A 57,671-nucleotide genomic window follows, 5' to 3' on the forward strand; every position below is an offset into this window, starting at 1 on the left:
GCAAAATCCTGCATCTCCACCAATGCTGTCTTCAAACCACGATCCGCCGCATCCAGCGCAATACCCGCCCCTGTAATGCCGCCGCCAATGATTAATATATCAAAATGCTCATGTCCCATACGTTCCAAGACAGCGGTTCTCTCCTGCGCAGCAAATCCCTGTTCTCCCATCATGTATCCCTCCAGCTTTGTATATATTCACGATGCAATCTGCCAACCGACTCATCATAAGGTACAAAAAAAGACCACGAACATCGCTGCGGCGGATGCCGAGCGGTTCATGGTCTCTCCAAGTCTCCTGACGAGTATTAACTTATCTATATCGTAGCACACACGATACGCTATGAAAAGGGAAATCTGCCTGCTACTTGAACGCCATTGCGGCATGAACTGCCTTTTTCCAGCCACCATAAAGATCAGCCCGCACGTCTTCACTCATGGACGGAGTAAAGGTATGATCACTTTGCGCATACCCCCGGACCTCATCCAAACTGCTCCAGAACCCAACTGCCAGTCCTGCTAAATACGCCGCACCGAGTGCAGTTGTCTCGTTCACAGCAGGTCGTTCTACAGGCAGATCGAGAATATCGCTCTGGAACTGCATCAGGAACTCGTTCATCACTGCACCTCCATCTACACGCATTGAACGCACAGGTACACCCGAATCGCTCGCCATGGCAGTTAGGACATCTTTAGTCTGGTAGGCCAGCGATTCCAGTACCGCTCGTATAAAGTGCTCCTTGGTCGTTCCCCGCGTCAAACCAAATGTCGCACCGCGCACGTCACTGTCCCAATACGGGCTGCCCAGACCCACAAAGGCCGGGACAAAATATACCCCTTCCGTCGAGGTCACACGCGCCGCATACGCTTCACTATCTCTGGCCTCGCGGAACATGCGCAACCCGTCACGCAACCACTGAATAGCAGACCCCGCTACAAAAATGCTGCCCTCCAGCGCATACTTCACCTGACCATTCAGCCCCCATGCAATGGTCGTAATCAGTCCATGTTCCGAGTCACAGGGTTCATCTCCGGTATTCATCAGCATAAAGCATCCCGTACCGTATGTATTTTTAATCATGCCTTTGTCAAAGCATCCCTGACCGAACAGAGCGGCTTGTTGATCGCCTGCCGCTCCGGCAATAGGGATTTCCTGTCCGAAAAAGTGATAATCCACCGTATGCGCATATATCTCAGAAGATGATTTCACCTCTGGTAGCATAGACGCAGGAACGCCGAGAATATCCAGCAGCTCCTCATCCCATTTTAGCTCATAAATGTTGTACATGAGTGTGCGGGCCGCATTGGAGTAGTCTGTTACATGTGCTTTACCACCAGACAATCTCCAGATTAGCCAGGTATCAATCGTACCAAACAGCAAATCCCCACGCTCCGCTTGAGCTCGTGCCCCTTCGACGTTGTCGAGTATCCATTTGACCTTGGTGCCAGAAAAGTAGGGATCAATGAGTAGTCCCGTTTTGCTATGAAAAATATGATCAAATCCACGGCTTTTCAATTCCTCGCAGATCCCGGCTGTTTGCCGTGACTGCCATACCAGTGCATGATATACAGGCAGACCCGTATGTTTATCCCACACCACTACGGTTTCCCGTTGATTCGTAATACCAATCCCGGCAATTTGGCTGGCTTTCACACCTGATTCTGACAAGCAGGAGGCGATGACGGCCAAAATAGAGCTCCATATTTCATTGGCGTTTTGCTCTACCCACCCGGGCTGGGGAAAATACTGTGGGAACTCCCGTTGTGCCTTGTATACCACTGTTCCCTGCCGATCAAACAAGATGGCCCGCGAACTGGTTGTGCCCTGATCCAAGGCAAGGATGTATTGCTCCATCGTTTTCCAGCCTCCTTGCATATTTATGTATTGTTGCCCACTTGATTCAAATAAAAGCTATGGCTTATAATGCTCGAACAATTGTTTATTGGAGGTCGTAACTGCTGTGGCTCCCGCAGCCAACGCCGCTTCCACATCCTCAGGGGTGCGAATAAGTCCGCCCGCCAAAATAGGAATGCCTGTGCGTTCGCTGACTTCCTTAATCATAGGTGGAACAACACCAGGCAGCACCTCAATATAATCGGGTCGTGTTTTTTCCACCAGCGCGTAACTTTTCTCCAGCGCAATCGTATCGAGTAGGAATACCCGCTGTACAGCAAGAATCCCCTTTTTTTTAGCGGTTGCAATCACCCCGGACCGGGTCGAAATAATCCCAAATGGCTTAATTTCCTGACACAAATATTCAGCCGCATACTCGTCATTCTTTAAGCCTTGCACCAGATCGGCATGCAGGAGCATTTGCTTGCTGCGACTTCTAGCCATCTGGTACAGGTTGCGCAGCTGCGCTACATGCGTATCCAGAAAAACCGCATACTCATAAGAACTGTCCAAAATACCCTCCAGCTGCTTCATATGCTTAGCTGCAGGTAAAATGCGTTGTCCCTGAAATGGCATGGATATCCCCCTTAGGCTGAATGTCGGTCAAACTCGTTCAAATTTTATATTATCACTCTGTTCGACGAACGTGAAGCGGTTTCATTGCAGATATGTATAAAGGCTGCCTTCCCTGCAATAGATGTCAGCAGGAAGAAGACAGCCTAATCATTCAAAGAACTGGATCAAATCACACGACGACACCCTTAAAATGCTCTATAGTGTACTAGCCCTCAAACCCTTGGCGCAGCCATGAGGTAGCGAGCATGATCGCACCGCGCTTGGCCGCGGTTTCAGACAATGGGTTCAGCATCACAAAGTCGTGGATGATGCCCTGAAAGCGTGCAGCGGTCACATCCACCCCCGCTTCACGTAGCTTGTCCGCATAGGCCTCGCCTTCATCGCGCAGCACATCGGCCTCACCTGTAATGACCAGCGCACGTGGTAGCCCTTCGAGCTGTTCTGTGGTGGCACGTAATGGGGACGCCGTGATCTGCGCTCGTTCGTTGGGATCCGTCGTATATTGATCCCAAAACCATTGCATCCCTTCGCGGCTCAGGAAATATCCTGTGGCGAACTCATGATATGATTCTGTGTCAAAGGAAGCATCCGTCACTGGATAGAACAGCAACTGCTGGCGAATGGTAGGGCCGCTACGTTCTTTGGCCAGCAGCGTTACGGCCGCCGTCATATTACCGCCCACACTGTCTCCGGCTACCGTCAGCGTATCGGGCTTCAGCCCATGCTCGCGTCCGTGCTGTGCCACCCATTGAACGACCGCGTAAATTTCCTCAATCGCCGTCGGATATTTAGCTTCAGGGGACAAGCTGTATTCTGGAAATACAACTGCTGCCTGTGAGCCGACTGCCAATTCACGAATCAGGCGATCATGCGTATGAGCATTACCGAATACCCAGCCTGCTCCGTGAATATATACAATGACCGGGAGATCGCTTGTCACCTGTTGTGGGCGAACAATTCTGACCTTCACCTCACCGCCAGGCCCGCCTGGAATAGTTAGATCTTCTACATCTGCGGCAGGTTTGTCTGCTGGGCCGGATTGAACCTCATTGACCGTTTCACGTCCTTTTTCAGGACCCAAATCATATAGAAACGGAGGCTTGGCATTATCGTCTGCAAATTTCTGTGCTGCGGGTTCAAGCTGTACTTTTTTACTCATATCGATTCACTCTTCCTTTCTTTTCTGTGGTCTACATATATCCATTTTGGCTTAAGTTTGCTCATTCAGTTTTACCTTATATATTTAAACGAGTTCCTCTCTTTCCAATCGGAGGACTTTAGTTTGCCCAACAGAAGAGCTTGACTTTTATTTTATATTGTAACTATAATAGTTACATATTAAAGTTCGTAAATGCACTGAGTACACTTACGATCAAACGAATGAATCATCCACATCATATTTATAGGAGGCTATCTATTATGAAAATTGCAGTTATTGGTGCAACCGGTAAAGCAGGAAATAATATCGTAAAAGAAGCATTAGACAGAGGGCATGAAGTAACCGCCATCGTCCGTGACTCGTCCAAAGTAACAGAAAGTCGTGCTACTGTGGTACAAAAAGACGTTTTTGATCTGAAAACAGATGATCTGAAAGGTTTTGACGTAGTTGTTAATGCATTTGCCGCTCCACTCGGACAAGAGCATCTGCATGTCGATGCAGGTAACGTACTGATCGAAGCCCTGCGTAATGTATCCGGTACTCGCCTGATTGTCGTAGGTGGTGCAGGCAGCTTGTTCACTGATGAATCCCAAACACTTTTGGTAAAAGACGCTCCTGGCTTCCCTGATTTCGTATATCCAACAGCCAACAACCAAGGAAAAAACCTGGAAATTTTGCGTGGTACCAGCGACCTGAACTGGACCTTTATTAGCCCTTCTGCGGAATTTGCACTGGGTAAACGTACAGGCTCTTACCAAGTAGGAAAAGACACACTGTTGGTTAATTCCAAAGGTGCAAGCTATGTCAGTTACGAAGATTATGCAGTTGCCGTAGTGGACGAAATCGAAAAACCACAACATCTGAACCAACGCTTCACAGTGGTGTCCGAGTCCTAATTTCTCTATTCTTGCAGCACATTTAGCATAAAAAAGACCCTTCGCCCATGTTCTCATGCTGCATGGAAAGTCCGCTCTACTCTAAAATCGGACTTTCCATGCACACTATGAGAAACTGAACCCGAAGGGTCTTTTTGTTATGACCTGTTGATACTCTCATTACAACTTATCAATGCTGGCCTTCTTTTCTGTATCGTGAGCGGAAGTCTCCCTCTTATTGCTAAAACACAGCTTGAGAATTGGAGGTGCAGCCAACGTTGTCAAAATGACGGCAATGATCACGGATGTAAAATATTGCTGTGCCAACAGACCCGACTGTAGACCGGTAGCTGCAATAATAAGTGCGACCTCGCCACGTGATATCATACCGGAGCCAATCGCAAGAGAAGAACGGTTATTGAAGCCCGTCAGCCGCGCGCCGAGGCCTCCTCCCACTAACTTCGTCACCAGCGCAATCAGTGTCAAAACAACAACAAATCCGAGCTGCTGCCCTACTCCCTCAAAGGAAACATTTAATCCAATGCTGACAAAAAAAACAGGAACAAAGATGGAATAAGCGATGGGTTCCACCTTTTCTTCTACGACGTGCTTAAAGCTTGTTTGTGCAATGGCAATCCCGGCAGCAAAAGCCCCGATAATGCCCGCCATCCCCAACATATCTGCAAAATACGCAAACCCAAAGCAAATAATCAACGCAGTCGTGATGACTGCTTCAGTCACCTTGAGTGGAGCGAGTATTTTCATAATCCACGGAACAACGAACCAGCCCCCCAGAATAGCTACGACGAAGAAAACTAGCTTTTTGCCAACAAGAAGTCCCAGCGAAGTCTCTCCACCCATACCGAATATACTCATTACTACCGCTAGCAGTACCACAACAAGCACATCGTCCAGCACCGCCGCACCCAAAATGGTCGAGCCCTCTCGGGTATTCAGCTTGTTCATATCCTTGAGCACCTGTACGGTAATACTTACCGAGGTAGCACTCAGAATGATCCCTAGAAACCAGCCTTCATGCACCGAGAATCCAAAGGCTTCCCCTACACCAAAACCACAAATTAGCGGTAAAATAATACCTCCAACCGCCACAGCTACCGCAGGCTTCCAATTACGTCGAAGTTGATCCAGATCCGTCTCCAGTCCAGCAATGAACATCAGCAACAGCACGCCGATTTCAGACATATCATGAATCAGCGAATCATTCTCAACCCATCCTAATACCGCTGGGCCCAGCACAATTCCTGCGATCAGCTTTCCTAGCACTGCTGGTTGACCGAGCCTGACAGACACATGACCCGCGACTTTTGTGAACAACAGAATCAGCAGAAGATACAATATAAATTGCATAGGCTGATAACCTCCTTTTGTTTAATCCTTGAACTTATTTGCAAAAATCCCATAAGCGACTTCCAATGAACAAGATATAGATCGGAGCGACTGGAATCGAATTTTGCAAATCCTAATCATAAAATGTAAAACAAACGTGCAAAATATGTGTCTGACCTTAACGGACAGCTCGCAAAATAAAAAGGGGAACCCGAAATACAGCACAGGTTCCCCTAAAAAGACATAAAGGAGCCTTGGTGACAGGCTCCTCCGGTAATTCATATCTTCATTTGATGTTGTCGGTCATACTTGCGCAAACAAGCAACTTTATCTTTTAATTATATCTCTTCTGTTAACCCGTGTAAACGTGCTGAATCAATTTTCTACTTTTTTCACGTAGCGGTCGCGGTATTCGTGGTCCAGCATACTCATCAGAATCGAATCATGGTATTCATAATTGTAGAATAAAGCATCCCGCTGTACACCTTCACGCTGAAAGCCTACTTTTTCATAACAACGAATGGCACGTTCATTAAAGTCAAATACATTCAGCTCAATCCGATGCAGGTTACAGATACCGAATCCGTAACCCAGCATGAGTACAAGCGCTTCAGTGCCGTAGCCCTTCCCCTGATTTCCCTGCTCATTGATCGCAACACGGATGTTGGCACTGCGGTTCAGGCTGTCCATATCCTGCAGAGCTATATCTCCGATGACACGATCATCTTCGCGAAGCGCAATCAAGAGCAGCAGGCTTGAGGAATCCTGTCCTTTAGCTTCAATATAACGGGCAATTTGATCCTTGGTAAAACTGCGTTGTGTGCCTGTCAGTCTCCGCACATCCTGATGGAACAATGTATTATAGTATAGCTCCGTGTCCTCCACGTTAACGGGACGCAAGTATACCCGTGATCCTTCAAGTAATCGTGCCACAGGCTCTGGGGCTGAAGTTTGTTGAGCCATCATGATCTCTCCCATGCTAAAAAATATAAATGACGTAAATCGAAGTAAATTATTGCGCAAGTTCGACTACGCAAGGTCTGCATTTTGCTCCGTAGTCAGGCTAGAATCAGCGAGGGACTCGCGCCAAATTACGGATTGAAGCAGTAGTCCTGCCAAACCCAGAATTCCAACAGTCATTCCGATCCAGACAAAAGCCGTTCCCGCCCCTGCTATTCGGATCAATACTCCCCCGGCAAGCGGCGAAACGACCATGATTGCTCCAATCACGGTACTTTGGATACCGAAGACGCGTCCTACCATATCAGCAGGGGTTTTGGCTTGTAATATATAATTCTGGGTGATAATGTACAGGCCGTTGCCCACGCCCAGCACAGCCCCGATCATAAGTAGGACGGGCCATCCTGTTCCGGGCTGCGCCCAGCCTAAAGCAGCAATAGCTCCGCCAACCAGCACATACCCACCACCGAGCCCCCAGCCTGCGCTTATGCGATTCAAGCGATTAAGCACAAGCATACAGCCGACGGCGCCAGCACCAATGGCTGAAACCAGCCAGCCAAGCAGCGATTCATTACCTGGAGCGAGCACTCGCAGCAGCGTAGGGAACTGGTAGTCGATCATGAGAATGGCGATTAAGCCGAAAAGTCCGAATATGAGCGTATGCAAAAGCATTCGACTGCGCCATAAGAACGCCCAGCCCTCACGCCATTGGTTGAAAAAGCGAGATGCGCGGACATGCTCCTCCCGCATTTTGACTTCATCAGCCTCAGGCGCTGTATGCGTAGCAGACTTTCCATGCTGCTCGGCTGCAACAGCTTGTTGGTCTGGGCTGACCAGCGCCGGACCGATTCCGCGAAGCGGCCACAGCAGCAGGCCGGAACAGAGGCGCAGCAATGCATTGAGAATAATGCATGCCTGGGGAGACAACACAGTCAAGGTCATAGCGCCCAGTAGCGGCCCTGCCACTTTGGAGGCCTGATTGACCAACCCATTCAGCGAGGTCGCCCGAAACAGGTCGTCGCTGGCGACTACCGTACGGGTCAAGCCTTGCTGTGAAGGCATTTGAAATACGCCAGCCGCCGCGCGTAGACCGAGCAAAGGCAGCAGCCATACCGGACCCGGTACGGCGAGAATGGCCAGCGTCAATAAGGCAATAGCTGCATCGCAGACGATCATCAGCCGGGCCTTGTGTACCCGGTCAGCTAACGTGCCCGCGATGGAACCCAGCAGCAGACCCGGTAGCGCCATCACTACCGGAATCAGCGCAATCAGCATAGGGTCGGCTTCCCAGCGATAAGCAACAAGCACCTGAATGGCGATAGCATCAAACCAATCGCCAAAGGAAGCAGCCGTGTGCGCCGCAAACATCCGCCGAAAACGGCCATTGTGCCAAATGCTAGGCGTGGAATGCAGTTCTTTCTTTTCCTTCATTATCTACTCACCCTGCTCTCATTTTCAGCTTCTTTAGCAATAAGAACATTCTAGCGGGTCTATATCAGAGGAAAGTCAGACAGCTAAAACATCAGACGGTAGAAAGTGTTTGTTCCAGCCAGCGCCTTAGCGCTGGACGATGCAGTGTTAAGCTGTTGTCCCGGTCAAGCTGATCATATTGAGCGGTATACTTCTCTTCCAGCGCTGGATAGGAACCGCAAAGCTTCAAGAACGAGCGAATTTGACTTACCGCTTTGATTTGTAGCAATTCCTGTTTAGCCATATCAAGGGTATCCAATCCCTCATCCATCAGCCGCTCGGCGTTATCCACATCTCCAGTACGCAACAGCATAAGTCCGCGCATCATGCGATAACGGCCCAGCTCGCGTAAATACGGAGCCTCCGACAGCATGCCTTCCAGACGATCAGACAGTTCCGCAGCCTTTTCCATATAATTGGCAACCAGATGCATATACATCTCCATTAGTGCAACAGGCATCACAAATTTATCGAGATTATCCCGTTCCATGACCATCATGGTCAGTGGCAGACCTTCCTGTGCGCGTTCAGGTTGTCCATTCTCTACATAAGCCTCCAGGATGTTGAGAATACGTAATTCCCGTTCCTGTTCACTGGACAGCAGCCTGCTGGAAAGCGCACACTCACATAGAGCAAGCCCCTCATCCGTCACCCCTGCTGTGCACATATATAGCAGCAGCATCCAATACAATCGATCTGCGCGTGTAAAGTCCTCCCGCTCCAAGAACCATGACACATCGGCCTGTACAAAACGGGTATACATTTGATAAAAGACTGACAATTCAAAACCCATCTGCTCCTGCTGGGCAGCCAGCGCTACGATGGAATTTCCCTGCCCCAGCAGCTGGTATTTCCGGAATAGTCCATGTACGGCGTCCTGCACCTCCTGATCGTGCAAGGACGGATGATTCTGTGGCTGCACGTCAGTCAAGGTCAAGCTGTAACCATACCCTCTAACCGTATGAATACGGAGCCCCTCCCATGACTTCAGTTTTTTGCGCAATCTGTAGATATGATCATCCACCGTACGCTCCACCGGATACTCCAGCGGCCACACCCGATCCAGCAGTTGTTCCCGGGTGAACACCTGATTCCGGTTATCGTACAGAAAGCGCAACAGCGCAAACTCTTTAGCCAACAACATAACACGACCTGCACTACAAATCACACTGTAACCGTCTGCATCAAATTGCAGTCTGATCATCCACCTCGCCTCCGACATATCGTTTCTTGGCTGCACCCAGCCCTATAAACATAAGCAGAACACTCAGGCATAAGAGCAGTAGCAGCGGAATTGTCCAGCCTTGTGTCGCATCATGCAAATAACCGAACAGCGTCGGTCCTGTCGCGGCCAACAAATACCCAAAGGATTGAGCCATACCCGACAGCTCTGCTGCCTGCTGCGGTGTCCGCGTCCGCAAATTGAAGAACATCATCACTAACGGGAAAGCAAAACCACCCGCTATACCGATACAAATGACCCAAATCACACTCCACTGTGTAGCTCCAAGCAGAAATCCACCCAGACCGATAAAATATAGCGCAGCCATAATCAAAACCAATACCCGCTGATCCTTCACCCGCGCCGCCCAAATAGGCACAATAAAAGTAAATGGCATTTGCGAAAACTGCAGCACGGACAGCATCCATCCCGCAGTCTCTGAATCCATTCCCTGTCCGCTCATCATTTCGGGAAACCAAGCGGCAGGAACATAGAACAAGGCAGATTGCAGCCCCATAAACAGCGTCACCTTCCAAGCCAAAGACGATGTATATACATTCACGGTTCGGGCAGACACCGCCGCTTTATTAGCCGTTTTTCCTGCCTTAAGGAGTTGTGGCACCCAGAGTAAAATCCCTACGACACCTACAATCCCCCATATTCCCAAAGCACCTCGCCATCCCATACCTCCGTTCAGAGCCAGCGGTATACTCAGCCCGGATGCTGTTGCAGCGACCACGTTCATAGATACTGAATATACACCGGTCATCAGTCCGCTGTTGCGAGGAAACTCCTCTTTGATCAGACTGGGCAGCAACACATTACAGACGGCAATAGCCAGTCCCAGCATGGCGGTCCCGACAAATAATGCAGTAACCCCTAACGTTGAGCGCACTACAATACCTGCGGTCAACAGCAGCAAGGCTGCAAAAATAATAAGAGGCGATCCGAAGCGGCGCGACAGTTTGGCTACAAAAGGCGACAACAGGGCAAAAGCCAGCAGCGGCAATGTCGTTAATAGGCCACTCAGTGTATTTGAAATATACAAAGAATCCTTAATCAAACCGATAAGAGGTCCTACCGAGGTAATCGAGGCGCGCAGATTGGCACCTACCAGAATGATCCCTACGGCAAGCACCCAAGGACCGGCATGCCACAAAGATTTGTATACCAAAGCTCGTTGGTGTTGCTGTGAACTCATCTCTCCATTCTCCAATCTATCTGTGTTATGCTCAAAGGCTCCAACCAAGTGTACGGCTGGAGCCTAGCAATTTTTATCTCATTAAATTATAAAGGCATTCGTGCCATATGCATAGGACGGATCGACACAGCGCCCCAAGTCTTCAAGTTCAGCATATAGCTTCATTGAAAAAATAAAAGCTGCCTGAAAGGATAGTTTCCTTTTGAGGCAGCTTCCAGTTCATAAACTTCGATGCGACCAGCGCTGCTTAACGTACCAGCCAGCCGCCGTCCACCGCCAAGATATGACCGTTCATATAGTCGGAACCCTGACTGGCGAGGAAAACCACAACTCCCATCAAATCAGACGGATCGCCCCAACGACCCGCAGGAATACGCGACAGGATTTCTTGATTGCGATTTTCATCCGCACGGATTGGAGCTGTATTTGCCGTAGCAATATAACCCGGCGCAATCGCATTAATCTGAACGTTATGAACTGCCAGCTCGTTCGCAAATGCCTTGGTCAAACCAGCTACCGCATGCTTACTCGCTGTATACGGCGGAACAAATTTGCCACCCTGAAAAGCAAGCATAGAAGCGACATTGATAATCTTCCCGCTTTTTTGCTCTACCATCACCTTTGCCACTTCCTGGCTCAGATGATATACGGCATTCAGGTTAATCTCCATGACAGCGTCCCAATCCTCATCTTTATACTCCAGCAGAGGGGCGCGACGAATCGTACCTGCATTGTTTACAAGGATATCAATTTTACCGAATTCATTGACGCATTCTTCTACAATTTTTTTAATGGATTCTTTCTCTGTCAGATCAGCCTGATAAAAGGCAACCTTCACACCCGTTGGCTCCAGCAAACGTCTTGTTTCTTCATATTCATCATTGTTAGCTACAATGAACAGGTCTGCACCCGCTTTGGCCAAAGCTACGGAATACCCTTGACCCAAACCAGTGTTGCCTCCTGTTACAATCGCCGTTTTACCTTTTAGACTGAAAAAATCTAATGAAAAATGGTCCAGACCCATGCCTACGCCTCCATCACAAATTAGTATAAAAACCTATATTTCCTGAAGCCTACAGCGCTGCGCGTACTTCTTTATATTTAGCTACATAACGTGCTGCATTTTCTGTGATCAAGTCGTAGCGACCCTCTTTGGCTGGAGCCGTCAAATTACCCCCAATTCCCACGGCTACACATCCGTTACGCAACCAGGTTTCCATATTGTCCAGATCAACGCCACCCGTTGGCATAATCTGTACATGAGGCATCGGACCTCTAACGGCCTTAACAAAGTCCGCTCCCATCGCACTTCCCGGGAACAACTTCACGACATCGCTGCCCAATTTCATGGCTTCCTTGATCTCATTCAGCGTCATACAGCCAGGCATATAAGGAATCGCGTACAAATTGCATAGCTTCGCTGTTTCTTCTTCAAAAGAAGGACTCACGACAAACTCTGCTCCGGCCAGAATAGCAATTCTCGCCGTCAGTGACTCCAGTACCGTTCCTGCACCAATCACTGCCCGATCCTTAAATTCGTCTTTCAATCTTCGAATGACCTGATCCGCATCCGGCGTCGTAAATGTAAGCTCAATATTATCCAAGCCGCCTTCAATGCAGGCTTTAGACATGAGATACGCTTCCTCCGCTGTGTTTCCCCGAATGACTGCGACGACACCTACCGAAGTGATATGTTCCAAAACTTTCTTTTTCGTCATGTTCCTGATCCTTTCCACGAATGGGATGACCATGTACCTCAGCCGCTTGCAGGTTTACGCTCCAATACACTAATCGGATTAACGCAACTCGCTCATGGCAACCTGATCCATGTCTTTGTATGTTTTATTTTCACCGGCCATGCCCCAAATGAAGGTATAGCTGCCCGTAGCCGCACCACAGTGGATAGACCAAGGTGGAGAAATAACGGCTTCATCATTTTTCATTACCAGATGGCGCGTTTCGTTCGGTTCACCCATCAGGTGGAACATTCTTGCGTTCTCATCCAGTTCAAAGTAGAAATATACTTCCATCCGACGGTCATGAACATGTGTCGGCATAGAGTTCCATACACTGCCGTTTTCCAACGTCGTCATCCCCATAACCAATTGGCAACTTTGAATGCCTTCATCATGGATAAAGCGACGCAACGTACGGTTGTTAGCTGTTTCCTGCGAACCCAGACTTTCAGACGGTACATCGGCAAAAGACTGTTTCGTCGTCGGATACGTGGTATGAGCCAGGGCCGAAACGATATAAAATTTCGCAGGCTTTCCACTGGAATCGCTTTCAAAGATCAACTCCTTGCCACCTTTACCTACGTAGAGACAGTCTTTTGTGGCCAGCTCGTAAGTTTCACCGTCCACCTTGACCGTACCGCTACCCCCAACATTAAAAATGCCCAGTTCGCGGCGCTCCAGGAAAGTTTCCGCTTTGATTTGATCGTTACCTTCCAGTGCAACAGATTTATTCACGGGATAAATGCCCCCGATAATGACACGATCTTCATGCGTATAGACCAGCTTTACCTCCTCAGGTACAAACAGTTCCTGGATTAGATAGTGCTGACGCAACTCTTCAGTCGTAAAATGTTTGGCATGTTCGGGATGAGTTGAATAACGCATTTCCATAAAAACATTCCTCCTGTTTAGATAAACTTTTTTATCAACGGAATTGTTATAAAAGCGGTTTCTAACTCTACTTCTTAGCTAGAATTGTAATAATTATCTAAGGGGGTGTCAACCTAAAACTTCGATTTTCCTAGAAAAACCCTTAATACACACGAAGTTTCACACGTTTTTTACCTTTTGATAAACAAAACCACATTTTTTTATCTATATTACCCAAAAAGTTTTTAGCAAATATATCAACTTCATCATTGTGAAAAACCGATTTATGTGATAATTTCAATTTATTCAGTTGGTGCATGCGCTTACAGATTAAGTTTACTAAACACAAGGAGGAATTCAAATGACCGCAACATTGGATGCTGTTACCTTCGGAGAACCGATGGCCATGTTTTACGCCAATGAAGCAGGCTCTCTGGATGAGGTGCGTTCATTCACCAAAGCGTTGGCCGGGGCAGAGACGAATGTTTCGGCAGGTTTGTCGCGTTTGGGGCTACGAGCCGGACTCGTAACCAAACTCGGCGAGGATACGTTCGGCAAGTTCATTGCCGATGCGCTACGTCAGGAAGGAATCGACACCCAGAATGTCATGTTTACCAAAGACCACTCTACCGGGATGCTGATTAAATCCAAAGTTATAAGTGGGGACCCCGAGGTGGAATACTTCCGCAAGCATTCCGCCGCTTCCACACTGAGCATCGCTGATTTTAACGAAGCTTACTTTGCCGGGGCTCGCCATCTGCATTTTACAGGTATTTCCGTTGCCCTCTCCGCTGAATGCCGCGAATTCGCACGACATGCGCGGCAATTCATGAAGAAGGCAGGCAAAACTGTATCCTTCGACCCTAACCTAAGACCCAAATTATGGCCTGACACACAAACGATGGTGGAGGCGATTAACGAAGCATCTGAGGGATGCGACTGGCTTCTACCGGGGATTCATGAAGGTAAAATATTGACGGGCTATACTTCGCCCGAGGATATTGCTTCGTTCTACCTTGACCGTGGTACCTCACTGGTCATCATCAAGCTGGGAACCGAAGGCGCATATTACAAATCCGCAGATGCTGAGGGATATGTCAAACGCTTCCGCGTAGATCATGTCGTGGATACCGTCGGTGCGGGTGACGGATTTGCCGCAGGTGTTATCAGCGCGCTACTGGAAGGCTTGCCCCTGGCAGAGGCAGTCAAACGCGGTAATGCACTTGGTGCGCTGGCTGTCATGTCAGCCGGAGACATGGATGGCTATCCGACGCGAGCCGAACTGGAATCTTTTTTGCTCAGCGCCAGCACAAATTAGTCCGGGATCATCCCCCGCGTAACCTTCACTGCTATGAGCGCAAGCTCAACAAAGGCCGCATCCAAAGTCGGCTTAACTTCCAATAGCCCGTATTCGCATTTGTGTGACCTGAGCAGCATACGCATACTCAGGTCGTACAAAGGAATACGGGCTATTTTATAATATAAGACATGATGCTCGTCTACAGCGTTTTGACGGATTCTCCCCGATTGATATCCGGCACAAATCGGTAAATAATCGGAACCGATTCGCCGCCTTCCTCAATACTGGACAGCAGCGTTTTTGCCGCCTGCTTCCCCATATCCGCAATCGGTTGCGTAATGGTCGTAATCGGCGGATTGTAAATATGGGCAAACTCCGCATCGTCAATTCCGATAATGGACAGCTCTGCCGGAATGCGTATACGGCGGGCATTCACATACTTCAACACCTCAGCCAACACGATATCATTCCCGGCCAACAGCGCAGTCGGCGGCTCAGGCAGTTGGAAAAGCTCCTTCAGCGTCTGCTGGATTTCTTCTCTCGGCACGCTGTGCATATATTCTTCTCGAAATGGCATGCCATGCTCTTCCAATGCCTTCTTGTATCCGCTGAGCCGCTCCACTCGTGGAGTAATCCGATTCAAGCCAAGGGGCAAGGTAATCAGCGCAATTCGCTCATGCTTGTGAGCCACAAGTTCCTGAATCGCCAGCTTAATCGCCATTTCGTTATCCAACAGCAGGCTACGTGTATTGACACCGTCCACCAAGCGGTCCAAAAACACCAATGGATACTTTTCACGAATGAGCTGGTTGTAAATGTCTGCATGCTTGCCTGTCGGGAAGATAATTAAGCCGTCCACTTGACGGGCCTTGAGCATCTCAATATACTGGCCTTCCTTGTCGGGGTTTTCATCGGCGTTGCAAATGATCACCTGAATGCCGAAAAGCTGCAATTCCTCCTCAATCGCACGGATAGACTGGATCGACAGCGTATAATCAATGTTGGCTACAATGACTCCCACCATAAATGTCCGGTTCTGCTTCAAGCTGCGGGCCAGCCCGTTAGGCTGATAATTCAGCTCTTGAATAACTTCGGCAATCCGGTCCCTTGTCTGGTCGCTCATATATTTATATCGTTTGTTCAGAAATTGCGAGACAGTGCTTTTAGACACTCCTGCCTTCTGGGCAACATCTTCAATCGTCGGCTTCTTCATCGGTACACTCCTTGTCTTTCATGTACTGCGTTAGTGCAACAAAAGTATATCTTTTTTTTAGTAAATTTACCAGACTTCTATTTATGAAAGCCATTATGATATAAGTTGAACTTCAAAATTGCCTATCGTGCCACTGTATAAAAGGATGGTTCTCCCGGCAGCAAAAGAGGCAGTTCAAGATGTTCTCTTGAACTGCCTCCACGTATACAACTCTATCGAAAAGCTAGGTTCCAGTTGGCCCTAAATACTACTCGGATCAGTGTGCTGGAACAGGCGTTGCAGACTGATCTGGTGTATCGTGCTCGATCAGCGCATGCTTTTCCCATAACCGGCTTTTCCAGCGGGCATACATGATGACAGCACGAGTCCATTCATCAGCAGCAATCGCCAGCCACACACCGGCGAGCCCCATATCCAGCTTGAACACCAGCAGATAACCCAGCGGCAAGCTCATACAGACCATAGAGATTAGTCCCATAAAAACCGGGAACTTGGCATCTCCAGCAGCACGCAACGAGTTAATAATGACGATATTCGTCGTCCGGCCAGTTTCTAGCAGAATGCTAAGTAAAATGACTTGCGCTCCCAAACGAATGATTTCAGGGTTCTCTGTAAATAAACCGAGCAAAGGTACACGGAAAAAGATAACCACCGCATCAATAATCACAGTCACGAGTAGCGCCCATTTCACACTGTTCAATACACGTTTATAAGCCGTATCCTTCTCTCTGGCTCCCACGAGCCTTCCCACTACGATAGCCGTTCCCATACCGACGGCCATACTGAACAAATAAATATAGCTCGAAATATTATTGGCATATTGACGTGTCGCCATCGCTTCTGCGCCCAGATAGGTCACATACAGTGTGAATATGAGCTGACACGACTGATACATGATAGACTCCAGCGCGGATGGTACACCAATACGCAATATTTTAGAGATAAACTTTTTGGACAAGTGAACGTAATATTTCCACTCGACACGAACCTCAGTGACCCGGTACATCAGCCAGAAGAAGATCAAGAGACAAATAAAGCGGCTACCTACTGTAGAAATAGCAGCACCTTCTACACCGAGTGCTGGCATTCCCCAATGCCCCAAAATCAAAACATAGTTGCCGACCACGTGGATCACGTTCATAAAAACCGATACATACATCGTTTCTTTGGTAAAACCGTGCGTACGAATGGTCGCCGCCAGCGCGTTAATCAATGCCTGAAGGAAAATAGCCCCCCCGACGATGCTCATATAGGATTCCGCATACGTAAGAATGTCCCCCTGGACATTCAACCATTGCAACATATGCGTACCAAACACAAGAAAAATTACGCTTAGCAAAAGACCTACCATCAAATTCAACGTAATGGCCGTACCTGTAACCTGGGCCGCTTCGACTAGTTTCTTAGAACCGATATATTGAGCTACGACGATAGCAGCGCCGTTGCCGATAACCTCCAGTACAAGGATAGCGATTGAAATAATTTGATTGGACGCGCCCACACCCGACACTGCATTATCAGATACAGAGCTGAGCATGAATGTATCGACGCTTCCCATTAACATAAACAGGAATAATTCAAGGAAAATAGGCCATGTCAAACGGAACAAATTCAGTTCCTTGGCTTCGGACAATACCGAACCATTTTTTAGTGCTCTGGTTGTCATTCATTCACCTTTCTTCATAGATTTATTTAACGATCAAAAGGTATGTTAGCATAGTCATTCTGAAAATACATCCCGTTTACGTAAAATGGTTTGCAAAATGTGTAAGAATTCATTTATCACCTTCTTTATAATTGATTATCGAACTTTATTGAAACAGGATATTACAAGAATATACCGGCAAATCTGGGCTTATCGACGCAATTATGAGCTAAAGAGTATAATAGAATACGAGCCTGTGAGCATTGCCGCTGACAGGTTGTGAAAATTGTTGTACGCTTCCTAAGCATAATTCACGAATTAAAGAGGGAATATATAGGACATTCATAGGGTTAAAAGGTAATAAAGGAGGCTTTTACAGATGACTCAATCATTTCAAGCCCTTGTCGTCGATCAGACGCAGGACGGTGAAGTTCAAGCAGAGGTGCGTTCTCTGGAAGCTAGCAGTTTACCTGCTGGAGAAGTATTGATTCGTGTCGCTTATTCCAGCATCAACTATAAAGATGGGCTTGCTGCCCGCAAGGATGGCAATATCGTCAAATCCTATCCGTTCGTACCAGGCATAGATTGCTCGGGAACCGTCGTCTCTTCGGAGGATAGCCGCTTTAGCGAAGGACAAGCGGTGCTCGTTTCCGGATACGGGCTGGGTGTGTCTCAATTCGGAGGATTCAGCCAATATGCACGCGTGCCTGTGGACTGGGTGGTTCCACTTCCAGACGGACTCACGCCGAGAGAGGCGATGATTTTCGGGACAGCCGGATTCACCGCGGCCCTGTCGTTATATCGGCTGGAGCAAAACGGCGTTACTCCGGAGCAGGGGAAGGTACTTGTCACCGGAGCGACGGGCGGCGTAGGCGGGGCAGCTATTGCCTTGCTGAACAAGAGAGGCTATCATGTCGTAGCCAGCAGTGGCAAGGCCGATGCGCATGATTACCTCAAGGCGCTCGGAGCAGCCGAGGTTATTTCTCGCGAGGAGGTCTACGACGGCGCGGAGAGCATCCGCCCGCTGAGCAAGCAGCTTTGGCAAGCGGCTGTTGATCCTGTAGGGGGAAAGCCGCTCGCTTCGCTGCTCAGCCAGATCGCCTACAACGGCTCCGTTGCCGTGAGCGGCCTGACGGCAGGAACCAAGCTGCCTACGACGGTGCTGCCGTTTATTTTGCGCGGCGTAAGTCTGCTGGGCATAGACTCTGTCTTCTGCCCATACGACACCCGTGTAGCGATCTGGAAGCGACTTGGCAGCGAATGGAAGCCGGAACAGCTAGAGCAGCTCGTTGAGCGCGAAGTCGGATTGGCCGACCTGCCCAGCGCGCTCGAAGACATCCTTGCAGCCCGCTCGCAAGGAAGAACGCTTGTACGACTGGCTGACTAAGCAGAAAGATATCGGCAATCTATCTGTTAACCTGGTTTTGCGTGAGGAAATATTCATTCCGTAGGGTCTAGCTTTGCAAAACATAAGAAGCTTGTAAATCTGAACTTTTGAGATTTACAGGCTTCTTTTTTCGTGTGATACATTTGAAGAAAAACAAAATATATCGAATCAGACGGTTTACTTTTCGCAACCAAATGAACCTTATGAGGGCCTCAGTTGTTATATAGATAAACTGCACAAGAAAGGAGAGCACATCATTGGAGAGTAATCGAGAGTTGTTTGATTTGTATCAACGAGATGTATACCGAACCTGCTACTACATGGTACATAACGCATCGGATGCAGAGGATTTAACGCAGGAAGTGTTTATCACCCTGTTTCGCAGCAATCGTGAACAGATCGAACAACTAAAAGCCTGGATTATGAAAATTACGGTCAATCATTGTCTGAATTACCTTAAACGCCGGAAAAGCCTGCATTTGAAAGTATCGGCTAATCCCTATTTATTTAGCGGGGCGGAAGGTAAGCCTGTAGACAAGCTGGTGGAAGAACGCGAATCGACAGAAGAATGGATCGTTTATATGAATCGCCTTCCAGCCAAAATCCGCGCTGTGCTGACCCTCCGCTATATGCATGATTTCACACTGGCAGAAATATCAAAACTGCTGGAAATTCCGCTGGGAACCGTCAAATCGAGGACTCATAAAGGGCTAAAGTTATTGGAGCAAATACTGCGGGATGCAGGTGTAGAAATTCCCGAGATGGAAGGAGAGAACTATGAACAACGTAGAAAAGGCATTGAAGCGCAAGTTAAATAATGATTCGGAAATGGCCTATCCTGACTTCGATGAGATGTGGAACCGGATGGAACAGACAGGGCATACTGCCCCTACGCTAACCGACACTTTCGATTCATTCACTCCGCACCGACATAGAAATTGGCGCAAAATAGCTATCGCCGCCTCTCTGAGTGCGCTTCTCGTTGCCGTTCCCGTCTATGCCGCCATCCATTATAATTGGGGCAATCTGCTGCACGGAAGAAGCGGCATTCAGACGGCACTAAATCAAGACCTTGGACAGCCCTTGGAGCAATCCGTAACCAGAGACGGAGTGAAGCTGACGCTGCATACCGCTATTGTCGATGAGAACCGGACCGTGATTCTGTACAGCTTGGAGGTCGGAAAACGGGCAGAGAACGAGTTTTGGAATGTCAAAGGCGTATCGCTAAAAGGTGCTGCGGGGGAAAGCAGTGCAGGGGAATATAACTTTCAGCAATGGGACCCGAAAAATCAACGGTACAACGGATACTTTGAAAGTGACTGGACACCGCAGCAAGAAACAGAGAACATGCGGCTGACCGTAGATCATATAGAGCTCACCAGCGTTCAGGAACTGGAATTGCCGCTCGATGTCACATCGCCTCAGATGCAGACATTCAAGCTGGATCGTAACGGCTTACAAGATATGAAGGTACAGGTATTTCAACAAGGGAAGGATAAGCTGATGCTGTCCTCGGCAATCACCTTCGATTCCTCCATACCCAAGAAATGGGACAATCCACAAATCGTTGCTTACCAAGGCGGTGAGCCCGTGATGTCGCAGCCTGGGGGGACTTTTGGCAAACCCGGAGATAACGGGGAGTATACAGCCCAGCAGTATTTTTCTAAAGCAGATATACCGGAAGGACAGACTGCTTTCAAACTGCAATATGCGCAAACTGAGAAAAGTATACATGAACCCATAAAATTCGACCTGCAGCTAAGCAAGAAGAAGATGGAAAGCGGGACGATTAAAAGCGTGCTGAATACCCCATTGGAAAAAGACAATCGGAATGTTTTGCTAGAACAAATGATTGTCACACCTACACAAATCCGTGTCACGATCAGAAGCAAGGAGAAATTCGCCATGTTACCTTATCAAAAGTACTTTCTTTCTGTGAACGGCACAACGTTAGAGGGTAACCGTTGGTCTTCACCTGATCAGGAGCACGATCTGAATACGATCCGTTTTGAACGACCGTCCCATCTTGTGATTACCAAGGACACTCCTATTACTTTTACAGGCAAATATAAAGTCACGATCCATTCGGATGACAAAACACCACAGCTTTTAACTGATATATCTGACCAGAAGCAGACACTAACGACGCAAATCGGTGGCTATCCTGTGAAGTGGACTTACTACAAACAGGAATCAGACTTATTCGTAGAAACCGAAAGCGAGGACGCTCACTTTGGAGGGATTAACCAGACGCATATTAGCCTGGGTAAAGAACGGATCATTGGCAAGCCGATCACAGCCAATTTTGCCGGAGACGGCAATAACAAGGCAGTGGATGTCTACAAGAACTTCAAAGGGAAGGAAGCTTCTATCTATATGTTCTACTATACAACGGACGACCCGGAAGCAGAGACAACCGTATCCTTGCAGCCTCTGACAAGCAACAGCGAAGCATCTAAATAGTAATGCTATAAAAAGAGGGTCCTCTATACCTGTGTGAACCGTGGTATAGGGAGCCCCTTTTTATTTTCCTGGTAAGGCACGGTCTGCCTAAAACGATTGGCTCCTGCCCTACTTCACAGAACCTTGCGTAACGCCATTGATAATCCATTTTTGTGCAATCAGATAGACGATAATCATCGGCAGCAAAGCCATCAGGTACGAGGCAAAAGCCAGATTGAAGTCTGTGTTGAACTGTCCTTGGAACACATACTGTACGAGCGGCAGTGTATATTGCTCCGCATCGCTGATAATAATGAGCGGCAGCAAAAAGTCATTATATGTGGACAGACAAGTGAGAATCCCCACCGTAGCACTAATCGGCGCCATCAGCGGGAATATAATGCGCCAAAAAGTGCCCCATGTCGTCGCACCATCTACCGTGGCTGCCTCTTCCAACGCTACCGGAATGGAGCGAATATAACCGACATACACGAAGACATTAAACGCCAAACCATACACCGTATGCAGCATAATGAGACCCAACAGATTAGTCATATGAAGGCCCGAGGCCAGTTTTACAATCGGCAACATGATGATGGGGAACGGAATGAACATGGCACTCACAAAATAAAAATATAACCCCTTGAAGAAACGCCGCTGCATATTACGAGCAATGGCATAAGCAACCATCGAATTGGTTAGCAAAGTGAGTATAACCGTCGATGTCGTGACCATCACACTGTTCCGAAAAGCGCTGAAGAAATTGGTCATTTCCACTGCACGACTAAAATTTTCCCAATGCAGTTCGGTCGGAAAGGCAAAGGCAGAATGTGCCATCTGCTCGGGATTTTTAAGGGCTATCGTCACCGTCATATAGAGGGGAAACAGAATGAATATTGTCCCCAATGCTACCAGAAGCAGCACAGGCCAGTTCGTACGTCTACTAGTTTTCATCAGTTATCCATCTCCCTTCTCTGGAGGAATCGAAGCTGTAAGATGGAAATGATCGCAATCACAATAAAGTAAATAACAGAGTTAGCCGACTGATAAGCGAATTCTCCACCTCTAAAGCCCCCGGTGTATATCAGGTGGGATATCGACTGCGTGGCCCGTCCCGGCCCACCATTCGTCAAAGCCACGATCTGATCGAACACCATCAGGGAATTTTTCATCGCCAATACCATATTGATCGTAAAAAACGGTGCAATTAATGGAAAGGTAATGCTCCAGAATTCGCGCCATTTACCCGCACCGTCCAAATTGGACGCCTCATACAGACTTGTCGGAATGGTTTGCAGCCCAGCCAGATAGAGAATCGTATTAAAGGCAATCCCCTGCCATACGGCTACGATGACCACTCCTACCCAAGCCAACTGCTCACTGCCTAAGATGTTTGTCGATAATGAACTGATGCCTAAGTTCTGTCCCCAGATCGTAAATACATTCGAGAACAGGTAATTGAATATGTAACCTACGATCAACACGCTCAAAATATTAGGTAAGAAATAAATCCCGCGAAAGAAATTACGGAAACGTATTTTAGCGTTCAGCCCCATGGCAATCAGCAAGCTGAGAATATTAATCGCAATGGTAACCACAATCGCAAATTTGAAAGTAAACCAGTAAGCATTGCCCACATTGTCGTCTTGAAACAAATTAATATAGTTCTTAAACCCGACAAAGTGGTACTGATGACCAAAGCCGTTCCAGTTCGTGAGTGAATAATAAAATCCCTGCAAAGCAGGCAGGGTCAAAAATACAAAAAACAATAGCACCGCCGGCACCGTCATCCAGTAAAAAGTCGTTAGTCGCTTATTCATGTCTCCTCCTCCTCTCTTATCGGCGGTTAGCTACCTTATTCCACTCCCGGTCGAGCTTGGCTAGATAGGCATCGATGTCTCCGTTTTGCAGGAAAGCCTGCACAATAGAATTCAATTGGACCGCTTTGGGAATATAATGATCGGCAAAATCAATGACACGGCCTGATTTAAAATACGGCAGCAGCTCTGCCACACTCGGATCATCCTGCGTGACTCCCTTCACCGCTGAAAACAACGTTTGTTCCGTAATGTATTGCTTGCTGTTCTCCGGTTTTAATAAGAAGGCAAGGAACTCCTCCGCCTCCTTTTTATGCGGCGTGCCTTCCGAAACGGCCAATAGCGTATCTATACCAGACACCAGCTTGACCGCCTTTGCGTCATTCCCTGTGGGTAACGGGAAAAATCCGAGTTCCACTTTCGGGTTAGCTTTGCGAATTTCAGATATAGCCCACGAGCCCTGAATGTACATCAGTCCCTGTCCGTTAGCGAAAGCACGATTACCGTCAGCATAGTTTTTGCCAAAATTATCACTATGTCCGTATTTCAGTAGCTCCAGCTGCTTTTCCGCAATCTCGCGGTACTTGCCCTGAAAGGTGACCTGATTCTCACGCCGTTGCAGGAAAAAATCAATGCCCACCAGATTCGGACCCAGTGCATTAAAAGGGAGGTTCGTTTGCCAATCATCTTTATATGTAAAATAGAAAGGAATTTTGCCAGCAGCCTTGATCTTTTGCGCTGTTGCAATCAGCTCATCCCATGTTTTGGGCACCTGTAATCCCATTTCTTTAAAAAGCGTTTTGTTATACATCACACCATTCGCATTCGCAGCATAAGGAATTCCATACACGGGATCGACCCCGGTCACATCCTTAAGCATCTTGAGGTAAATCGGGTCCACCGTACGTGGCAATTCTGTATTCGCCAGATCCGTAAAAATACCGCTCTGCGCCAAAATGGAGTAGGTATCGGTAGCCCCAAGCCCCACAATGTCAGGTACATCGTTTTTGACAACCCGTGTCAATAACACGGTCTCTGCCTCTGGCGGGTTGACCTGTGTCACTTCAATACCGGGATGTTCCTGATTGAATTGAGAGATTAGCTTATCGAATGAACCCTTGGCCTCCGGCTTGTTTTGAAAGAATTCAATTTTCACCTTACCTGAATCATCGCCCTTGTTGCATGCGCTCACAAAAACAGCCAACAAAAGGATCGCCGCCAGTGTAGACAGCTTTTTGGCCCAACTCCACATGCTCATACCTCCTTTTCCCCTATGTCAATCTATGCAGGACTAAACAATTAATACCCGTCCCTTATGGAAAAGAAACGATACACCGTGTTTGGCGGTTATATAGTAAAAGGGTACTCATCTACGCTGTTGTTTTTCTGTTTTGTTCAGGTATTGGGTTATTGAATGGGAGTACAACATATACTGCCTTGGGATTCCATGTAAGCGGAACCAGCTTGAAGGATGCTAATGAAAATACCTTGAGTCTCAGGAGGAATTAGTATGTTAAAAAAGATCCAACCGGCCTTCAAACGGTCGATTGGATCTTTTCTTACTTTTATTATGTTCAGGTTAGGGAATAACATGACATATCTTAGCGAATTAGAAGAGCAGCGTCCCAATCCGGATTTTCATTTCCTATCAATGAAGCCAACACCAAGGCAACTCCAGCACTTCCATTCAGAAAGCCAGCCTCATCTACTTCTGCTAGCCTCCCATCCAATAGGCTATGATCATAAAAGCCAAACGCCGAATTAGTATCGAACATATCCAGCACTTCTTCTAGTAGCCTGTCTCGCATCATACCTAACTGCTCATGGCCCGTATCTGAATACATACGCTGGATCAGATGCAACAATCCCCCAATACCATGACACAATGTCGCAGAAGATAGTCCTCCTTTACGATAGAGCCTTTTTTCTATATCCAAGTATGCACGTAGTCCCGTTTCGATCCAATCTTTATTTTGAAGAGCTTGTCCCGCCAGCCAGATCGAACGTGCAATGCCTGGTACGCCATAACACCAGGAATCACGATAATACTGCGTGCTTTCAGGCTGCAGACGGTTATCCACCCATTCCTCAAGGGAAACACGCCCAGGCCAAATCACGCCCTCAGTATCCTGAACACGCCAATGATGTATAAATTGTGACAGTCTGTTGATATCGCCCACTAAAGGGAGGGAGTCGGCTCCATTAAGAGCAGACAGGCTCAGAAAAGCTAATGGACCCGCGATACCATGCGAAAGCCCTAAATTAAAATTTCCCTGCGGATATTGTTTCTTTTCATTCTCTTGAAATTGATTCTCCGTGGTAATATACCATCCAGGTACAGGATGTCCATTCCAAGTACGGTCGCTGCACATTATCTGAAACAATTCAATCGTCTGGTTCCATATGGTATGCATAGTCGGGCGGTCAGAAAATAACATGGCGATGCGTCCGATCCCTGTAAAGCCTGATATGGCGTCATACTGGCTCATTTGTAATTGTCCTCTTCCCCATTCCTCCCGACATAGGGCCAAGCTATGTAAAGCAGCCTCTTCGAACCAGGAGGCAAGGGAATCAAGCATTCCTTGATAACGTGTGCCCTTCCTGGATAAAGAGTAAATAGCCAGCAAAATACCTGATAATCCACTATACAGGGATAAGTCATGGACACCCTTTTGCTCCACGATCATACGAATTCGCTCTAAATATTGGTGTCCTACAATATCCCAACCATCCTCAGGGTATAGTCGATCCAACTGACCCATTAACAAACAGATGCCCGTGAACCCACTTCCCAAACTTCCATCTGACCAACGGTCCATCTTCATCCCATCAGCCTCTATCGGGGGCGTTTTTTTCATATACATACGCACTTGATCGGGGTCTTTGTAACGATTGGAAATCTCTTGTAAGATTACAGTTGCTTTATCCTTCATATCCAAATTAATGGGTATCCATTTATCACAAATATATGAAGTCGTCGTCATCCTAGCACCCTCCCTCCGCTTTCAATTAAGGAAGCTTCTTCATCGAATGAGCTGGCCTGAATGTTGTACATCTCTGCGTATAGCCCATTGAGTAACATCAGCTCCTTATGTGTTCCCTGCTCCACAATTAAACCATTGTCCATTACCACAATTTTATGTGCCAGACGTGCTGATGAAATCCGATGAGTAATAAAAATACCAATGCTATCCTTCATCAACTCCAAAAATAATACCAACAAATCCTGTTCTGCCACAGGATCCAAGAAGGAACTTGGCTCATCCAAAATATACACATCCGCTTTACGCAGGAAAGCCCGTGCGATTGCTATTCGCTGCCATTGGCCTCCTGAGAGTTGGTAGCCATCCTCAAACCATTTACCAAGCTGTGTGTCCAAACCTTGTGGAAGTTTGGCTATAATCTGGTCTATAGCTACGCACTGGGCTGCATGGATGAGCTCCTCATCCTGCTCCATACGCCCTAATGATCCAAACCCAATGTTATGACGTGCTGACATTTCATAATGCATGAAATCTTGAAACACGACTCCAATTTTGTCTTGAACCTGCTGCAGATCATAATCCTGAACGGGACGGTCGTTAATTTTAATGACGCCATTATAATCAGAATAAAGCTGCATCAGGATTTTCATAAGCGTCGATTTTCCTGATCCATTTTTCCCTACAATGGCTATCGTCTGTCCTTTAGTCATTGTTAAATGCATGTCCTGAATAGAAGCCTTCGATTGACCCGGGTATGTAAAGGAAACCCCTTCAATTGAAATTTGTTCAATACAAAATCCGGTGCTGCTCTTTGGGTGATCCAGAAGTGCCTGTTCCTTTTGACGCCGAATGGGGTCCGATGTAGGCAACTGTAAAAATACAAATAACTGCTCCATATACAAATTATTTTGTGAAAATTGAACAATACCTTGGATTAGTGCCTGCATTTGACTTTGGGTCAGCATAATCGCTTGAATGTAGCCATATAAGTTCCCTATTAATATTTTTTTCACAAAGGTTTCCTGGATTGCCATCCACACTATCCATAACAGAACAGAAAGTTCAAGCAAACTGTACAGGAAAGTAATTCTAACTCTTTTGCCCAATATACGCCTGTCTTCTACAAAAAATCTTTGCAGTAAATTCTCATATCTTTTTAGTAAATAAGGACCCAAATTAAAAATCTTCACTTCTTTGACCGCACGATCATTTGTAAGCAAATAGGTCATATACCATGACTGTCGATATAACGGGGTACGATTCATATAGATTTCAAACTGTTCTTTGTTTAACTTAAAAATCGAGTAAACCGACACCAGTGAAATCACAAATAGAATAACCACAACCCACCATTTCCATAAGAAAAGTAAAACTGCCGAAGACAGCATGGTAACTAGACTAGATAAAATACCAGCCATTTGTGTATATAATTGGTAAGGTCGATAGGAAGCTTCTTGGGAAGCCCGCTTTAGCTGGTCGTTGATTTGAGAATTTTCATAATCCGCCAGTCCCAAGTAGCCTGATTTTTCTCCAATCATGATATTTAATGACTTGGACAGCACAGATTCAAGGACGCCCTCTACATAACTCTGACTCATCGTAACTAGACTTTTTAAAACGTGAATAAATATAAAGAGACCAAATTGTAGCATAATTATAGAGATATCATGAGGACTAGAAGAAACAATACTATTAAGTAAATTTTGCATGATAACCAAAGTAAGTACGGGCATCACACCTTGAATGATATGCAAAAAAATGCTAGAAAGCATATAGACCTTATTCATGTTAAATACTAAGGCAAAAAGCTTAAGCCCTTGACGTACAGACTTCCATATGGAAGAAGTCCGCCGATCTGTACTTTTTTGTACGCTACTCATTAGCGGTTCCCCCGATATTGAACCAGGCTGTTCATAGCATGTCTGGCCATGATCATTATTTTGCGCTCCCGATCCCTGTCAATTCCAATTAATCGGTTCAAATGCATATGGATCACACTGTATATAATATCCTCTCTTGTATTGGTAGCTCCCCCCTCCCGTTCCTGCTCATGGAGTATATAATTATATTGCTCTACTGCTTCTTTTCTTGCATAAAAAATATTTTCTATGGATTCGCGACTGGATGCAGTCGAAGCTGTCATTTCCTGATCTGATGCCATCCATTGTAAAAAGAACTTCCGTTCCTTGCGAAAGTCTTTCAAATAGTCTTTGAGATCAAATTGACGATTTAAGAATTGAAACGCATCTTCCTTATAGTAACCAAACTGGTAGAGAAGATTGATCACGCTTAAAATAGCTATAACGTCCTTCTGTAAAGAAGTCTGGTTGAATCTAATGAGACGTACCAATTTGGCTGTCACTTCACTGTCACAAGAAAACATTCGTTCTGCCCACATCATGAGCTTCTTTCCACCGTAACGCTCTACTTCTGGCTCATAGGTATCGATCACAACTCTGGATATCATGCCTTCATTTAAAAGCATCTCTGTCCATTGATGAAACACGGGAAGAAACAAGTTTCCCTCCAGAAACTCCGGTAGCTTAAACCGGACACGAATATGTTTATCTGGATCAGCGTATCGGATAAAGTACCCCTGAAGGATGTTACCGTCCTCTTGATGCTTCCGCACAAATTCATCCCAATAACCACCAATAAACTCATCTTGGCGACTGTTCATACCATATAATTTGGCATAGAACCAAGGACCACCAGGAAGATAGGTACAGGTTGCCTCTGAGGAAAGACAACTTGTATCCTCATGCCTTCTATCTAGTGTCGCAGCAACTTCCTCCTCAAAATGGTTCGTTGCTACAGCCTGTTTACGTATACATGGAAATACAAATTCAGCCGCCAAGCGTCCACTGTGACGAGAGACTGGCGTTTCTCCGACTTCACCTATGTGTTCGATTAAAGTAACTTTTCCTTTGGATTGAAGATCTCTACAAACCTGTTCAACATGCAAGGGATGATTCATATCCAACAGAATTCGATTATCTAATTCAATCATATATACATAACGTGGTAGATTCCATTCTTTTTGGAACTGACACACTAAATTCTCCAAATCAATCATATCCTTGGATAGGCTAGTTGCCGCATCCCATGTCATTCTCCATGTAGCCGGATTGAGAATGACATGCTTATATCTTAGACGTGGGGTAAAAGGGGCATGGGTGGCGAATCCCCACTCCATAGATGACCAATGGCGATAACCATCCTCACTGACCTCCAAAAGAAAACGATGTATGTTAGGAGTCAATTCAGCATTGAGCATATGTCCAGCCCTAGCAATGACCTCACGATTGCGACTTATCGACTTCAAATAAAAATGATCATTACGTACCCCAACAGCAAGGTCCGAAACATGTATCTGCTGTTCCTTTGGCAGGGTATGATTGGTTCCTATTGCGATTTCATAGGGGCGAGTATGCTTCGTTAATACTACATTTGCCGATCTTCCCGAACTGGGTAAATACGATATTCCGGCTAACAGCTTTTCAGGCTGTAACCGTTGCTCTTCCGATTGAATGCTGGAGAACATATCAGTAAAAGGCTCGTCAAACAAATCCAGAAATCTCCCGAACGTCTTTCCCGCCCCGTCTGACCCCTGATTAGGTGCCAGAAGTAAAATATACTCACCGCGATCTACAGCCTGCTGATCAGGGGCGACCAACTGAAAAAACAATTCCATAGAAGGTGCTGCCAACCATTTGCCTGATTTCTGCCCTTTTAACATTGCGTCTATCATGGCATCTGTAAGTACCACTTCATGTTTTCCTTCATGGATGCAAGATACGAACCATTGAAATAAAAGCTTCTCCTGATGTGATCTCGACTGGGACGGTGACATGTTTTGAAGCCGTGTTCGGTTACTCAATGGATGTTTGTAGCCTGCCGGAGCACCCATCCCTGTATCCTCATCAAGAAGCTCCAGCAAAGGGACCTCCCGATATGGACCATACTTCTCCAAAAATTCCACACAAAATTCATCCAAAGGTCTATTCTCTCGCGACGAAAGCTTAGTTAGTAATTCGGCAACACATTCAACATCCTTACGGATACATTGGGGAAGAACAACTCCTCGATCCTCCAGGGAAAGGTCGATTTGCAAGCTTGATTTTGCACTGAACATTTTGCCCATCTTTCGTCTTAAATGCTCCAACGAATCTTCCCCTTGGCCTATAGGGAGACGATTATATTTATTAATAGTATCCGCGATGTTATTAAAATTCTCTTTTAACTCATCAATACCCGTTACTAATTTCAAGACGGATCGTATATGGTCCAGCGGTTCGGTAGTAGTGGTAGGAGGAATAAGCTCAGATATCAAAAACTCTTGCTCAAATAGCTGCCATACATAACGGTCAATTGTCTCTATATCAGCTCTTTCAAATGTCTTATGTAGATGGTTGACCAGTTCCTGATAAGGTATGAGGGTCGAACTTGCTTCCATCACACAATCAAATACCTGAGTCGCACGAACGGACACACTCTGATCTTCTCCACCGACTATACTGCCGCATCTTGTCGTGTAGGGGATTTTAGCCCGGTTACCCTGACGATAAATTAATGTATTACGCTGAACCCGCAGCTGGCGGACAACCTCCTTACTGCTTGTGACCATTTCAACGGCTTTCATTAGCCATTCCATGTCCGGTCTTGCACGCTTTCGATACATATCTGGCTCTTGTAAAATGAGCTGAGACTGCTCTCCGAATTTCCCGTATGTGACTCCAGATAACAATCCGAACGGCGTAGGTCGTGTAGCCATTCTAGTGATATAACGCATAAAGGATTTGATAACTTGTTCCTGTTTGCGCGGATTGTCCTGATCGCTGATATGTACTAAAGATTCAAGCAGAGTAGGGCTGGAGGCAGCTAACGCTTCACGAATAAAAGGATTACGAGATAATTCCGTAAGACGATTTATTGCAACTCGTCTGATTCCTTCAGTCTCTCCGACATTGGTTAGAAAGCATTTTCCGAACTCTTCCATAGGTAGCACAGGAGTACGAAGCATAAAAAAATCCAGGGTTTTATAAAGATGCTCTTCCATTCCCATTAAACCTCCGTTCTAAGCCAAACGTTTAAATTGTTTTCTTTTGCCAACGAACAAAGCTAATAGTCGAACAAATCAATATAATCACGATTAGACACATCCAGAATCTGGTGGAACCATCCACTCTTAAAGCAAGCATAATTTGCTGGAAAGGATCTATTAACATCACAAGTGGCTTGTAAAATGGGTAGATAAACATAGATATAAATAAAATAGAAATAAACGAGAATAAAGGTCTGGATATGAACAAACACACTGCACTACTTAGCATGAGCTTTGCCAGGCAAACCAACGTTAATACCAAATAAAACACAAGTGTATATGACATAGCATCTAATGAGGTGGAAGCCTCTGCTGAGCCGTATTTAAAAAAGGTTAAGCTACGGGGAAAAATAGTCCAACCAGCCAGTATGCCTATGAGCAAGGCTGTACCCGTAAAAACGATCGTCGTGACCGATAATGCGAACAGTTTCCCAAGCCAAAATTGAAAGCGACGGTATGGACGCAGTACATATAAACGATACGCCCCGGAGTGAATATCCCCGCTTAACTGATCCACATACAAAATAGGCAACAATGCCAGGATCAGAAATAGGGAAATTTCACTCATCATAAGCCACGGCAAGTTCAGATTATTAACAGTGGCAATCCCTTCGCCAAAGCGGAATTTCATTGTTCCATTAATTTTAAGACTGACAATATTCGCAATAACCATCAATAGAAAAATTGTATATAATAAAAGAGTAGATCTTCGATTCCATATTCGTTCCATTTCACTTCGCCAAATTCCTAGCATAAGAAAAATCCTCCTAATACAAATAATCATCCTTGGTAAAACGACGATATGCTCCCCATGTAAAAAGGATTAGATATAAAATAACAACGGTGGCAATCGCCCCATTTGCAGACAGGTTTCCGGATAAGGATGTCTTCAATCCTCTATACTGCATATAAGGAATAAATAAAAAGACTATAAGATCATGTATGTAGGGAATATGAGAAAATAGAGATGCTAATTTAAGGTATAAGCCATCGAACAGCAAGGAGAACAGATTATAGGTCGTACAAATACCAATTGCATGGGTTACACTCTTGCTACACATGGCAATGTAGGAATACAGACAGCCAATAGCCATAAGTGAGACAAAAGCCTTTGCATAATATTGAAATACATACATTATAAGCTCTCCATATTGCCTTGTTTCGCCTTCAGAATAGGGAAATCGCCATACTCCGACACCCCAAAGAGACAGACCCAATATAAGTAAGAGTAATAGAACAGAGACCTGTAAAACCAATAGCTTGCTCCAGAAAATCTGTCCCCGAGTAAAACGCCGCATGAAGATTAGACGCAACTGTCCACCCCGGAATTGCTCCGTATATAGAGTCGCTACTAATGCAGCTACAGCAATATTGCATATTAAAAACAAATTTTCTTGCAGGCCTATAATGACAAAGACTTTGGACAACACTTCTACCGAAGTCTTGAGATACAAAAAATAACTGGCTGTGGAATAAGCAAGTACAGGGGTACATAAAATCAGAAGCCAGAACCATTTTCTGCTATACAATCTCTCGAACTCACTGTAAATGAGTGTCTTCATAATCCCATTAGCTCCATAAAAGCATCCTCCAGCCGTTGACCTTCCTCAACCAATTGATCTGCGGGTCCCTTCCAAACTAGCGTTCCTTCTTTAATCACAATTAATTCGTCACACATTTGCTGCAACTCATCCAGCAGATGGCTGGAGATAAAAAATGCATAATTTTTTGAATTTCGCAAACGAAGGATAATATCTCTCAACTCCCTCATTCCCATAGGATCGAGACCATTGGAAGGCTCATCGAGCAGCAGTAGCTCCGGGTTACCCAGCATAGATTGGGCAATGCCCAAGCGTTGCTTCATGCCCAAAGAATAAGTTTTCACCCTGTCGTCTCCACGCAAATCCAGGCCTACTCTTTCTAACAATTCCTCTATATGCTTTTCCCGATCGGAAGATTTAATATTCGGATGTAACCGAGACAAATTACGCAGCACCTGTTTACCCGTCATATAATCAAAAAAGACTGGGGACTCAATGATAGCGCCTACTTTGGAGAGCGCCTTTTCCCGATCCGCCTGTACGTCATATGAAGCTATTCTTACAGAGCCACTGGTTGAATGCATTAATCCCGTCATGATCCGCATCATTGTTGTTTTCCCGGCTCCATTCGGTCCAATGAAACCATATATTTTCCCCTTTTCAAGCTTGAAGGAAATGTCACTTAATAAAGTCCGTTTCCCCATTTTTTTGGATACTTTTTCAACTTTCAATAAGACATCCGACATTACACTTTCCCTCCATTACTAAATCCAAATATAAGGATGCCTCTGATATTCACAACCAGGAAACCAAAGGTTTTCTCAAAGAAGAAGAAGGGACTTCAAGGTCCCTCCTCCTTTGCTAAATTAAATAGTTATCCAATATAAAGGTTTTGCAAGTTGCAAAACAACTAAAATTTATTAACAAAGTGTTCCTAAATTACTGAAGCAAGGTGAACATGTCTCAACACAAGTTTGGGATGTATTACCGCCACCACAGCCGCTAGAGCAATTCCAAATACTTCTAATTTTAGGCTCTACAGAACCTTGAGATTTGTTTACTTGAACGTCCAGATCAAATAAGTTTTCAGCCATTGCATTCCCCCCCTTTCATTTAGATATACCATCAGCCTTCAGCGAGGTTCATGTTTACCCCGCCAAAGCCTTCCTTCTCGCAATAGAAGAGAAGGATTTTATATGAACAACACCCCGACCAGATCGTCACCTACTCGAAATATTGCCATATATCACGTAGACAACCGTATGTATGATCTTTGTTGATAACAAACACTTCATCTAATAATAATTTATATCTTCCTTACAAATAAAAGAATATCATATGTTGCAAAATGTAAATCTATTACTTTATATGTAAACATACATAATAAAAAATCATTAATACCAATTTATTTTAATATATGGTTATTCTATTTCCACTCTCTCATTCTCTTTACCATACAAAAAAGGGGACTGACCCCATAACGTGAGACACATCAAAATACCTTCAAGAGAATCAAGCCATGTCGTAAGATATGGAGATAACCTTGGAGGTGTTTTTACGTTGGCAACGAGAGTGAGTTATCCCTTAGAAATAAAGATGAAAGCGATTGAAATGAGATTGGCAAGAGTTCCGGTAAGAGAGGTTATGGAGCAACTGGGAATACGGAATAAGACACAGCTAGAAACATGGATGAGGTGGTATCGAAAGGCGAAGTGCATCGTCTGGAGCAGCCTGTAGGTAAACAATACAGCTACAGAAAAGGTCCGGAACACTCTTCGGAGCTTGAAAAAGTAAAAGCGGAGAATCGATTCCTGAAGCAGCAATTGGACCTGCTAAAAAAGTACAAGGAACTGGAAAAGAGGTGGAACCAGAAGTCGCCGTGGCCTGGATCGAATCCATTCGAGACGAAGTGACGGTGTCTGAGGCTTGTACATGGCTCGGGATCGCAAGAGCGACCTACTACCGCTGGAAAGCAACTATGGAGACAAAGCGCACAGATGCTACGGTGGAGAAAATCCGAGAGCTTTGCATCCATCATAAGTTTCGGTATGGTTACCGGAAAATCACCGCACTCCTTCGGGCAGAGCAAAGAATGAATCACAAACGAGTTCAGCGGATGATGCAGCGTGAGGGGCTACAGTGCCGCGTGAGAATGAAGAAACGAAAGGTCACTGGGCAGCCTGCAGGCTGCTTATCCAGCAGAAAATCTGCTGAAGCGGCAATTCCTTGCAGAGGCGCCCCTGCAAAAGCTCGTTACGGACATCACCTATTTACCGTTTGGCGGAAAGATGTTGTACTTCTCTAGCATTCATGCCCGCTTGTAGGATGCATCAACCCTGTCATCATGCGCATCAACGTCGTTTTCCCTACTCCATTCGGACCAATAAAACCATATATCTTTCCTTTGTCAAGCTGAAAGGAAGAATCGTGAATTACTTGACGCTTCCCAATCACTTTAGTGATTTGCTGAACCTCCATAACAACATTAGACATTCTTTCTCTCCCTCCAAATCTATCATAATTGAGGGGAAGGATGGGACTAAAAAGACCCCTTCCTTCCATTTTTCACCCTAATTCGATTAGGATTCGAGTTCAAATTCCATGGTTACACTGTTCAACACAATGCTCCAATATTAGAAAAACATTTTACACCTGCTGTTTCAGCACAAGTGTTGGCTGTTCCGCCGCACATTCCGGTGCATTGCCACGCCAAACTTGTTACTTGAGGTTCTACTGAACCTTTAGACTTGTTAATTTGTACATCCAAATCAAAAATATTATTTTCCATTTTTTCCAAACTCCTCTCGATATTCATCTTTAATAATAAATACAATAATTTTGTGTAATCTAGGAAGCTAATTTATATGAAAGATATCTCAACAGATCGTCACCTATTGAAACATCCTCATATGACATCTTCTTTATATGGTTAGACACTTTATTCAGGCATTATGCCGAAAAAAATCCTGCAAATGACTAATCAAAACTCCTTGTATCGAGTAAAAAGAAATATATATACTAATACATAATTATATGTATAGTTAAATTATGTATTATTTAAAACATATTTAGTAACTGATTTTTTATGAATTCAAGATTGGAAGATATACTTCAATATTCAAGATGCATAAAAGGCCTTGATCCAACTTTGATGCGTGTCCTAAAAGTACACGAAAACGACTTTGGGAGTAAGATATAGCGAAGTCCGCTTTACAACCTGGCAACAAGCAAGTTTAGTAAGGGATTATAAATACCTATTGTAGATGGATCCTTTCTTGATGGACGAAATCATTTCATACCGAGTACTCGCTCGGTCGCGGTCTTGAAGCTCAAATGAGCCTTAAATTTCATTCACTTGAATATCCAGATCAAATAAGTTTTAGAACCACACCCTGACCAGATCGTTACTCAAGGAATATCCATATATGACAATGCGGAAAATCTTATGTATGATCTTAGTTGACATTATAAAAATTTATCTAACAGTGATTATTTCCTTCTTACAAATAAAACAATATCACATGCTTCAAAATGTAAATCTATTACTTTATATGTAAACATACATAATAAAAAAATAATTAACACCAATTTATTTTAATATATGGTTATTCCGTTCCCACGCTCTCATTAGTCTTTACCATATAAAAATAGCCCCTCAGCAGACGCGCTACCTCAGGGCTATCCCTTTATAAAATATACGTTGCCTATCTTCAGCAACCAGCCTATCACTTACTCCAGTTCAACCCACTCGCCGAGCAACGTGTCCAGCTCAGCTTGCAGTCGCTCACGCGCGTCCCACAGCTCCGCCATGTGCATCGTGTCGCTGCTTGTGCCGAGCAGCTCCAGCTCGGCATCTGTCGCCGCCAATTCTGCTTCTTTGGCGGCAATCGCTCGCTCCAAGCGCTCGCTGGACACAGCGGGCGAGCGGGTTAGCTTCGCGGCCTTCGCTCCGGGTGCCCCCAAGCGACCTGCCGACCCGGAGCGAGCACGGCTCGCATCGGCTCCGCTGGTCGCTCCTGCCCGCGCAGCCGTCCCCGCGCCATTGCTCGCTGCGCTAGAATGTACAGCTGTGCCCGAGCCTGAGCTGCCACCCGATGCGGCTCTGCTTGCAGATGTCGGGCGTGTCCCGGTATCCCCGTCGCTCTGTAAACGAGCGTTCTCCAGCTCACGCTTCTTCGCTCGGTACTCATCAAAGCTACCTAGATAAAAGGTCAGCTTTCCAGCCTCCAGCTCCCACACGCGCCCTACCAGCTTGTTCACAAAGTAGCGGTCATGTGAAATCGCCAGCACCGTTCCCGTGTAGGTGTCCAGCGCTTCCTCCAGCGCCTCGCGTGAGTCAATGTCCAGGTGGTTCGTCGGCTCATCCAGCACCAACAAATTTGGCTTTTTTATGACCAGCAACGCCAGCCGCAAGCGGGACCATTCGCCACCGGACAGCATGCTCACGGGTTTAAACACATCGGCACCGTAAAATAAATACTTCGCTAGCAATCCGCGTGCCTCGCCTTCTTCCACCCCTGCTTCTTCCTTGAAGTAAGCAAGCACAGTCGCCCGGCTATTCCGTTCTCTCTCTTGCTGCGCCAAATATCCGTACTCTACGCGCGTGCCCCATTGGACCGTGCCTGCATCTACGCTTTCCTGACCAAGCAACAGCTTGAGCAGCGTCGTTTTACCTGCGCCGTTATCGCCCAACAAGGCTACCTTTTCACCGAATTCCAGGCTGCCCGTTGCCCCGCTTAATATCTGACGCTCTCCATAAGCTTTAACAATATCTTCAAACTGTAGCACTCGGCGACCGGAACGATCCTCCAGTTTTAAGTGAAATTCTGCCCCCTGCGGGTCCAGTACAGGCCGCTTCACCAGCTCCATACGCTCCAGTGCTTTACGAATGGATGCTGCTTTTTTGAAAAACTTTTCGTTATCACCGTTGCGACCCCACTCTTCAAAACGCCGAATGGCCTCTTTCATCTTTTTGATTCGCTTTTGCTGTTCCTTATAATCTTCAAATTGCAGTAGCAATCGTTCTTCCTTTTCCTTAACGTAGCCGCTGTAGTTCGTATAATACGTAAACGCCTCGCCATCCTCAAGCTCAATCATTTTAACGGCAACCCGATCCAGAAAATAACGATCATGAGATACAACCACACACGCGCCTGTGTAGCCCTGCAAAAATTGCTCCAGCCATTCCAGCCCTTTCAAATCCAGATGGTTGGTCGGCTCATCCAGCAGCAGCAAATCCGGTCGTCCGATGAGCTGTGATGCCAGCGCTATTTTTGTTTTCTCTCCGCCAGACAGCGAGCCGAAGCTGCGCGTATACATTCCTTTGGGAATACGCAGACCATCCGCTACCTGATCAATATTTGCATCCATTTCATAGCCGCCGTTGCGCTCAAACCGTTCCTGTAGGGAAGCATACGATTGCAGCAGCTTCTCCAGAAGACCCGTATCCGCTACCGCAATCGGATCTGACATTTCCCGTTCCAGTGTGCTCATCTGATTGCGGCAATCCTTCAGCTCACGATAGGCGTAAGCCAGCGTTTCGTACACGGTGAAGCTCTCAAACTCCGCCGGAATTTGCGGTAAATAGCCGATTTTCGTATCCTTGGCGATGACGAGCTGCCCTTCATCCGGGCGGGACAAGCGTGCGATTAGGCGTAATAGGGTGGTTTTACCGCTTCCGTTGCGGCCGATGAGTCCCACCTTTTCTCCCGTATGGATATCAAACGATGCACCATCCAAAATCAGATTGGCAGCGTGGTATTTTTTCAATTGTTGACCGTTAACTATATACATGTTCAGGCTCTCCTTTATTTAGGAAGACCCTTACCCGGGTAACACAAAAAGAGCCGCAGGAGCAACCCCGCGACTCTTCGGAAGATACAGCAATCCGTTCGAGTTAAGGTAGGCGTCTTCTTGCGATGTTTACAACCATATGATTAAAATTGGACAGACTTCTCCCGTTGTATGGAAAAGCATGAACAATGCCAGCCATAGCAATCGGCAGCTGGCTAATACGGTTGTTCAGCATCTCGTGATTCACCTACCTCACCTCCTTCTTCATAATTGTGTGTAGTATAACATGTTTGCTCGTATTATAAAAGAGGGCGATGGTTCAGCGAACTATGAAACAGAGTGGTGCCCTCTGACAGCCTGCGATGTCCCGGCTCTGGTAATGGAAAATACGCCGCAGACAAAAGCAACAATCACAAATGCCCCACCCACCCAAGCGTTTGTGGCAACAGATTCACTATTCTCAATTACTACGCCTCCCAAGGCAGAACCCAGAGCGATCCCGACCTGGAGTGCGGAGAAATTAAAGCTTTGCTGAATACTACCCGATTCGGGCGCATTTTCAATAAGATAGCTTTGCATCGGGGGCGACAAGGCCCAACTCAGTATGCCCCAGATGATCAATAGTGGCGCAAATACATAAACCGAGTGGATTGAGAGTGGCAGCAGGAACATCACGGCGATAAACACGCCTACGACGACTAGAATACTTTTCGCTGTGCCGAACCGATCTGCCAAAGAACCGCCAATAAAACCACCGCTCACTGCCGCCAGCCCAAAGACAAAATAGGCCACACTAACCCACGAAGCATTTAAACCCATCATATTTTCTAAAAACGGAGTGAAATACGCATATAGCGTGTAGTGGCCCGCCAGTGTCAGCGTGGTCACCAGATGAGCACTGATGACTTTAACATTTTTTAAGGATTTCAATTGATCACGCATAGGCACAACATGTTCCGTCGGAATCCGTTCCATAAACAAGTTGATAACGATCATAGCAACGACCGTCAACAAGGCAATAATCAGGAAAAGCACCCGCCAGCCAAACGCATTTCCAATCAGCACCCCGGCTGGAATACCAAGCACGATGGAGGAGCTAACCCCCATGGAGATGACACCGAGGACACGGGCCTGATAAGCCTTGGACACCACTTTGACTGCAATGGTCAGTGACAATGTCACGATCAGCGACCCGCTTGCAGCGGTAATGATACGGGATACAAACAAGACTGCATAATTCGGACTCCAGAAGGCCAGCAGACTTCCCAGAATAAAGATAAACATCGACCACAGGTACAGTCGTTTTCGTTCGATTTTGGCGGTCAACGCCAACAAAGTTGGCCCAGCAATAGCGTACACGAGCGCATAGATCATGATAAGCTGTCCTGCCGTACTTACGGAGACATTCAAATCCTGTGCAATTTGGGGCAGCACGCCACCGATAATCAGCTCCACCAACCCCACCGTAAAGGTCGCAATCGTTAAAATAACTACTTTGAAGTTCATTACATTAGCTCCTTTGCTGTCATGTAAATTCCCTCGTATTACGCAAAAAAATCCTGACCACAAGAAATGTACAAGACGTACACTTTTTGTAATCAGGATTTATCGGTTCCTGGTAGAGACCCTCAAACCATATTATTGAGGTTATACAAATGGGGCATTCATTTATTACGCATTCACGAAGGTTATAGTTATTAATATAAAGGAGCCTGTGGCTAAGTTCAACCCCCTACAGCCGCAAAAATTCACTCATGGCACGATCCGACAGATAAGGTAGATACTCATGACCGTATTCGTGATACAGGAGTATTTCCTTGTCTGATACGATTTTATTGTACACCGCAAACTGCGTGGAGGGTGGACAAATGATATCCGACAGCCCCGTCACAAACAACACACGACCACGAATACGATCTGCCAAATGTTGAATGTCGATGTAGCCTAATCGGTAAAACAGCTCCTCCTCGCGCAGATGGTTCGGATCAAACCAACGAAAATAATAAACCAGTTCTTCATATGCAGATGTAGTAGCATCCAGCGCCCAGGCTCTTTTATAGTCCGACAGGAACGGATATACCGGGACCGCCACACGGACACGCGGCTCCAATGCAGCGCAGGCAACCGTTAGTGCCCCGCCTTGGGAGCAGCCAAATGCACCGATCCGTTCAGGGTCGACCTGCTCCATAGACATTAGAATGCGCACCGCCTGTACCGTATCCAAAAATACATTGCGGTAATACAACCGATCCGGGTCCGGGTCGTCAATCCCTCGAATGATATGGCCGCGCACCGTCGTTCCTTGAACCTGCAAATTGTCCTCGGACAGCCCTCCTTGCCCCCGGCAATCCATAGCCAGCACGGTGAATCCGTGTGCCGCGTAGCTTACCTTGTCGAACCAATCACCACTGTCGCAGGAATATCCATGAAACATGGCCAAAGCTGGACCTTGTTCCGTAAGATGCTTGGGACGAGCCAGCTTCCCATGAATCTTTGCTCCGCCCACTCCGGTAAAATATAGATGGTAACACTCCACCAGCGGAGAGACAAAATCAGCAGGCTCCAGTGTATATTTCAGTGGCTGCTGCTCCAGCTCCAGTAGCGCCCGTTCCCAGTATGCATCAAAATCAGGAGGCTTTGGGCTGCTCCCCATGTACGACTGCAATTGCTGTAAAGACATATCCTCCGGCATTCACGTTCCCTCCTACATGCTACATCCGGCCAGACTCACGGTCGTCTCCGACCACTTCATCCGTTGCGATGACATACTTCATAATGTCGGACACTGTCGTGTATGCGATACCTACATACGTATCAGCGGCTCCATAATAAATTGCGATTCTTCCAGTGTCCGCATCATGCAGCGTAGCACACGGGAACACCACATTCGGCACAAAGCCCCGCTCCTCGTACCATTCCTCCGGGGTCAGCACGAAGTTGGAGGAACGATATTTAACCTTAGATGGATCATCCAGATCAAGAACGGCAACCCCCATGCTGTATACTAGCCCATTGCACGTGCCTGTCACCCCGTGGTAAAACATCAGCCAGCCCTCGGTCGTCTCAATCGGTGCCGGTCCGCCGCCAATTTTTACCGATTGCCACCAGCCCTGTCCGCCCTTACTCATGACATGACGGTGCTTGCCCCAATAGACCAAGTCAGGACTTTCACTCAGAAAAATGTCGCCAAACGGTGTATGTCCACTGTCACTCGGACGGGATAGCAACATAAAGTTTCCGTTTAGCTTGCGGGGCAACAGCACACCATTACGATTAAACGGCAAGAATGGATTTTCCAATCGTACAAAACTTTTAAAATCCTTTGTTTGGGCTATCCCCAACGCTGCACCGTAAAAATCTGTACACCAGATGATATAATACGTATCCTCCACGCGGACCAGACGCGGATCGTAAGCATAATTAGGTTGGTAATCGTTCCCTTCCTCATCAACCAAATGCAACCGTTCTGTCTCAATGTCCCAAGCCAACCCGTCGTCACTCCAGCCTAGATGCAAATGCGGACGTCCGTTAATTGTTTCAGCCCGGAATACCCCTACAAACCGTCCCTCATACGGAGCTACTGCACTGTTGAAAATACGGGCAATGCCCGGCACCGGATTCCGCCCAATGACCGGATTCTCAGTATGTCTCCATACCGGAGCCTCACTGCCCTCAGGCTTATCCTGCCACGGCATTTTCGGCAGACTCTCTCCCAAAATTCGCATGCTATTTACTCCCAAATCCACATTCAATTTATTCATACGTATATTCTCCTCTCACCGAGATATTTGATCTCATCTTTTTTTATTTCGTCGTTATTCTATTTCACCGAACCCTGAGCGAATCCGTTATAGATATATTTTTGTAAGGATAAAAAGGCAATCAACGTCGGAATAATGGCAATGATAATGCCCGCGCTAATGACTTCCCATTGTGATCCATAGGGTCCTTTAAACTTGAACAGCGCCGTCGATATGACCTGAAGGCTTGTTTTGGGCATATACAGGAACGGGGTGTAAAAGTCGTTGTAAATATTAACGCCCTTGATAATGATCACCGTCACAATGGCAGGCTTCAGCAGGGGCAAGATAATCCGCCAGTAGATCGTCAGATAGGAGGCCCCATCCAGCATGGCCGATTCATCCAGCGCCACCGCAATGGAATCCAGAAATTGCAGAAAAATATACACCGCAATAATATCCGTTCCCAAATACAGCAAGATCGCCGCCCAAGGCGTGTTAAACAGCTCCAGCTTGTTGATAATTTGAAATGTCGATACCTGTGTCGTTACCCCCGGAATGAGGGTCGCGAGCAGGAACGCACCTAGCATAAGACTTTTGCCCTTAAATTTAAAACGGTTCAAAATGTACGCAATCATGGAACCGGTCAACGTGGCTCCGATGATCGAAATCAACAGGATAAAAGCTGTGTTCACAAATCCGGTCAGCATATTTCCGTTAATAAAGGCTTTGGTATAGTTAGCCCAATTCAGCCAGTTCACAGGGGGAGTCAGAGGACTGGTTGCCGCATATTCAGTCTTCGTCTTCAAAGATGCAAACAAAATTACGACAATCGGCAGCAGTGCAATGAACGCACCTAGTAGTAGCGCCGCATACTTGATGCTGCTAGCCAGTATTCTTTTCAGCTTATACATGATTAGTCCTCCTCTCCCCGAATTAGCAACCGTTGAAGCAGAGTAACAGCGATTACGATCAGCAGCAGAACAACCGCCATCGCCGAGGCCAAACCGACCTTGCTGTATTTGAATGCCACATCAAGCGTCTGAATGACGAATGTTTCGCTACCATTGGAGCCACCGGTCATAATATACGGAATATCGAATGCACTGACCGCACCGCTAATGGCCAAGATGAGGTTCAACTGCAAAATCCGCTTGATGCTCGGCAAAATAATTGAGCGGAACTGATGCCAGCGGTTGGCCCCATCGATATCGGCTGCTTCATACAGATCACTGGATATGGAAGAAATCGCACCTAGAAATACAATAAAGTTAAAGCCCATGTATCTCCAGATCGACGTGCCCGCTAGCGAAATATTGATAATCTCCGGGTTGCCCAGCCACAGCTTGACATACGAACCCAGCCCCACTGCCTGAAGCAGTGTATCGAGCGTGCCGTCTGGCTTAAAAAAGAATAGAAAAATAAAACCAATGGCCACCCCGTTCATCAGGGAAGGAAAAAACAAAACGCCTTTAAAGAAATTTTTAAACCAGGTCTGAAAGCTGAGAATGCTTGCAAAATAAAGGGCCAGACCCATCTGTACAAACGTGGCTACAAAGTAATACAGACTGACCTTAAACACCGAGAAATACTCGGGATCGGTAAAGATTTTGATATAGTTTTCAAAACCCACATATTCCAGACGCTTACTATAGCCGTTCCAGTCCGAAAAGCTGTACTTAAACATATTGATCACTGGCAAGTACGCAAAAGTGATCAGCAGCGCTAGCGGAATAAATGAAAAGGCAACAATAATCGCCAATCTTTGTTTGGAGTAGCTGAGATTCGAAAATTTTAACATGCTGCACCTCCTGGCTATCCGTCCATCGACTGCTACGTCGATCCTTTCTTTTCGTCAGTTCAGATGGCTATTTTGCTTCCTTAGCAGCCACTTCAGCACGCGCCTTCACCCATGCATCGTTCAGATCTTTCATAATGGCGTCATACGATTCCGGGCGGTTACCCACCGCTGCCTCAATAATGCGTTTCTTGAAATCAGGCTGCCACAAACCAATTTCGCCCATTTTGTCGATTTTATCAACAATTCCTTCCTGTCCTTTTGGAGATGAAGTAAGTGTTTCAAAAACGACCCCCTGATCTTCGTATTGCTTCAAAATGCTAGGCATTGGAGCACCCTTCAGCGGACTAATACTGCCTGCCTGCTCTACAGCATAGTTGGACTTTTCGGTAAACCAATCCACCCAGGCACGGGCCGCTGGTTTATTTTCACTGTTTACGTTAATACCGAGGTTAAAGTCACCAGCCAGCGGCACAAGTACCTTGGAGGCATTCGTCGGGAAAGGCATAAAACCGATATCATCCTTGTTAGGAGCTGTGCTTTTGATCTGGTCAATTGCCCAAGAGCCAAGCACCATCGTACCGATTTTGCCTTGAGCAAGATCTGCCTTGGAGGTCTCCCAATCCGTAGTCGTTGGATCTTTTTCAATCAGGCCTTTTTTAGCTGCATCGTATAGGACCTTATACAGTTCATAGTGAGGCTGGCCCTTTGTGAAATTGTCATCTGTATTCGGTTGTGTGACATTCACGTATTCCTTTGTACCCGCCAATGTTGCCAGACTAGACTCCCACTGGGTCAGTGCCCAACCAGAGGCATAGTTCGTAAACAGCGGCACTGCCTTGGTTTTGTCCTTAATCTGCTGTAACGCTGTCAGGAATTGGTCCGGTGTTTTGGGAAGCTGCGTGATTCCTGCGTCCTTGAACACCTTTTTGTTATAAATCACACCAGAGTAAACCATCGCAATCGGAATACCGTAGCTGTTATGATCCACCGTACGTTCTTCAATGCCGGTATACTTGTTTTTCATCTCCTCATAAGTACCCAGTGGTTCGAAAAAATTGGGCAGCTCTTCAACTGGAATACTGCCAGGGATCAGCAAAACATCCCCGTAATCCCTGGTCCCCATCCGAATTTTAATTTGACCATCATAATCGGCCAATGCCTGGAAATTGACCTTCACGTTCGGATAAAGCTTGTTAAATTCCTTAGCGTAGTCCTGAAATACCGTATCCACAATATCTGTCCGCTGTGTGATAACCGTAATTTCACCTTCCACGGCCTTTGGATCAGAGCTGGCAGCTGGCTCATCCTTCTTTGAGGTACAGCCAGTAAACAGCCCAGCTAACAAAACCACAGATAGTAATGACATCAAAACCTTGGACAACTTCATGAGACGACTCCTCCTGTTGTTTTTTAATAAGGTTATCGTTAAAGTAACAAAATCATTTTATTATGTTAGCGCTTACTATGTCAATTGCAATATTCTTTTTTTGTGAAGTGGAATCGGTCACACCTTATGAAAAAACACCAATTTAGCATGGTTGACAGTTTACAAACAGCTAGATATGATAATTCTGTAAAGTTAACGATAACCTAATATTTTTCCCGAAGGAGGCTTTGTCTCTTGGCAACACTACTGGACGAAATTAGACAGGAATGGAAGGAACACATACTCCCATTCTGGCTTGGACTGAAGGATGAGACACACGGTGGGTTTTACGGCGAGGTGGATGTGGATCTGCACACTCATAACCAAGCCGACAAAGGCGGGATTGCCACTGCACGGTTACTCTGGTCCTTCTCGGCGGCTGCTCGTGTAACAGGGGAAGATACCTATGCAGAAGCCGCACGAGATGCATTCACATTCCTGCGAGATCACCTGCTTGATCCATTACATGGAGGAATGTATTGGATGGTGGACTACACCGGGCAACCCGTGGACACGTGCAAGCATGTATACGCGCAGGCATTCGCGATCTATGCGCTAGCAGAGTATGCACGTGCTACAGACGACCCGAATGCATTGCCACTAGCTATGGAGCTGTTCCACCTGCTGGAGCAAAAAGGATATGATCCCGCCCGGCAGGCATACGGCGAACAGTATGACCGCTTGTGGAACACGCAGCCTAATGAGCTGCTCAGCGAAAATGGAGTTACCGCGCATATCACCATGAATACGCATATTCATGTTTTGGAAGCGTATACCCAATTGCTGCGCGTCTGGCCAAATGAAGAGGTTCGAGATGCACTGACGAACGTACTGGATATTTTATATCGTCGTGTTTACGATGCTTCTGCCCGACGATTGGGGGTATTCTTCGATCGTGAATGGCGCTCTCTGCTTGACCTGACCTCATATGGTCACGACATCGAAGCCAGCTGGTTGATTGAGGACGCTATGAATGTGCTGGGTTATTACCCGTCAGAATACGTGGATATGGTGATGGATATTGCCAATGCGGTAGCAGAGCGCGCTGTTCAGCCAGACGGATCGCTCATCAACGAGCGGGAAGGAGAGCGGGTAGACACCTCACGTATTTGGTGGGTACAGGCTGAGGGGATGGTTGGTTTTTACAATGCGTTTCAACGTACAAATGACGAACGATTTCTGCAAATTGTGCGTAATCTGTGGGCCTATACTCGGCAATATATCATAGATCCGCGCCCCGGAGGCGAATGGTTCTGGTCAGTTCAAGCGGATGGTAAGCCTGATGCGAGAGAGATTGCAGGCCCTTGGAAGTGCCCTTATCACAACAGCCGATTTTGCATAGAAATGCTAGAAAGGATGGAAAACCAATGATTCATAGCAAATACGATGAGCTGCTATTGCAGCAAGAGGAACTGATTACACGCCCTAATGAGGTTAAAACTACCTTTTACAATGGTATCTACGAGCGCTACCTCTATCCAGTGCTCACACGCCATCATGTTCCACTTCACTGGCGGTTCGATCTGGATGCGCAAACTAATCCCTTTTTCATGGAGCGGCTGGGTGTAAATGCGGCATTGAATCCAGGGGCGATCTATCATGAAGGAAAATACATTCTTGTTTCGCGTACCGAAGGACTGGATCGAAAATCATTTTTCGCTTTGGCAGAAAGCGATAACGGCATTGATCAATTTCGATTCATTGACGCCCCCCTAGTATGGGAGGATATCGACCCAGAAGAAACAAATATGTACGATATGCGGCTGGTGAAGCATGAGGACGGCTGGATTTACGGTATTTATTGCTCGGAAAAAAAGGACCCTGACGCGCCACCTCACGATACCTCCAGTGCTGTCGCTCAGGCCGGACTGGTCCGTACTCGTGATCTTCGTACATGGACCCGGCTTCCCAACATTACTACCCAGTCCCCACAGCAGCGCAACGTTGTCCTGCACCCTGAATTTGTGGACGGTCAATACGCCTTCTATACTCGTCCTCAGGACGGGTTTATTTCCACCGGCTCGGGCGGTGGCATTGCCTTCGGCCTGTGCAAAGATATTACACAGCCCGTGATTGAACACGAAACCGTCATTGATGAGCGCCGTTATCATACGGTGTACGAAGCCAAGAACGGGCAGGGTCCCGCCCCGATTAAGACGAAGCTCGGCTGGATTCATATCGCTCACGGGGTACGCAATACGGCCGCCGGGCTGCGGTATGTGCTGTATACCTTTGCCACCAGTCTGGAAGACCCTACGCGCGTCATTGCTAAGCCCGGCGGGCACTTTCTAGCTCCTTATGATGAGGAACGCGTGGGCGACGTTTCGAATGTTATTTTTTGCAACGGGGCTGTTGTTAACGAACAAGATGAAGTCTTTATCTACTACGCATCTAGTGATACCCGTATCCACGTGGCGACGACCACCATCGCTCGACTGGAGGACTACACCTTCAATACACCATCCGACCCGCTGCGCTCTCTCAGCAGCGCCGCTGTTCGCCGTGATCTGATTCATCACAATGAAGCGCTATTGAAAGCGTACTCCCGTCCTTCTCAGCAGACATAAGCCGCAGGCTTTATCCTGCTTGCGGAACCATGTATACTATCCATAGAACAACTGTTACCCGCAGGCTAATTGTTGTTCTATGGGCAGCTACGCTGCCAGTCTTTGTATCTTTACAGGCAGCTAAGCTACTAATATATTCCCCCAGCATTTTGCATCCATTCTTTGGATTTAGGCAAGATGCTTATCTTTTTAAAATTGGAAGGCGGAACAGGAATGAAGAGCAACGTAACGATGCGGGATATTGCAGATAAGCTGGGAGTAAGCAGCGTGACCGTGTCGAAGGCGCTCAATGACAAGGATGGGGTTAGCGAGGAGCTAAAAGAGCGTATTAAGACGCTCGCGGGCGAAATGGGTTATCGTTTCAATACCGTTGCCAAGTCCATGAAGGAGGGCCTCACCTATAACATTGGTGTTGTCATTCCCGAACGTTTTACCGGCCCTGGCCAATCGTTTTATCTGCACATCTACCAGCAAATTTCACGGGCACTGGAGCCATACGGCTACTACGGCATCCTTCACATCCTCCATCGCGAAGACGAGGAACAGCTTAATCTGCCACGTATCTATTACGACCGTAAGGTGGACGGCTTCATTCTCCTAGGCCAAGTGAGCAAGCCATATATTGAGCTTGTACAAACCATGGAACTGCCCAAAATGTTTCTCGATTTTTATGATGAGCATGCCGATATCGACTCCGTGGTGACGGATAATTTTTACGGAGCCTATGAGCTGACCAACTATTTGATCGCCCAGGGACACCGGGATATTGCATATGTGGGCAACCTCTATTCCACCAGTAGTATTCAGGATCGTTTCCTCGGCTACTATAAATCCTTGCTGGAGCACAGGTTGCCTCTCCGTAACGAGTGGGTGCTCAGTGACCGGGACGACGAAGGCTCTTATGTTGAAATGGAGCTTCCTCAGCCGCTGCCGACTGCCTTTGTATGTAATTGCGATCAGGTCGCTCACAATCTGGTGCACAAGCTCATTGCTCTGGGATACCGCGTACCTGAAGACTGCTCTGTGGTCGGCTTTGACAATGATGTATACGCCACTCTTATTGTTCCGCAACTGACCACAGTCGGAGTAGACATCGAGCAGATGGCACGTACCGCAATTGATTCGATGATGAAAAAAATAAGCCATCCCGGCAGTCGCTTTGGTCGGGTCCTGGTGCAGGGTCATATTGTATATCGTGACTCCGTGCAGCCCATCGAGAGGCCATGATCATCAAATATTCCACAACCAAAAGCCGCTCAGCATGTCGCTGGAGCGGCTTTTGACGTTCAGAAGTATTGCAGTGTGATCATCGTACTCACTTTTAATTGCGGGTTTTGCACAATCCTGAATTAGGAGCGCTGAGCGACAAAGGAATTGCCCGCCCGATTGAGAATCGGCAACATCCGCATTTCCTGCCCCATCGAGGCTTGGCAAAATGGACAAGCTGGCTCGTTCAAAAAGGTGAAATCCGTTCGCATCCAGCCGTTGCAACCCTCATTTGTACACGACCAAATAGCCGTATTTTCCTCTGGAATGATTTCCGGGGCCTGGCGTCTGTACATCTATATCCCCCCTCGGTTTTTTATAGGGTAATATCCCCTGTCGGCTTACTGTTAATTCCAACCTGTGCGGGTATTAATATGCTCCAAGCTCCGAAAAATATGCGCATTTTACCAAAATGTTTATTTACGGATAGCCTTGGTCCAGAAGCCGCCATGAAATTGCTTCGGCTCTACCGTAATGACAAAAGCCTTAGGGTCCAGTTCCAGAATGGACTGATACAGCTTATTCTGGTTTTTCCGTTTAGCCAAAATTTCCATCACCAGGCGCTCTCCATCACGCCCACTGCCCAGCCAGGCTGTAACGCCGTATCCTTTGTCCCGCAGCGCATTGGCAATTCCTCCATTGATCTCATTGCTGATCACCTTAACAGTGACATAACCAAGCGCTATTTTTTCTTCAATCCATGCTCCAATCAGAATACCCAATGCATAGCCAATGGCGTATACCGCAAGACTTGCCACTTGATCCAGGTACTTAAGCACAACATTCAAGCCCAACACATAGACCGTAACTTCTACGGTGCTAATGAGCGCAGCAATGTACTTCTGTCCTTTCAGCGTCAGAATCATGCGCAGTGTATACGCCGATACGTAAATAATTTGAATAACGAGAATAAACAATAAAATTTTGAGCATGCGCTCACTCCCCACTTCACGTTCTGATTTAACCCGTATCCAACATTATACCCCCGTCTGTGATATACAGCCTCTGGTTTCGTATTACCCTTGCTCGGGTAATGACTAACTACAGCATGCTGAATGAAAGTTCGATCACATAAGGAGGGCTTCAACATGAAGGATAACGGAATTAGCGATAAAATCAAAGGTAATGTGAACAAAGCCAAAGGTGAAATCAAGGACCAAATCGGGAACGCTACCGATAATAAGTCCCTTCAAGCCGAAGGTAAACTGGATAAGGCCAAAGGCCATCTTCAGGAAACAGCAGGCAAACTGAAGGACGGCAAATAATCCTGAATGGATAACCTCGGCGCACTGTTTTACCAACAAGTCTCGCTGTCTTGTGCAGCGGGCTTGTTTTGTGTTGTTCGGATACTTTTGGAAAAACTTTTGCGCAAACAGGGCAACTTTTATGGTTGCTGTTGCGTCTAACCAATATAAGCACAACCCATAATGACTCTCCAAGCTGTTGGATTTTGTAGGCATTAATGTTACTCTAGTCTATGAACCAGGCTATAATTCTTAAATAAAGGGGTAGACCAACGAATGAAATCACTGAAATCTATCAAAAAACCTGTCATCATCACTGCCGTATCCGCCTTGGCCATATCCGGGGCTCTTTTCAGCCAATCCACATATGCCGCACAAGTGACTAAGCCGATCCAAGCAGTATATAACAATATTAAAATCATCTACAACGGAACCGAGGTTCCTACTGATGCCAAAACAGAACCGTTCCTGCTGGATGGCGTAACGTATATCCCACTGAAGCTGGCAGGTACAGCTTTGGATAAAAAAGTAACATGGGATGGTACAAACAAACGCGTAGTCATTGCTGACAACGGCGTTCCGATTGATCAATCTACAGTTACGGCGTTGAACAACCAGATTACGACGCTGACTCAAGAGCTCAACACAGCGAAAGCAGCAAACACGACGAAGGACGCTACCATTGCTCAATTACAAAAAGACAATCAAACGCTGAAAGATGAAGCGAGCAAAAACAGCTCTAGCTCCTTGAAGGATCTTCAAAAGAAGCTGAACGATGATCACAGGGACGACTATAAAACCAACTCGGATATCACGCTGGATGGTAACAAAAAGGATATTACGGTGACCATCGAAATGACAAAATCCAGATGGACTGACCTATCCGACAGCAGAAAAGAGGACTACCTGGAGGACATCGTGGATGATATTTTGAAAGAGTATAAAGATGCCGAGGTAGAGGGTACGGTTAAGAACTCCAGTAATAGAGATAAATTGGCAACCTTTACAACCAATAGCAGAGGCAATGTTACTCTGAGGGATGTAGCTTCATCCTTCGACGCAAACACGATCCAACGTGATTTGTTCAACAGATATAGCAGCTACGCCGGAGTTGGCTTTGATTTCAGTGTAAGAGGCGACAGCAGTAAAGCTGACGTGGATGTGTTTGTAGGTTTGGATGACTGGAATAAACTCTCAGGTTTGCAAAGAAGTAACCTGACAGATGGCATCATTAGTTTCCTTAAAGACAGAGAGTCCATTGACAGAATCAATGGAACTATACGCAACAAGGACAACCGCAACCTAATTACTAACTTTTAATTATAAAAAAAGCGACAAAGGCCCTTAAGCCTTTGTCGCTTTTTTGTGATGTACAAGCAACATACATTCCACTACTCAATCAATCTGCCTACAGAAGTAATATATTTTATATAGTCTTTATCCGCATCGATTGTATCGATATTTCTCGTATAAACCAAATTACCAGGAGTGGTGGTTTTCACTTTGTAAAACATGCTGGGTCTAGAATAAGGATTTACACTATAGGTCCCTTTGCTATAAACAATCATAGGATTAAAGTCAATTTGCTTGAAGGCGGGCGATAAGTCGCTCTTATAAGTAGCATGAATATTCAATACATCCTTCTTTTTATCCCAGTCAAAGGAAATAAGATCAAATGCATCCGCATCAATGACTTGGGCCAAGTCTTGTCCCTTAAACCTCATAAGAACTGGACTTTCCGTAAAGCTATCATGTCTTAGCTTCAATAAGCCACGTTGGGGATCCCACTCCATCTTCGCATCTGTATCCTTCAACAAAATGGATACCGGTAAAAACATTGCATTACTCAGCATGATAGGGACTGTATCCATTGTCACCGGTTCGCCGTTAACCGATATTTCGGGTGATCCGATCGTAGCCGTTACATTACGCCCCAACAGATCAACAGCAGCCGTCTTGTTCGCTGCATTATAACTTACTTTGCCGCCCAGTATATCCTCAGCCGCTTGGAGCGGTATAAGCAGTCTCCCCTTCTTATCCACAAAAGGTGATGCAGGGTAGGTGTATAAAACGTAATGATCATTGACCTTCAGGTGTATGGGCGTTTGTCCTTGAGCTTGAGCAGATACCAAATTCATATTTGTAGCACCAAAACTTAATACAATCATAAGGCTGATTAATAACCTGATTTTCATAATGCCCTCCTCGTATTGTTCGTTACTAGTGTACTGCCACAGAAATATCAGATCAACCATAATTTTCAACATATATCCAAAAATACACATGACATTTTACATATACTGGTTTATAATGGATTAAACTGCAAAACAAAAAGAGAGTACAGAATTGCACTCTCTTTGGATAAAGCATATAAAAGTAAGAAATATTAATAGGCCAATGCAAAAAGTCCTTTGATATGGGACAAGTAACGGATGTTACTGCCTTCTTTCATCAAAGTAGCTACAGCGCCTTTCAGTTGGGTGCCATTCGCGCCTACAGTACCGATCGCGTCTGTTCTGCCCAAGCTGCCCAGTGTTCCGGAGAATACCGGTGTAAAGCTTTCCATTTTCGCTCCGTTGAAATAAGCGAAGATGTTGTAACCAACTAATTCGCCCATTTGCCAAGCCAACTGTGCAGTTGGAGGGTATGGACGCTCGCCTTCAGCCGGGAACACCACTGCGCTGTCGCCAGCGAGGAAGATGTCTTCGTGAGAAGTCGATTGCAGTGCACCATTCACAGTTGCACGACCACGGTTTACTTCGATACCGGATGCGCCAACCAGTGCATTACCTTGTACGCCGCCTGTCCAGATCAGTGTGTTCGTTTTGATCGAACGTCCATCTTTCAGGAGAACTTCGTCTGCTTTCATTTCTGTAATCGGAACACCCGCTACGATTTGAACGCCACGTTTTTCAAGGCTTGTAACTGCACGATCAACCAGTGGTTGAGGGAAGCCTGCCAAAATAGATGGTCCAGCTTCTACGCAATACAAGTTGATATCTTCGTAGTTAATACCTTTTTCGCGACAAATTGCAGGCAATTTGTCAGCATATTCGCCCACCAGCTCAACGCCTGTCAGACCGCCACCACCGATAACGATTGTAGCGTCCGCTTGGTTACCGGATTGCTTGTAAGCATCCAGACGAGCTTCCACATGTGCGCGAATGCGATTGGCTTCTGCCACGGATTTCAGCGTGAAGCTATGCTCTTGCAGTCCTGGAATACCGAAGTAAGCCGTTTCACTGCCGAGGGAAATAACGAGAGCGTCATAGCTCAATGTAGCACCACTGGCCAGGGTTACTTTTTTATCGTCAGGCTTAATTTCGGAAACCGTATCCACTTTCAGGATAATTTCTTTGTTACGCAGCAGTTTTTCCAAAGGAAGCGCCACAGCTTTTTCGGCAATTGTACCTGCCGCTAAACGGTGCAGTTCCGTAATAATTTGGTGCGACGCAAAGCGGTTAACCACTGTAATGGTTGCTTGACTAGCGTCCATATGCTGGCGTGCTGTAAGAGCGGCCAGCAATCCGCCGTATCCGCCGCCCAAGATCAAAATTTGCTTCGACATGTCCATCCTCCGTTCTCGATCAGGTAATTATTTACTTTCGCGTTGGCGCTCATTCAGAATATCCAGGAAAGCCTGGCTGAAACGCAGCGTTTTTTGTACATTCGGATCTTTAAGCATTTTGAGCAGGCCGAACAGACCTACACTGCCATCCGTAGTTTGTACACGGTCATTTGCTTCAATCGCAGCAGAAGCCAATCCTTTAGCCGATTCTGTTACAGGCTTCACAAACTCTCCCATGGAGTTTTTCATATCTCCGATAAAGACAGGGTCAGTTGCCAGACTGCGAGCTACATCATAAGCGTCGGTCATCAAAGTAACCATCTCAGTCAACTTTGGCAGATTCTCTACCAGTACGGTCAGCGATTGCTGAACCTCCGGTTTCATCAATTGGTCCAGTACATCCCGAGACTCTTTGGTAGCTTCTTGTGTTACTGCCACCTCTTGTTGGTTTTCAGACATGCGTGAACGTCCTCCTTTACTGTGAAAATAGAAGTCCATCCTCTCTCGTAACCTGTATCCATAAACTCTAGCAATAAAACGTTCATTGAATTCACGCCCTTAAACATACAAGAAGCACAGCTTAAACCGGCCTATACCCTAAAGGGCAAGACTGATTTATCGCAGATGCCAATTGTATATTGCTCAGACGTTATTCTGTTGTTACTGCTGCGGAATATCTCACGAAGCGTTCCTTCGTGACTACAACAGGCCGAAACGGAACCCTATACCTCTATATTACACCTTTCACAACACAATCGTCGAAGAAATTTTAAATTTGCACAAATTTCTGCAAATTTTTTATTGTTATTTTAGATAAAAATTAGAATAAGCTCGATTTTTGTCCAAGTTTCCCTTGAAAAAGGGTCATTTTAGACTAGAGGAGGGTAATAGAGAGCGTACGTTTCAGTTCGATAATATGAAAATAACCCAAAATATATTCATACAGAGGCCCGATCATCACCACTTGTGGGTCGGGCGAACAAGCTGCATTGGCAGAATCGCCCTACCTACGTAGGGTGTCTTCAGAAGCATCAGGAATATCAGATGCTTCGAAATCATCAGGAGACGGCTGTGGCACACCAGACTCAATGAACTCCTCTACATCGCGGGCAGCCTTAACTTGATTGCATTCATTGCAAGCACATACACAATTGACGGGCGTCGTGTGACCCCCTTTTGCCCGAGGCAGTAAATGATCAATCGTGTCACCGTAGCCCCCGCAAAAGAAACAAGTATAGCGGTCACGCTTAAGCACATATTGGCGAAATTCCTTGTTGCTATACAGTCTGCGCACGGTGTAAGGATTAACAATCACCGCCATACGCTCTCTGACCAGGGTCATGGCCAGATCAAGCTCAATCTCTTGATGCCAGCGTCTCCCCTGATCGGTTTTACCTCTTAGCCGAATCATGCCATTACGATTGAGCCGCAACGCCCGAGTATCCGCAGGCTTCAGCCTACTAAGCAGATGCCGAACCCGTTGCCGATGGCGCTCACGCGCTTTATCCGTGACCGGCTTCCTGCGGGGGCGCTGTGCCTCCATAGGTAGTGACGCCTCCAGGCTGTGCACAGCCGTATTTGCTCCAAGGCTATGCTGCGTCACGGGAGCAGCCGAGAGGTTCGCTTCCTCGCCGTAAGGAGCGGACGTAGCCGCACGTTCTTGCGGGGCCAACCCCCGGCAGGAACGGCAAGGACCACGCCGGGAATAAGGACCCGCCCGGCGACCCGTTCTGCGCTGAAAGTCCGTTAAAGGTCTCATCTCCTGACAATATGTACATTTTTTTATCAGCGCTTTGCTCGTTTCATCCTTATTCTGCTGCGGTTCTGTCACGTCCACCCCTCCTTTCTTCTATTGCTCGCGCTCCACGGTTTGCCCAAAACCCGAACTATTGTTAAGTTAGATTCATTTTACCGTTTTCACGTTCCCTTTTCTAGCTATTGAGACATTATGAACACTCAGGTATAACAAATTTTAATGATTTAGCATACGTTATACAGCGATCCTTGTTCTTCATTCAGCATCATATTGACCGTCTGACGTTTAGCCCCCCTCACTTGGTGGGTAACTTGTTATATATAAAGGAGGGACGCACATGAAAAGGAACCATACGATGATGCAATTTTTCGAGTGGAATGTCGAAGCTGACGGTTCTCACTGGAAGAAGCTTGCCCGCCTGGCACCGGAACTGAAGGCCAAAGGAATTGACGCGATATGGATTCCACCTGTCACCAAAGGCCAGTCGCCCGAGGATACGGGATACGGCGTCTATGACCTTTACGATCTGGGCGAGTTTGACCAAAAAGGCGCGGTGCGCACCAAATACGGAACCAGGGAAGACCTGCTGGAAGCTGTTGCTGCCTGCGTTCGTCACGGTGTGGCCGTCTATGTCGATCTGGTCATGAACCATAAAGCTGGTGCGGATGAAACCGAAGTATTCAAGGTCGTCGAGGTCAACCCGGATAACCGCAATGAGGTCATTTCCGAGCCCTTTGATATCGAAGGCTGGACTAAATTTACATTCCCCGGCCGACAAGGGAAGTATTCCACATTTCAATGGAACTTTGAACATTTTAACGGAACCGATTACGATGCGAGCCAGGACCGGACAGGAATCTATCGTATTTTAGGTAAAAATAAAAGCTGGAGCGAAAATGTAGATGATGAATTCGGCAATTATGATTATTTAATGTTCGCCAATATTGACTATAATCATCAGGATGTGCGCAAAGAGATGATCCGCTGGGGCAAATGGCTGGTGGACACTCTGCAATGCAACGGATTCCGTCTGGATGCAATCAAGCATATTAATCATGAATTTGTACGAGAGTTTGCTACAGAAATGATTAAAAAACGCGGGCAGGATTTTTATATGGTAGGCGAGTTTTGGAAACCGGATCTGGAATCATGTCAAAAGTTCCTGGATACCATTGATTATAAAATCGACCTGTTTGACGTATCCCTCCACTACAAACTACATAGCGCTTCCTTGGGTGGCAAGGATTTCGATCTAAGCACCATTTTCGAGGATACGCTGGTTCATACCCATCCCCTGAACTCGGTTACTTTTGTCGATAATCATGATTCCCAGCCGCACGAAGCGCTCGAATCCTGGGTGGAGGACTGGTTTAAGCCCAGCGCCTATGCACTTATCTTGCTGCGCAAGGACGGTTATCCCTGCGTGTTCTACGGCGATTACTACGGTATTCAGGGGCAAACGCCCGTGAAAGGCAAGCAAGCTGAGCTAGACCCGCTACTATATGCCCGGTACCATAAAGCTTATGGTGAGCAAAAAGATTATTTCGATGATCCCCATACGATTGGATGGGTTCGTCAAGGCGTGCCTGAGCTGGAAGGCTCCGGATGTGCTGTGGTGATCACCAACGCAAATGACGGGGAAAAGCGCATGTTCGTAGGTAAACAACGTGCAGGGGAAGAATGGATAGATTTGACCGGGCATCACGATCATATCGTAAAGATCGGGCAGGATGGCTACGGCATATTTCCCGTTCGTGCCGGCAGTGTG

The 57,671-nt window shown here is 46.5% G+C and carries 53 protein-coding genes and 1 riboswitch (2 of these 54 running past the window's edge); of the genes, 13 read left to right on the plus strand and 40 right to left on the minus strand.

From position 1 onward, the window contains the following. The 4 genes from MKY98_RS24915 to MKY98_RS24930 form a co-directional block, all read right to left on the minus strand. A protein-coding gene (locus MKY98_RS24915; protein ID WP_069010982.1) for a glycerol-3-phosphate dehydrogenase/oxidase crosses the window boundary here: on the minus strand, window positions 1-170 show its beginning. The gene continues 1,534 nt to the left of window position 1, outside the view; 170 of the gene's 1,704 nt are visible here — the first part of the coding sequence; the start codon lies at window positions 168-170; its stop codon lies beyond the left edge, outside the window. A 193-nt stretch (window positions 171-363) separates the two neighbouring features. After that, window positions 364-1,854, minus strand: a complete 1,491-nt coding sequence (glpK, locus tag MKY98_RS24920) for a glycerol kinase GlpK (protein WP_069010983.1) — start codon at window positions 1,852-1,854, stop codon at window positions 364-366. Between the two features lie 57 nt (window positions 1,855-1,911). Continuing rightward, window positions 1,912-2,469 (minus strand): glycerol-3-phosphate responsive antiterminator, encoded by a 558-nt coding sequence (locus MKY98_RS24925; protein ID WP_069010984.1) that lies wholly within the window; start codon window positions 2,467-2,469, stop codon window positions 1,912-1,914. Between the two features lie 205 nt (window positions 2,470-2,674). Next, window positions 2,675-3,628 carry an alpha/beta hydrolase gene (locus MKY98_RS24930; RefSeq protein ID WP_029518657.1) on the minus strand — a complete coding sequence of 318 codons (954 nt, stop codon included), beginning with the start codon at window positions 3,626-3,628 and terminating at the stop codon, window positions 2,675-2,677. Between the two features lie 260 nt (window positions 3,629-3,888). Between MKY98_RS24930 and MKY98_RS24935 the strand changes: the two genes are divergently transcribed. Beyond that, window positions 3,889-4,524 (plus strand): NAD(P)-dependent oxidoreductase, encoded by a 636-nt coding sequence (locus MKY98_RS24935; protein WP_029518658.1) that lies wholly within the window; start codon window positions 3,889-3,891, stop codon window positions 4,522-4,524. A 159-nt stretch (window positions 4,525-4,683) separates the two neighbouring features. Here the strand turns inward: MKY98_RS24935 and MKY98_RS24940 are convergent, their stop codons facing one another. The 8 genes from MKY98_RS24940 to kduI all read right to left on the minus strand — a co-directional run bounded on the left by MKY98_RS24940 (window position 4,684) and on the right by kduI (window position 13,330). Next, window positions 4,684-5,871, minus strand: coding sequence for a cation:proton antiporter (locus MKY98_RS24940; RefSeq protein WP_069010985.1), 1,188 nt, complete (start codon window positions 5,869-5,871; stop codon window positions 4,684-4,686). A gap of 354 nt (window positions 5,872-6,225) precedes the next feature. Next, entirely contained in the window at window positions 6,226-6,816 is a 591-nt protein-coding gene (locus MKY98_RS24945; RefSeq protein ID WP_069010986.1) for a GNAT family N-acetyltransferase, read from the minus strand. 63 nt (window positions 6,817-6,879) lie between these two features. Next, window positions 6,880-8,241 carry an MFS transporter gene (locus MKY98_RS24950; RefSeq protein WP_069010987.1) on the minus strand — a complete coding sequence of 454 codons (1,362 nt, stop codon included), beginning with the start codon at window positions 8,239-8,241 and terminating at the stop codon, window positions 6,880-6,882. A 91-nt stretch (window positions 8,242-8,332) separates the two neighbouring features. Next, entirely contained in the window at window positions 8,333-9,484 is a 1,152-nt protein-coding gene (locus MKY98_RS24955; protein WP_069010988.1) for a winged helix-turn-helix domain-containing protein, read from the minus strand. Next, window positions 9,465-10,703 (minus strand): CynX/NimT family MFS transporter, encoded by a 1,239-nt coding sequence (locus MKY98_RS24960; RefSeq protein ID WP_069010989.1) that lies wholly within the window; start codon window positions 10,701-10,703, stop codon window positions 9,465-9,467. Before MKY98_RS24960 ends, MKY98_RS24955 begins: the two co-directional genes overlap by 20 nt. A gap of 247 nt (window positions 10,704-10,950) precedes the next feature. Next, window positions 10,951-11,727: a 2-dehydro-3-deoxy-D-gluconate 5-dehydrogenase KduD gene (gene kduD / locus MKY98_RS24965; protein WP_069010990.1), complete on the minus strand. Its 777-nt coding sequence runs from the start codon at window positions 11,725-11,727 to the stop codon at window positions 10,951-10,953. A gap of 49 nt (window positions 11,728-11,776) precedes the next feature. Continuing rightward, a complete protein-coding gene (locus tag MKY98_RS24970) occupies window positions 11,777-12,421 on the minus strand; it encodes a bifunctional 2-keto-4-hydroxyglutarate aldolase/2-keto-3-deoxy-6-phosphogluconate aldolase (RefSeq protein ID WP_029518665.1) in 645 nt (214 codons plus the stop codon). A gap of 78 nt (window positions 12,422-12,499) precedes the next feature. After that, on the minus strand, window positions 12,500-13,330 hold the full coding sequence (kduI, locus tag MKY98_RS24975) for a 5-dehydro-4-deoxy-D-glucuronate isomerase (protein WP_029518666.1): 831 nt from the start codon (window positions 13,328-13,330) through the stop codon (window positions 12,500-12,502). 340 nt (window positions 13,331-13,670) lie between these two features. Between kduI and MKY98_RS24980 the strand changes: the two genes are divergently transcribed. Continuing rightward, window positions 13,671-14,627: a sugar kinase gene (locus MKY98_RS24980; RefSeq protein WP_039271772.1), complete on the plus strand. Its 957-nt coding sequence runs from the start codon at window positions 13,671-13,673 to the stop codon at window positions 14,625-14,627. Between the two features lie 181 nt (window positions 14,628-14,808). On the opposite strand, the gene MKY98_RS24985 is transcribed toward MKY98_RS24980, so the two are convergent. Together MKY98_RS24985 and MKY98_RS24990 are read right to left on the minus strand one after the other, a co-directional pair. Next, window positions 14,809-15,822, minus strand: coding sequence for a LacI family DNA-binding transcriptional regulator (locus tag MKY98_RS24985; protein ID WP_029518668.1), 1,014 nt, complete (start codon window positions 15,820-15,822; stop codon window positions 14,809-14,811). Between the two features lie 256 nt (window positions 15,823-16,078). After that, the gene (locus MKY98_RS24990; RefSeq protein WP_029518669.1) at window positions 16,079-17,488 is read right to left on the minus strand and encodes an MATE family efflux transporter; all 1,410 of its coding nucleotides are present in this window, start codon (window positions 17,486-17,488) and stop codon (window positions 16,079-16,081) included. Window positions 17,489-17,846: 358 nt separating this feature from the next. On the opposite strand from MKY98_RS24990, the gene MKY98_RS24995 reads away from it, so the two are divergent. The 3 genes from MKY98_RS24995 (at window position 17,847) to MKY98_RS25005 (ending at window position 21,317) form a co-directional block, all read left to right on the plus strand. Then, window positions 17,847-18,854 carry an acrylyl-CoA reductase family protein gene (locus MKY98_RS24995; RefSeq protein WP_069010991.1) on the plus strand — a complete coding sequence of 336 codons (1,008 nt, stop codon included), beginning with the start codon at window positions 17,847-17,849 and terminating at the stop codon, window positions 18,852-18,854. Window positions 18,855-19,111: 257 nt separating this feature from the next. Then, window positions 19,112-19,672: an RNA polymerase sigma factor gene (locus tag MKY98_RS25000; RefSeq protein ID WP_029518671.1), complete on the plus strand. Its 561-nt coding sequence runs from the start codon at window positions 19,112-19,114 to the stop codon at window positions 19,670-19,672. Next, window positions 19,632-21,317: a DUF4179 domain-containing protein gene (locus MKY98_RS25005; RefSeq protein WP_069010992.1), complete on the plus strand. Its 1,686-nt coding sequence runs from the start codon at window positions 19,632-19,634 to the stop codon at window positions 21,315-21,317. Before MKY98_RS25000 ends, MKY98_RS25005 begins: the two co-directional genes overlap by 41 nt. Window positions 21,318-21,425: 108 nt before the next feature. Here the strand turns inward: MKY98_RS25005 and MKY98_RS25010 are convergent, their stop codons facing one another. From MKY98_RS25010 to MKY98_RS25055, 10 genes are all read right to left on the minus strand, one after another. Continuing rightward, window positions 21,426-22,250 (minus strand): carbohydrate ABC transporter permease, encoded by an 825-nt coding sequence (locus MKY98_RS25010; RefSeq protein WP_029518673.1) that lies wholly within the window; start codon window positions 22,248-22,250, stop codon window positions 21,426-21,428. Continuing rightward, on the minus strand, window positions 22,250-23,116 hold the full coding sequence (locus MKY98_RS25015) for a carbohydrate ABC transporter permease (RefSeq protein ID WP_016822711.1): 867 nt from the start codon (window positions 23,114-23,116) through the stop codon (window positions 22,250-22,252). Before MKY98_RS25015 ends, MKY98_RS25010 begins: the two co-directional genes overlap by 1 nt. Before the next feature lie 16 nt (window positions 23,117-23,132). Beyond that, window positions 23,133-24,365 (minus strand): ABC transporter substrate-binding protein, encoded by a 1,233-nt coding sequence (locus MKY98_RS25020; protein ID WP_069010993.1) that lies wholly within the window; start codon window positions 24,363-24,365, stop codon window positions 23,133-23,135. Window positions 24,366-24,714: 349 nt separating this feature from the next. Next, window positions 24,715-26,097 carry a lanthionine synthetase C family protein gene (locus MKY98_RS25025; protein WP_069010994.1) on the minus strand — a complete coding sequence of 461 codons (1,383 nt, stop codon included), beginning with the start codon at window positions 26,095-26,097 and terminating at the stop codon, window positions 24,715-24,717. Continuing rightward, window positions 26,094-27,977 (minus strand): ABC transporter ATP-binding protein, encoded by a 1,884-nt coding sequence (locus MKY98_RS25030; protein ID WP_081317551.1) that lies wholly within the window; start codon window positions 27,975-27,977, stop codon window positions 26,094-26,096. The genes MKY98_RS25025 and MKY98_RS25030 overlap by 4 nt, the downstream gene beginning before the upstream one ends. Further along, window positions 27,977-31,156, minus strand: a complete 3,180-nt coding sequence (locus MKY98_RS25035; protein ID WP_029518677.1) for a lantibiotic dehydratase — start codon at window positions 31,154-31,156, stop codon at window positions 27,977-27,979. Before MKY98_RS25035 ends, MKY98_RS25030 begins: the two co-directional genes overlap by 1 nt. Window positions 31,157-31,187: 31 nt before the next feature. Beyond that, window positions 31,188-31,955, minus strand: coding sequence for an ABC transporter permease (locus MKY98_RS25040; protein ID WP_029518678.1), 768 nt, complete (start codon window positions 31,953-31,955; stop codon window positions 31,188-31,190). A gap of 13 nt (window positions 31,956-31,968) precedes the next feature. Continuing rightward, window positions 31,969-32,763, minus strand: coding sequence for an ABC transporter permease (locus MKY98_RS25045; protein ID WP_029518679.1), 795 nt, complete (start codon window positions 32,761-32,763; stop codon window positions 31,969-31,971). Next, window positions 32,760-33,488 carry an ABC transporter ATP-binding protein gene (locus MKY98_RS25050; protein ID WP_069010995.1) on the minus strand — a complete coding sequence of 243 codons (729 nt, stop codon included), beginning with the start codon at window positions 33,486-33,488 and terminating at the stop codon, window positions 32,760-32,762. Before MKY98_RS25050 ends, MKY98_RS25045 begins: the two co-directional genes overlap by 4 nt. Before the next feature lie 174 nt (window positions 33,489-33,662). After that, window positions 33,663-33,836: an FDLD family class I lanthipeptide gene (locus tag MKY98_RS25055; protein ID WP_193373363.1), complete on the minus strand. Its 174-nt coding sequence runs from the start codon at window positions 33,834-33,836 to the stop codon at window positions 33,663-33,665. A gap of 591 nt (window positions 33,837-34,427) precedes the next feature. Here MKY98_RS25055 and MKY98_RS25060 point away from each other — a divergent pair. Further along, window positions 34,428-34,655, plus strand: a complete 228-nt coding sequence (locus tag MKY98_RS25060) for a hypothetical protein (protein ID WP_141695473.1) — start codon at window positions 34,428-34,430, stop codon at window positions 34,653-34,655. After that, on the plus strand, window positions 34,604-35,047 hold the full coding sequence (locus tag MKY98_RS25065; RefSeq protein WP_141695474.1) for an IS3 family transposase: 444 nt from the start codon (window positions 34,604-34,606) through the stop codon (window positions 35,045-35,047). The genes MKY98_RS25060 and MKY98_RS25065 overlap by 52 nt, the downstream gene beginning before the upstream one ends. On the opposite strand, the gene MKY98_RS25070 is transcribed toward MKY98_RS25065, so the two are convergent. The 10 genes from MKY98_RS25070 to MKY98_RS25115 form a co-directional block, all read right to left on the minus strand. Beyond that, window positions 35,044-35,235: an ATP-binding cassette domain-containing protein gene (locus MKY98_RS25070; protein ID WP_029518683.1), complete on the minus strand. Its 192-nt coding sequence runs from the start codon at window positions 35,233-35,235 to the stop codon at window positions 35,044-35,046. The genes MKY98_RS25065 and MKY98_RS25070 overlap by 4 nt on opposite strands. Window positions 35,236-35,356: 121 nt before the next feature. Beyond that, window positions 35,357-35,530 carry an FDLD family class I lanthipeptide gene (locus MKY98_RS25075; RefSeq protein WP_155271705.1) on the minus strand — a complete coding sequence of 58 codons (174 nt, stop codon included), beginning with the start codon at window positions 35,528-35,530 and terminating at the stop codon, window positions 35,357-35,359. 941 nt (window positions 35,531-36,471) lie between these two features. Continuing rightward, the gene (gene abc-f / locus MKY98_RS25080; protein ID WP_069010996.1) at window positions 36,472-38,535 is read right to left on the minus strand and encodes a ribosomal protection-like ABC-F family protein; all 2,064 of its coding nucleotides are present in this window, start codon (window positions 38,533-38,535) and stop codon (window positions 36,472-36,474) included. Window positions 38,536-38,638: 103 nt separating this feature from the next. Further along, window positions 38,639-38,782 carry an RAxF-45 family protein gene (locus MKY98_RS25085; protein ID WP_165145821.1) on the minus strand — a complete coding sequence of 48 codons (144 nt, stop codon included), beginning with the start codon at window positions 38,780-38,782 and terminating at the stop codon, window positions 38,639-38,641. A gap of 80 nt (window positions 38,783-38,862) precedes the next feature. Further along, window positions 38,863-40,041, minus strand: a complete 1,179-nt coding sequence (locus tag MKY98_RS25090) for an MFS transporter (RefSeq protein WP_029518685.1) — start codon at window positions 40,039-40,041, stop codon at window positions 38,863-38,865. A 69-nt stretch (window positions 40,042-40,110) separates the two neighbouring features. Continuing rightward, window positions 40,111-40,210, minus strand: a riboswitch (purine riboswitch). A gap of 57 nt (window positions 40,211-40,267) precedes the next feature. Next, window positions 40,268-41,227 (minus strand): acetylxylan esterase, encoded by a 960-nt coding sequence (locus MKY98_RS25095; RefSeq protein ID WP_069010997.1) that lies wholly within the window; start codon window positions 41,225-41,227, stop codon window positions 40,268-40,270. Window positions 41,228-41,246: 19 nt separating this feature from the next. Beyond that, complete coding sequence (locus tag MKY98_RS25100; protein WP_029518687.1) at window positions 41,247-42,296, minus strand: glycoside hydrolase family 130 protein; 1,050 nt, start codon at window positions 42,294-42,296, stop codon at window positions 41,247-41,249. Between the two features lie 59 nt (window positions 42,297-42,355). Beyond that, window positions 42,356-43,189, minus strand: coding sequence for a carbohydrate ABC transporter permease (locus MKY98_RS25105; protein WP_023990883.1), 834 nt, complete (start codon window positions 43,187-43,189; stop codon window positions 42,356-42,358). Window positions 43,190-43,191: 2 nt separating this feature from the next. Further along, the gene (locus MKY98_RS25110) at window positions 43,192-44,076 is read right to left on the minus strand and encodes a carbohydrate ABC transporter permease (protein WP_039271802.1); all 885 of its coding nucleotides are present in this window, start codon (window positions 44,074-44,076) and stop codon (window positions 43,192-43,194) included. Window positions 44,077-44,143: 67 nt separating this feature from the next. Then, window positions 44,144-45,463 (minus strand): ABC transporter substrate-binding protein, encoded by a 1,320-nt coding sequence (locus MKY98_RS25115; protein WP_069010998.1) that lies wholly within the window; start codon window positions 45,461-45,463, stop codon window positions 44,144-44,146. 234 nt (window positions 45,464-45,697) lie between these two features. Here MKY98_RS25115 and MKY98_RS25120 point away from each other — a divergent pair, with 234 nt between their 5' ends. The 3 genes from MKY98_RS25120 (at window position 45,698) to MKY98_RS25130 (ending at window position 49,296) form a co-directional block, all read left to right on the plus strand. Continuing rightward, a complete protein-coding gene (locus MKY98_RS25120) occupies window positions 45,698-46,873 on the plus strand; it encodes an AGE family epimerase/isomerase (protein WP_029518690.1) in 1,176 nt (391 codons plus the stop codon). Further along, complete coding sequence (locus tag MKY98_RS25125) at window positions 46,870-48,069, plus strand: glycoside hydrolase family 130 protein (protein WP_069011000.1); 1,200 nt, start codon at window positions 46,870-46,872, stop codon at window positions 48,067-48,069. The genes MKY98_RS25120 and MKY98_RS25125 overlap by 4 nt, the downstream gene beginning before the upstream one ends. A 213-nt stretch (window positions 48,070-48,282) precedes the next feature. Beyond that, window positions 48,283-49,296 carry a substrate-binding domain-containing protein gene (locus MKY98_RS25130; protein ID WP_029518692.1) on the plus strand — a complete coding sequence of 338 codons (1,014 nt, stop codon included), beginning with the start codon at window positions 48,283-48,285 and terminating at the stop codon, window positions 49,294-49,296. A gap of 122 nt (window positions 49,297-49,418) precedes the next feature. Here MKY98_RS25130 and MKY98_RS25135 read toward each other — a convergent pair whose 3' ends face one another. Then, entirely contained in the window at window positions 49,419-49,631 is a 213-nt protein-coding gene (locus MKY98_RS25135; protein WP_025721956.1) for a cold-shock protein, read from the minus strand. A gap of 120 nt (window positions 49,632-49,751) precedes the next feature. Continuing rightward, window positions 49,752-50,267 (minus strand): DUF2179 domain-containing protein, encoded by a 516-nt coding sequence (locus MKY98_RS25140; RefSeq protein ID WP_023990890.1) that lies wholly within the window; start codon window positions 50,265-50,267, stop codon window positions 49,752-49,754. 156 nt (window positions 50,268-50,423) lie between these two features. Here MKY98_RS25140 and MKY98_RS25145 point away from each other — a divergent pair, with 156 nt between their 5' ends. Together MKY98_RS25145 and MKY98_RS25150 are read left to right on the plus strand one after the other, a co-directional pair. After that, window positions 50,424-50,600, plus strand: a complete 177-nt coding sequence (locus tag MKY98_RS25145; RefSeq protein WP_068939077.1) for a CsbD family protein — start codon at window positions 50,424-50,426, stop codon at window positions 50,598-50,600. Window positions 50,601-50,855: 255 nt separating this feature from the next. Then, window positions 50,856-51,899 carry a stalk domain-containing protein gene (locus MKY98_RS25150; protein ID WP_039271810.1) on the plus strand — a complete coding sequence of 348 codons (1,044 nt, stop codon included), beginning with the start codon at window positions 50,856-50,858 and terminating at the stop codon, window positions 51,897-51,899. A 71-nt stretch (window positions 51,900-51,970) separates the two neighbouring features. On the opposite strand, the gene MKY98_RS25155 is transcribed toward MKY98_RS25150, so the two are convergent. From MKY98_RS25155 to MKY98_RS25170, 4 genes are all read right to left on the minus strand, one after another. After that, window positions 51,971-52,774, minus strand: coding sequence for a copper amine oxidase N-terminal domain-containing protein (locus tag MKY98_RS25155; RefSeq protein ID WP_069011001.1), 804 nt, complete (start codon window positions 52,772-52,774; stop codon window positions 51,971-51,973). A 191-nt stretch (window positions 52,775-52,965) separates the two neighbouring features. After that, the gene (locus tag MKY98_RS25160; RefSeq protein WP_069011002.1) at window positions 52,966-54,147 is read right to left on the minus strand and encodes an NAD(P)/FAD-dependent oxidoreductase; all 1,182 of its coding nucleotides are present in this window, start codon (window positions 54,145-54,147) and stop codon (window positions 52,966-52,968) included. Between the two features lie 27 nt (window positions 54,148-54,174). Then, window positions 54,175-54,606 (minus strand): DUF1641 domain-containing protein, encoded by a 432-nt coding sequence (locus MKY98_RS25165; RefSeq protein WP_029518696.1) that lies wholly within the window; start codon window positions 54,604-54,606, stop codon window positions 54,175-54,177. Between the two features lie 544 nt (window positions 54,607-55,150). Beyond that, a complete protein-coding gene (locus MKY98_RS25170) occupies window positions 55,151-55,978 on the minus strand; it encodes an HNH endonuclease (protein ID WP_069011003.1) in 828 nt (275 codons plus the stop codon). 262 nt (window positions 55,979-56,240) lie between these two features. Between MKY98_RS25170 and MKY98_RS25175 the strand changes: the two genes are divergently transcribed. Continuing rightward, a protein-coding gene (locus MKY98_RS25175) for an alpha-amylase (RefSeq protein ID WP_039271815.1) crosses the window boundary here: on the plus strand, window positions 56,241-57,671 show its 5' portion. The gene runs 63 nt beyond the window's last position; only the first 1,431 of its 1,494 coding nucleotides appear in the window; the start codon lies at window positions 56,241-56,243; its stop codon lies off the right edge, out of view.

The organism is Paenibacillus sp. FSL M8-0228 (assembly GCF_038007385.1).
GTDB classification, from domain to species: Bacteria; Bacillota; Bacilli; order Paenibacillales; family Paenibacillaceae; genus Paenibacillus; species Paenibacillus polymyxa_D.

What these genes read in the sequence shown, in the direction of transcription:
- glpK (WP_069010983.1), bottom strand. Translation starts at nt 1,854, where the DNA reads ATGGAGCAATACATCCTTGCCTTGGATCAGGGCACAACCAGTTCGCGG.
- MKY98_RS24925 (WP_069010984.1), bottom strand. Translation starts at nt 2,469, where the DNA reads ATGCCATTTCAGGGACAACGCATTTTACCTGCAGCTAAGCATATGAAG.
- MKY98_RS24930 (WP_029518657.1), bottom strand. Translation starts at nt 3,628, where the DNA reads ATGAGTAAAAAAGTACAGCTTGAACCCGCAGCACAGAAATTTGCAGAC.
- MKY98_RS24935 (WP_029518658.1), top strand. Translation starts at nt 3,889, where the DNA reads ATGAAAATTGCAGTTATTGGTGCAACCGGTAAAGCAGGAAATAATATC.
- MKY98_RS24940 (WP_069010985.1), bottom strand. Translation starts at nt 5,871, where the DNA reads ATGCAATTTATATTGTATCTTCTGCTGATTCTGTTGTTCACAAAAGTC.
- MKY98_RS24945 (WP_069010986.1), bottom strand. Translation starts at nt 6,816, where the DNA reads ATGATGGCTCAACAAACTTCAGCCCCAGAGCCTGTGGCACGATTACTT.
- MKY98_RS24950 (WP_069010987.1), bottom strand. Translation starts at nt 8,241, where the DNA reads ATGAAGGAAAAGAAAGAACTGCATTCCACGCCTAGCATTTGGCACAAT.
- MKY98_RS24955 (WP_069010988.1), bottom strand. Translation starts at nt 9,484, where the DNA reads ATGATCAGACTGCAATTTGATGCAGACGGTTACAGTGTGATTTGTAGT.
- MKY98_RS24960 (WP_069010989.1), bottom strand. Translation starts at nt 10,703, where the DNA reads ATGAGTTCACAGCAACACCAACGAGCTTTGGTATACAAATCTTTGTGG.
- kduD (WP_069010990.1), bottom strand. Translation starts at nt 11,727, where the DNA reads ATGGGTCTGGACCATTTTTCATTAGATTTTTTCAGTCTAAAAGGTAAA.
- MKY98_RS24970 (WP_029518665.1), bottom strand. Translation starts at nt 12,421, where the DNA reads ATGACGAAAAAGAAAGTTTTGGAACATATCACTTCGGTAGGTGTCGTC.
- kduI (WP_029518666.1), bottom strand. Translation starts at nt 13,330, where the DNA reads ATGGAAATGCGTTATTCAACTCATCCCGAACATGCCAAACATTTTACG.
- MKY98_RS24980 (WP_039271772.1), top strand. Translation starts at nt 13,671, where the DNA reads ATGACCGCAACATTGGATGCTGTTACCTTCGGAGAACCGATGGCCATG.
- MKY98_RS24985 (WP_029518668.1), bottom strand. Translation starts at nt 15,822, where the DNA reads ATGAAGAAGCCGACGATTGAAGATGTTGCCCAGAAGGCAGGAGTGTCT.
- MKY98_RS24990 (WP_029518669.1), bottom strand. Translation starts at nt 17,488, where the DNA reads ATGACAACCAGAGCACTAAAAAATGGTTCGGTATTGTCCGAAGCCAAG.
- MKY98_RS24995 (WP_069010991.1), top strand. Translation starts at nt 17,847, where the DNA reads ATGACTCAATCATTTCAAGCCCTTGTCGTCGATCAGACGCAGGACGGT.
- MKY98_RS25005 (WP_069010992.1), top strand. Translation starts at nt 19,632, where the DNA reads ATGAACAACGTAGAAAAGGCATTGAAGCGCAAGTTAAATAATGATTCG.
- MKY98_RS25010 (WP_029518673.1), bottom strand. Translation starts at nt 22,250, where the DNA reads ATGAAAACTAGTAGACGTACGAACTGGCCTGTGCTGCTTCTGGTAGCA.
- MKY98_RS25015 (WP_016822711.1), bottom strand. Translation starts at nt 23,116, where the DNA reads ATGAATAAGCGACTAACGACTTTTTACTGGATGACGGTGCCGGCGGTG.
- MKY98_RS25020 (WP_069010993.1), bottom strand. Translation starts at nt 24,365, where the DNA reads ATGTGGAGTTGGGCCAAAAAGCTGTCTACACTGGCGGCGATCCTTTTG.
- MKY98_RS25025 (WP_069010994.1), bottom strand. Translation starts at nt 26,097, where the DNA reads ATGACGACGACTTCATATATTTGTGATAAATGGATACCCATTAATTTG.
- MKY98_RS25030 (WP_081317551.1), bottom strand. Translation starts at nt 27,977, where the DNA reads ATGAGTAGCGTACAAAAAAGTACAGATCGGCGGACTTCTTCCATATGG.
- MKY98_RS25035 (WP_029518677.1), bottom strand. Translation starts at nt 31,156, where the DNA reads ATGGAAGAGCATCTTTATAAAACCCTGGATTTTTTTATGCTTCGTACT.
- MKY98_RS25040 (WP_029518678.1), bottom strand. Translation starts at nt 31,955, where the DNA reads ATGCTAGGAATTTGGCGAAGTGAAATGGAACGAATATGGAATCGAAGA.
- MKY98_RS25045 (WP_029518679.1), bottom strand. Translation starts at nt 32,763, where the DNA reads ATGAAGACACTCATTTACAGTGAGTTCGAGAGATTGTATAGCAGAAAA.
- MKY98_RS25050 (WP_069010995.1), bottom strand. Translation starts at nt 33,488, where the DNA reads ATGTCGGATGTCTTATTGAAAGTTGAAAAAGTATCCAAAAAAATGGGG.
- MKY98_RS25055 (WP_193373363.1), bottom strand. Translation starts at nt 33,836, where the DNA reads ATGGCTGAAAACTTATTTGATCTGGACGTTCAAGTAAACAAATCTCAA.
- MKY98_RS25060 (WP_141695473.1), top strand. Translation starts at nt 34,428, where the DNA reads ATGGATGAGGTGGTATCGAAAGGCGAAGTGCATCGTCTGGAGCAGCCT.
- MKY98_RS25070 (WP_029518683.1), bottom strand. Translation starts at nt 35,235, where the DNA reads ATGTCTAATGTTGTTATGGAGGTTCAGCAAATCACTAAAGTGATTGGG.
- MKY98_RS25075 (WP_155271705.1), bottom strand. Translation starts at nt 35,530, where the DNA reads ATGGAAAATAATATTTTTGATTTGGATGTACAAATTAACAAGTCTAAA.
- abc-f (WP_069010996.1), bottom strand. Translation starts at nt 38,535, where the DNA reads ATGTATATAGTTAACGGTCAACAATTGAAAAAATACCACGCTGCCAAT.
- MKY98_RS25090 (WP_029518685.1), bottom strand. Translation starts at nt 40,041, where the DNA reads ATGAACTTCAAAGTAGTTATTTTAACGATTGCGACCTTTACGGTGGGG.
- MKY98_RS25095 (WP_069010997.1), bottom strand. Translation starts at nt 41,227, where the DNA reads ATGCCGGAGGATATGTCTTTACAGCAATTGCAGTCGTACATGGGGAGC.
- MKY98_RS25100 (WP_029518687.1), bottom strand. Translation starts at nt 42,296, where the DNA reads ATGAATAAATTGAATGTGGATTTGGGAGTAAATAGCATGCGAATTTTG.
- MKY98_RS25105 (WP_023990883.1), bottom strand. Translation starts at nt 43,189, where the DNA reads ATGTATAAGCTGAAAAGAATACTGGCTAGCAGCATCAAGTATGCGGCG.
- MKY98_RS25110 (WP_039271802.1), bottom strand. Translation starts at nt 44,076, where the DNA reads ATGTTAAAATTTTCGAATCTCAGCTACTCCAAACAAAGATTGGCGATT.
- MKY98_RS25115 (WP_069010998.1), bottom strand. Translation starts at nt 45,463, where the DNA reads ATGAAGTTGTCCAAGGTTTTGATGTCATTACTATCTGTGGTTTTGTTA.
- MKY98_RS25125 (WP_069011000.1), top strand. Translation starts at nt 46,870, where the DNA reads ATGATTCATAGCAAATACGATGAGCTGCTATTGCAGCAAGAGGAACTG.
- MKY98_RS25130 (WP_029518692.1), top strand. Translation starts at nt 48,283, where the DNA reads ATGAAGAGCAACGTAACGATGCGGGATATTGCAGATAAGCTGGGAGTA.
- MKY98_RS25135 (WP_025721956.1), bottom strand. Translation starts at nt 49,631, where the DNA reads ATGTACAGACGCCAGGCCCCGGAAATCATTCCAGAGGAAAATACGGCT.
- MKY98_RS25140 (WP_023990890.1), bottom strand. Translation starts at nt 50,267, where the DNA reads ATGCTCAAAATTTTATTGTTTATTCTCGTTATTCAAATTATTTACGTA.
- MKY98_RS25145 (WP_068939077.1), top strand. Translation starts at nt 50,424, where the DNA reads ATGAAGGATAACGGAATTAGCGATAAAATCAAAGGTAATGTGAACAAA.
- MKY98_RS25150 (WP_039271810.1), top strand. Translation starts at nt 50,856, where the DNA reads ATGAAATCACTGAAATCTATCAAAAAACCTGTCATCATCACTGCCGTA.
- MKY98_RS25155 (WP_069011001.1), bottom strand. Translation starts at nt 52,774, where the DNA reads ATGAAAATCAGGTTATTAATCAGCCTTATGATTGTATTAAGTTTTGGT.
- MKY98_RS25160 (WP_069011002.1), bottom strand. Translation starts at nt 54,147, where the DNA reads ATGTCGAAGCAAATTTTGATCTTGGGCGGCGGATACGGCGGATTGCTG.
- MKY98_RS25165 (WP_029518696.1), bottom strand. Translation starts at nt 54,606, where the DNA reads ATGTCTGAAAACCAACAAGAGGTGGCAGTAACACAAGAAGCTACCAAA.